Genomic DNA, 57,671 nt, shown 5'->3' on the forward strand with positions numbered 1-57,671 from the left:
CGTATGCTTCCTCTCCTCCCCCCCCCTCCCTTCCCCCCCCCCCCCCCACCCCCCCCCACCCCCCCCCCCCCCCCCCCCCCCCCCCCCCCCCCCCCCCCGCTCCCCCGCTATGGCTCAGCGAGGTCCGGCCGCCACCGGCGGCACGGTCTCGGGCGTGGTCGCGGGCGGGAGCGGGGCCGCGGGCAGCGGCGCGGCCTCCGGCTCACCGCCGTGCCCGAAGTCCGGGAGCCGGCCGAGCCAGCGCGGCAGGTACCAGTTGCGCTCGCCCAGCAGCGCCATGACCGAGGGCAGCAGCACCATCCGGACGACCGTGGCGTCCAGCAGCACGGCGACCGCGAGGCCGATGCCCATCTGCTGCATGTCCTGCATGGACAGCGTCCCGAAGACCGCGAACACGGCGACCATGATGGCCGCGGCCCCCGTCACCGCGCCCGCCGTGGCCCGTACGCCCTCGCTGATCGCGTTCCGCGTCGTGCGGCCGCTCTCGCGGGCCTCACGGATTCGCGAAACGACGAAGACGTGGTAGTCCATCGACAGGCCGAACAGGACGACGAGGACGAACAGCGGCATCCAGCCCTCGATCGCGCCGACCGCCTCCGTGCCGATCAGTCCCGCGCCCCAGCCGTGCTGGAAGACGGCGACCATCACGCCGTAGGCGGCCGCCACCGAGAGCAGGTTGAGCGCGATGGACACCACCGCGATCGGCAGCGAGCGGAAGGAGACGAGCATCAGCAGGAAGGTCACGCCGACGATGAAGAGGAGTACGGGCACGATGCCGCTCCTCAGCTGGTCGTTGAAGTCGACGGACGAGGCCAGCTCACCGGCGACGTAGGCGTGCTGGGAGACGGGGGCGAGCGTGGCGGGGATCAGCTCGTCGCGCAGCGTGGACAGCGCGTGTTTGGAGCGCCCGTCCGTGCCGTCCCCGGCCAGCGGCACCCCGATTTCGACGAGGTTCGCGTCCTTGTGCGGGGTGACGGTGATGCCCTTGCCGTACTCGCCCGTGGCGGCGGCCCGCCGCTTGAACTCCTGGACCGCGTCCGTGAAGCGCGCGGAGGTGATGTCGTCGGCCGTCACGACGACGCGCGCCGGGTCGGGGCCGCCGAGGAAGGTGCCGGTGATCTGCTCGTATGAGGTGCGCAGCGGGGCGCCGGCGGGCATCTGCTTCTCCAGGCCGAGCTGCTCGGTCTTCATGCCGAGCGCGGGCGCGGCCAGGACGAGCAGTACGGCGGCGGCGCCGGCCGCCATCAGCTTCGGCCGCTTGAGCACGGGCCCCAGCACGGCCCCCGAGATCCGGCCGCCGCGCCGTGCGGTGCGCCGGCCGCCGCCGAGGAAGGGCACCTTGCCCTTGTCGACGCGGTCGCCGAGCCAGGAGAGCAGCGCGGGCAGCACGGTCACGGAGCCGAGCATCGCTATGAGGACGACGAGGATGGTGGCGAGCGCGAACCCCTCGAAGAGCATCAGCCCGGACAGGAACATGCCTGCCATCGCGACCATCACGGTCAGCCCGGAGACCAGCACGGCCCGGCCGCTGGTGGCGGCGGCGATGCGCAGCGCGGTCTCGGCGTCCCGGCCGGCGGCCCGTTCGTCGCGCTCGCGCCGCAGGTAGAAGAGGCAGTAGTCGACGCCGACGGCGAGGCCCATCAGCAGCATCACGGAGTTGGTGGTCTGGAAGATGTGGAGCCGGTGGCTGGCCAGCGCCAGCAGACCGTTGGCGGCGATGAAGGCGGTCAGGGCGAGGCCGATCGGCAGCAGGGCGGCGACCAGCGCGCCGAAGGCGACGAGCAGGATGCCCAGCGCGAGCGGTACGGCCGTCCACTCGGCCGCGGCGAAGTCGTCGCCGAGCATGTCGCTGATCCACTTGCCGCCGCTGGCCTCGCCGTATTCGTAGACCTTGACGTCGCTGTGGGCGGCCTTGGCCTTGTCGACGGCGTCCAGCACCGGCTGGACCCGGTCAGGGGCGGTTTTCGCGTCGCCCTTCATCTCGAAGCGGATGAGCCCGGCCCTGCCGTCGGCGGAGGGCAGCGGGGCCGATACGCCGGTGACCTCGCCGGTCCCCTCGATCACGCGGGCCAGGTCGCGGGCCGCCTCCCGCCAGCCGTCGGGGGCGGCCGCGGCGACCATGACCGATTCGGCGGCCGGGTGGGTGATGCCCGCATCGTCGAGGATCTCGGCGGCGCGGGCCGAGTCGCCCGCGCCCTGCTCGGACGCGGACATCTCGGAGGTGCCGACCATCCCGCCGACCGCGGAGGTCAGCACGACGAAGAGCAGCCAGCCGATGATCGCGATCCTGCGGTGGCGGGTGCTCCAGACGCCGAGCCGGGCGGCGAGATTCCGCTTCGTTCCGCCCCGGCCCGCGGTGCCCCGGCCCGCGGTGCCCCGGCCCTCGCCATTCACACCCGCGGCGTCCCCGCCCCCGGCACCCCGTCTCACGCTGTTCCGCTTCGTCACAATCCGCCCCTGGCATCCGTACGGCTGAGCCCCGAACAAGTCATGTACCGAACTTAGAAATCCGCGCGCCGCCGCCCCAGCCGCCAAGCACCCCGATCGTGGGGGTACATGTCGAGGTCAGCGGGGTGTCGCTAGGTACACCACGGCCCGGGTGCCGAACCCAGTGACCGATAATGGCGCGATGGCCAGACTGGAGCCGTGCCCGACCGCCGGGCGGCATCGAAGAGCGCAGGGAGACTACAGATGAGGGTCCGCAGCGCACTGCTGGCCGCTGCACGGGGGCTGTATCTGTCCATCGTCGGCATAGCCGGGTCGATCATTCTCTTCACGCTCGCGATGGTCTCGATCGCCTTCATCCCACTGGGTCTGGGCGTCTTCACCACGCCCGCCGTGCTCAAGGGGCTGCGGGGGTTCGCCAACCTGCGGCGGGTCCACGCGTACAGCTGGTCGGGGGTGCACATCCCCCAGCCGTACCGGCCGATGCCCGCCGATCTCTCCGGCGGCGTGATCGGGCAGCTGGAACAGTGCAAGCTGCTGCTCAAGGACCCGGCCACCTGGCGTGACATGTCCTGGCTGCTCGTCGACATGACGGCGGGCTTCTTCGTCGCGATCCTGCCGGTCGTGCTCGTCGGGTACGCCCTGTGGGGGCCGGTGCTCGCCTTCGGCGTCTGGCGGCCGATCGTGCACTCCGGCGGCAACGAGTGGTTCGCCTTCATCCACATCACCGGCCAGGTCAGCGCCAACCTGGCCGCCGGGCTCGGCATCTGCCTCGGCGTCCTGAGCCTGTTCGTCAACCCGGCCCTGCTGCGCGGCCACTTCACGCTGGCCATGTCGCTGCTCGCGCCGACCGACGCGGCCACCCGGGAGCAGGCGCTCGCCCAGCGCGTCGACCGGCTGACGGAGACCCGCCACGACGCGCTGGACACCTCCGCCGCCGAGCTGCGCCGCATCGAGCGCGATCTGCACGACGGGGCGCAGGCCCGGATCGTCGCCATGGGCATGAGCCTGGGCACCATCGAGGCGCTCATCGAGAAGGACCCGGAGCAGGCCAAGCGGCTGCTGGCCACGGCCCGCGCCGACTCCGCCGACGCCCTGACCGAACTGCGCGACCTGGTCCGCGGCATCCACCCGCCGGTGCTGGCCGAGCGCGGCCTCGGCGACGCCGTACGGGCCCTGGCGCTGCGCATGCCGATGCCGGTCGAGGTCGACGTCGAACTGCCCGGCCGGGCCGAGGAGCCGGTCGAGTCGGCCGCGTACTTCGCGATCAGCGAGGTCCTCACCAACGCCGCCAAGCACTCTGGCGCCGAGCGGGTCTGGCTGGACATCCACTACGCGCAGGGGATGCTCCGCGTCAGCGTCACCGACAACGGCCGCGGCGGCGCGACCGCCGCGGGCGGCTCCGGCCTCGTCGGCGTGGAGCGCCGGCTCGGTACGTTCGACGGCGTGCTGGCCCTGAACAGCCCGGCGGGCGGGCCCACGATGGTCACGATGGAGATCCCGTGCTCCCTGAGCGCCGCCCCCGCCCCCGGCAGGTGAGCACCGCCCTCCACACCTGAACGCGCGACGCAGCGGAGTGCCTCCGGCCCGGCCGGGGGCACTCCGCTGCGTCCGGTCTCCCCGGCCCCCGCCCGCCGCGCCGGTGAGACCATAGGCTTGCGGGGCCCGTCCCGCATCGGCGCGGTCCGCCGATCGGCCGCCGGCCGCCGGCCGGCCCCGTCGCCTTTACGACCATGGAGATTCCGTGCGCGTTGTCCTGGCCGAAGACCTCTTCCTCCTCCGGGACGGCCTGGTCCGGATGTTGGAGGCGTACGACTTCGAGATCGCCGCCGCCGTCGAGAGCGGCCCCGAGCTCACCCGCGCGCTGGCCGAGCTGAAGCCGGACGTCGCGGTCGTGGACGTCCGACTGCCGCCGTCCTTCTCCGACGAGGGCCTCCAGTGCGCGCTGGCGGCCCGGCGGGCCACCCCCGGCCTGCCCGTACTGGTGCTCTCGCAGCACGTGGAGCAGTTGTACGCGCGCGAGCTGCTCGCCGACGGCACGGGCGGCGTCGGCTATCTGCTCAAGGACCGGGTCTTCGACGCGGAGCAGTTCATCGACGCCGTACGGCGGGTGGCCGCCGGCGGTACGGCGATGGACCCGCAAGTGATCTCTCAGCTGCTCTCCCGGCGGTCCCAGGACAAGCCGATGACCCATCTGACGCCGCGTGAGCGCGACGTCATGGAGCTGATGGCGCAGGGACGCTCCAACGCGGCGATCGCGGCCCACCTGGTCGTGACCGAGCGTGCGGTCGCAAAGCACACATCGAACATCTTCGGGAAGCTGGATCTGCCCCCCTCCGACGACGACAACCGCCGCGTCCTGGCAGTCCTCGCCTACCTCGACCGCGGCTGAAGCGCCTCATTGCCCCTGTGTGCGACGACGGTTAACGTGCGCTGCGCAAGCGTCCATTGTTGCCGCTGCACACAGGGAGCGTTCCCATGACCGACCTGTCCAGCCTGTCCAGACGCACGCTGCTGGGGACCGCCGGCGCGCTCGGCGCCGGAGCCGCCCTCAGCGGCCTCACCCCCGCCGCGGCCGCCGATACCGCCCCCGGCGCCACCGCGACCGCGGTCCCGTTCGACACCGCCCCGGCGCGAGCAGCGCTGGGGCGGCTGCTTCCCCGGCACGCGGGCCAGATCCGGCTCACCGTCCTGCGCGGCGGCGAGGAGCGCTTCGAAGTCACCGGCGGCAGGGGGGACGTCGAGGTGGCCGGGACCAGCCCGGCGGTGCAGCTGACCGGCGTGCACTGGTATCTGAAGTACGTCTGCGGGGCCCACCTCACCTGGAACGGCAGCCAGCTGGACCTCCCCCGCCTGCTCCCCGCGCCGGGCCGCCCGTTGGAGAGATCCACGTCGTTGGCGCACCGCTTCGCGCTCAACGACACCAACGACGGCTACACCGCCCCGTACGCCGACTGGGCGTTCTGGGAGCGGCGGATCGACCTCCTCGCGCTGCACGGCTGCAACGAGGTGCTGGTGATCGCCGGACACGACGAGGTCTACCACCGCGTCCTGATGGACTTCGGCTACAGCGACGCCGAGGCCCGCGCCTGGCTGCCCGCCCCCTCCCACCAGCCGTGGTGGCTGCTGCAGAACCTGAGCGGGTACGGCGGCCCGCTCACCCATGAGCTGTTGGCGAAACGTTCCGAGCTGGGCCGGCGGATCGCGGACCGGCTCCGGGAGCTGGGCATGCACCCCGTCTTCCCCGGCTACTACGGGACCGTGCCGGACGGGTTCGTCGCCCGCAACCCCGGCGCGCGCGTCGTACCGCAGGGCGTCTGGCACGGCTTCAAGCGCCCCGACTGGCTCGACCCCCGTACGGCCGCCTTCGGTGATGTCGCCGCCTCCTTCTACCGGCACCAGCGCGACCTCCTCGGCACGGCCTCGCACTTCAAGATGGACCTGCTGCACGAGGGCGGCACCGCGGGCGACGTGCCGGTCGGCGCCGCCGCGAAGGGCGTCGAGCTGGGGCTGCGCACGGCGCACCCGGACGGCATCTGGACGATCCTGGGCTGGGAGAGCAACCCGCTGCCCGAGCTGATCGCCGCGGTCGACAAGTCGAAGATGGTGATCTTCGACGGCATCTCCGACCGCACCACGGCCGAGCCGGACCGCGAGAAGGACTGGGCCGGCACCCCGTACTGCTTCGGCACCATCCCCAACTACGGCGGCCGCACCACGCTCGGCGCCAAGACCCACGCCTGGAACGACCGGTTCTTCAGGTGGCGCGACAAGTCGAACAGCGCGCTGGCCGGCACCGCGTACATGCCGGAGGCCACCGAGCGCGACCCGGCGGCCTTCGAGCTCTTCTCCGAACTGGCCTGGCGCGAGCGGCCCGTGGACCGCGCCGAGTGGTTCGCCGACTACGGCGAATTCCGGTACGGGGAGCGGGACCGCGGCGCGCTCACCGCCTGGGCCGCGCTGCGCGACACCGCCTACCGGCAGCACGCGCCCGAGCGCAGCGACCCGCACGACTCCCTCTTCGCCGCCCGCCCCGACCTCGACGCCAACCGGGCCGCCGAGTACGCGCCCCGGGACCTGTCCTATGACCCGGCGCGCTTCGACGCGGCGCTGGCGGGGCTGCTGGCGGTCGGCGACGGGCTGCGCGGCAGCGACGCGTACAAGGCCGACCTGGTGGACGTCGCCCGGCAGGCCGTCGCCCACCGCAGCCGCCAGCTGCTGCCGCAGCTGAAGACCGCGTACGTACGCGCGGACCTGGCAACCTTCCGCGCCCTGTCGGCGCTGTGGCTGAAGCTGATGCGGCTGGCCGACGACATCGCGGGCGCGCACCGGGCGTTCCTGCTCGGGCCGTGGAACGAGGCCGCGCGGGCGATGGGGTCGAGCGCGGCGGAGTCCGCGGAGCTGGAGCGTACGGCCCGGGTGCTGATCACCGTCTGGGGCGACCGCGCCACCTCCGACCCCGGCAAGCTGCACGAGTACGGCAACCGCGACTGGAACGGCCTGATGGCCGACTTCTACCTGCCGCGCTGGGCGAAGTGGCTCGGCGAGCTGGAGGACGCGCTGCGCCAGGGGCGGGCTCCGAGGCCGGTGGACTGGTTCGCCTTCGAGGAGCCGTGGACGCGCGAGCGCAAGCGGTACCCCGTGCGCCCGGTCTCCGACGCCTACCGCACGGCGCGCCTTGTCCGGGAGACGCTGGCCGCCGCCCCGTACCAGGGCACGCTGACCGCCACCGCCGAGCCGGCCGCCGTCCCGCCCGGCGGCCGCGCGACGCTCGCCGGGTCGCTGCGCAACGTCAACGGCCTGCGCGCCACCGGCCGCGTCGACTACGAGCTGACCGGCCTCGACGCCGCCCCGCAGGGCCCCCTCTCGCTGCCGCACATCGCGCCGGGCGGCACGGGCACGGTCCGCTGGCGGGTCACGGCCCCGGCCGGGCCACTGGACCGGCCGCTCAAGCCGCTGCCGTACGAGCTGACGGCGCGGTACGGACCTCGGGGCGAGCAGCGGGTGGCGGCCGTCCTGCCCGGCACGCTCTACACGGCGGGCCCGCTGGAGCCGGGCTGGAAGACGGCCACCAGCAACGCCGCGATCTTCGGGCAGCTGGGCGACCGGTTCGCGATCGAGGGCGGCGGCATGGACCTGTGGAAGGGCACGGCGGAGTTCGGCGCGGTGTACCGCGAGGGCGCGCTCGGCGCGGGCCACTCCGCCACGGTCCGGGTGGACGGCCAGACGGACACGGGCGGCTGGGCGCGCACGGGCATCGTCGTCCGCAACTCCCTGGCCTCCGCGTCCCCTGCCGGCTCCCCCGGTTTCGTGAACCTGGCGGTCACGCCGGAGCAGGGCGTGGTCCTCTCCTACGACACCAACGGCGACGGCACGGTCGACGCCTACAAGCGCATCACGGGGCTGAAGGCCCCGGTGCTGCTGCGCCTGACGCGCACCGCGTCCGGCGCGTACACCGCCGAGTGCTCGACGGACGGGGGCACGGTCTGGCGGACGGTCGCGACGGTGACGGTGCCGGGCGCGGCGGCGGTCCAGGACGTGGGGCTGTTCATGACGGCGGGCAACGACGGGAGCGGGAAGCGGGGGCTGGTGGAGTTCAGCGGATGGGCTCTGGCGTGAGGCCGTAGCGGGGCGGCGGCGCAGGGGCTGGCGCGGGGCCCGGCCGCCGCCGATCATGGGCGGATGCTCACCGCCCTCTCCCGGCTGCCCCGGCTCGCCCCCGCGTACGTCGGCGGCGTGCAGCTCGGCGCGTACGCTCTGCGCCGGCTCACGCCCGCCGCCCGGCGGCGGCTGCTGCGCGACTGCTCGACCAACGTCGACAATCTGCGCCGCGGCCGCTGGGCCACCCTCGCCGCCAGCGCCGTGCTCGTCGAGGAGCCGATGGAACTCCCGTACGCGCTGCTGCTCCTGGCCGTCCTCGGCCACGCCGAGCGCGTACACGGCGCGTGGCGGACGGCGGGCGTCTTCGCGTACGGACACGCGGGCGCGAGCCTGCTGGTGTACGCCGGGCTGCGCGCCTCCCCCGCCACCGGCCCGCGCACGCGCTCGGCGGTCGACGTCGGGCCCAGCTACGGGCTCGACGCCGTCGTCGGCGCGCTCGCCGGGGCGCTGCCGCGCGGCCCGGTCCGTACGGCCGCGACCGGGGCCCTCCTCGCGCTCCGCGTGCGTCCCCTCCTGCGCGAGGAGCGGACGTTCACCGACGCCGGGCACCTCGTCGCGCTCGCCCTCGGACTCGCCCTCCCGCCCGGCGCCGGGCGGCGGACGGGCGCCTCCGGGGCCCCGGCCCCCACGAACGGATGAGGTGACCGTCCCCCCGTTCACTCGTTCTTCCGAATGTGGAACAGCAGGCGACAACCCCCCGTCCCGAGGTCATCACCCCCGTCGACGTCGAGCAGGCCGAGGCCGCGCTCATGGAGCACTATCCGCGCCTGGTACGGCTCGGATATCTCGTCCTCCCGCCGGACCTCGGCCGCAAGCGCCGGGTACTGACCGCGCACGCCGTCGCACAGCGGGCGCTGCCGCGCAACCGGGCGACCGTCACCGGCCAGGGGCTGCCGGCGCCGCGTACGCCCGACGGCGCGCGGACCGGCCCGGGTTACGCGTACGTACGGATCCGGGTGCTGCGCGCGGCCCTGGTGGCGGGGCGGCCGCGCGGGCGCTGGCAGCTGCCGCGGCCCGGCCAGCTGCCGCCGCCGCTGCCGCAGGTGTGGGGGTTGCGGCTGTTCCCGCGCTCGGGCGGAGCCGAGGAACTCGCCCTGGAGCAGACGCTGTCCGGCCTGTCCGTACCGGGCCGGGCGGCGTACGCGCTGCGCCGGCTGGAGCGGATGGGCGACCTGGACGTACTGCGCGCGCTGGACGCCGCCGGGGTCGACGACCCGGACGCGGCGCTCGACGAGGCGGACGCGGTCGAGCCGCCCGCCGGGGACGGGGCCGAACCGCCCTCGGCCGCGCCGGAGTTCGACCCCTGCTCGCTGCAAGTACGGCCGACCGACCTGATGCGCCGCCGCCAGCACTCCCGCGCGGCGCTCGCGGCGGTGGCCGCCGTCGCCGTCTGCGGCACGCTGCTGAGCCTGCCCGGCTCCGGCTGGGGCCCGTACGGCGCGGCGGCCCCGCCGTACGCGCGCAACTCGGCGGCCGAGCGGGCCCTGGACCCGGCGAGTCTGACGCGGGCCGCGCCCGCCGCGTGGAAGACCGCGGACCGCGGCGACTTCTCGGCCTGGCCCGCGCGCGGCAACCGGGTCGGCGACCAGGAGCTGCTGCGCCGGGCCCTGGCCGTCTGGGCACGGCCGGGCCGCGACGCGCGGGCGTCGGCGACGCCCGGCACCCTGCCCGGCCCGCCGCCCGGACCGCCCCAGCTGCTGTACGCGGGCGAGGTCGGCACGGTGGCCGTCGTGATCCTCCACGACGGGCTGCGCGTGGTGCGCTACGCCGAGCCCAAGAGCGGCGAGGCATCTCTGGTGGCCCTGGACTTCGCGCGCGCCGACGCCGCGGACACCGACTCGGCGACCGCCCTCGTCGTGGCCCGCGTGGACGGCAACGTCCGCTATCTGACGGCTCCTTGGGTGACGGACACGGCCGTACGCGACCTGCTCAAGCCGACCCAGCCGGCGCGGCCGCTGCACCGCTCCGCCGACGGCGTGACCGACCCGGTGCCGAGCCCGGCCGCCGGGGCACGGGGCTGCGACAGCTGGCCCGCGCTCCAGCTCGGCGGCCACCTGGTGACCGATCTCGGCGAGCTGTTCCCGGCCCGGCTCACATACGGGAGCCCGACGGCCGGCGGCGCCCGCGATGTGAACACCACGACGGGGCGCGCGAGTTGGGCCCATTCGGCCTGCCACCTGGCGAGCGTGCGCGGGCAGGGGGTGCGGTCCGTGAACTCCTGGCGGTTCGCGACACAGCCGCTGCCCGCCGGCACCGGGAGCGCCGCGTGGGTCTGCACGCGGACCGAGACGTGGCGGGGCGGCGGCAGCCAGGCGCTGGCCCAGTTCCAGCCGCCGGGCGCCGCGCCGGGCGCGCCGGGAGCGCTCGTCGCCCGCTCCGCGGGATCGCGGGCGTGCGGTCCGCAGGACCCGAAGGCGCTGGCGGGCGCGTTGTGGAAGTCGCCGGCCGGTCAGTGGTATCTGCTCGCGGCGGGCAGCCGTCAGGTCGCCTCGATCACCGCCACGGGCGGGGTGCGCGGCAGCGCGCCGGGCAATCTGCTGGCCGTGCCGGCGAAGGCGGGCGCGCAGGCGAAGCTGAGCGCCCGGCTGACGAACGGGAAGAAGCTCGTCCCGCTGCACTGACGGGGCGGGCCGGAGCGGGACGGACCGGACGCGACGCGGCGGGCGCCTGTGCGGAGAGGCACGGCGCCCGCACGGAGGGACACGGCAAGATCACAGGCCGGGGACCGCCCAAGACCTCTGTACGACCCAGTCGTTAGAGTGGTCCGCATGACGACCGGGGTACGCCGCAGGATGGGCGTCGAGCAGCGCCGGGATCAACTGATCTCGGTGGCGCTCGGGCTCTTCAGCCACCGCTCCCCCGAGGACGTCTCGATCGACGAGATAGCCGAGACGGCCGGGATATCGCGGCCGCTGGTCTACCACTACTTCCCCGGCAAGCAGAGCCTGTACGAGGCCGCCCTGCGCCGCGCGGGTGACCAGCTCGCCGCGCTCTTCGCCGAGCCCCGCGAAGGCCCGCTCGGCGCGCGGCTGCTGCGCGTCACACACCGCTTCTTCGACTTCGTCGAGGACCACGGGCCCGGTTTCACCGCGTTGATGCGCGGCGGCCCGGCGACCGGCTCGGCCGCGGCCGGCGCGATGATCGACGGGGTACGCCAGGCCGCGTACGAGCAGATCGCCGCCCACCTCGGGCTGGCGAGCCCGGGGCCGCGCATGGAACTGGTCGTCCGCTCCTGGATCTCCCTCGCCGAGACGACGGCGCTGCTGTGGCTCGACGGGCGGCGGATCGCGCGGCGCGAGCTGGAGCTGCAACTGGTGCACGATCTGGCGGCGTTGGCGGCGGTGAGCGCGGCGTACGACGAGGAGATGGCGGACGTCCTGCGCCGCATGCTCGCGGACGAGCCCGCCGACGGCCCGTTCGGCGACCTCTTGGCCCGGCTCACCGTCCTCGCGCCCCAGCAGCAGCCGCAGCCGCAGCCGCTGTGAACGGCGCGGCACGGCGCTGACCGCGCCGCGGGAAGCCGCGAGAATCCGCGAGCCGCCGCCCGGATCTCCGTCCTCCGGCCCGTCGGGGAGCGCCGCGGACACGGTCCGGTAGCGGCCCGGGAGTTGGCCCGTTCTCCACGTCGCAAGCACTTTCGCAAGGGATTGCGACCTGTTAGCTTCCTCCCCAGCCCGGACCGTCCAGGGAAGGGCCGACCCTCGGGAGAGGGGATCCCATGCGCAGAGGCATTTCCGCCGTGATCGCCGTGGGGGCGCTGACGCTGGGCGCGGCGGCGTGCGGAGGGGGCGGCGGCGGGGCCGGCGAGGGGGACGGCACCAAGGCGGCGAAGGAGCCGGGCAGCGTCTCCGGGACCGTCACCTGGTGGGACACCTCGGACGCGACCAATGAGGCGCCGACGTACCGGAAGCTGGTCGCGGCGTTCGAGAAGAAGTACCCGAAGATCAAGGTCGATTACGTCAATGTGCCGTTCGACCAGGCGCAGCAGAAGTTCAAGACCGCGGCGCAGAGCGGCCGGGGCGCGCCCGATGTGCTGCGCTCCGACGTCGGCTGGACCCCGGGGTTCGCGCAGCTCGGCTACCTCAAGGACCTGGCCGGCACGCCGGCGCTGGGCGACAGTGGCGACTTCCTCGAAGGGCCGCTGAAGAACGCCGCGTACAAGGGCAAGACCTACGGAGCCCCGCAGGTCACCGACACGCTCGGCCTCATGTACAACAAGGACCTGCTCAAGCGGGCGGGCGTCGAGCGGCCGCCGGCGAACTGGCAGGAGGTCAAGGCCGCCGCCGCGAAGGTCAAGGAGCGGACGGGGGCCGGCGGCATCGGGCTCAACCCCGACAGCTACTACTCGCTGCCCTTCCTCTACGGCGAGAAGAGCGACCTGGTCGACGTCGCCGACAAGAAGATCACCATCGCCGACGCCGCGTCCCTCAAGGGCATCGAGACCGCCGTCGACCTGGTCAAGAGCGGAGCGGCGCCGAAGCCGGCCGGCACCGACGGCTACAACAACCTCAAGACCGACTTCAAGAACGGCAAGCTGGCGATGCTGATCGACGGCCCCTGGGCGACGAAGGAGGTCTTCGGCGGCACCGCCTACCGCGACCGGGCGAACCTCGGCATCGCGCCCGTACCGGCCGGCTCCACCGGCGTCGCGGGCGCCCCCGTGGGCGGCCACAACCTCGCCGTCTACGCCGGGACGGAGAACTTCGACGCCGCCTACCTCTTCGTGAAGCACATGACCGCCGCGGCCCAGCAGGAGACGGCCGCCACCTCCGTCGGCGTGCTGCCGACCCGCAAGTCGGCGTACACCAAGGGTGTGCTGGCCGATCCGGTGCGCGCGGCCTACCACCGCGCGCTGGCCACGGCGCGTCCGCGCCCGGCGATCCCGCAGGGCGGCGACCTGTTCACCGACTGGCTGCAGCACTACACGAAGATCCTCACGCTCAAGGAGAGCCCGAAGGCGGGCCTCGACGCCACCGCGAGGGCGTGGCGGACCACGCTGCTCAAGGACTACGAGATCCAGAAGTAGCAGCCGGGGACGCCCAGTCGACTCCGGCTCGGCCGGTCGGGGGGAGTACGGCCCATGGGCCCGTACGATCCCACGCGCCCGCCCCGCCGAGCCGGTTCCACCGCGCCCGCCCGGCGACGAGCCGCGAAGCCCCTGACGAAAGCCGCGGAGCCATGACCACTGCCGCATCCGGTACCGGGCCCCCGCGCCCGGCGCGCCCCGGCCCGTTCCCGCGGCTGCGGCGCTCCTTCGACGCCCACTGGTATGCGTGGGCGATGGTGCTGCCGGTGGTCGTGGTGCTCGCGGTGCTCGTCGGCTATCCGCTGGGCCGCGGCATCTTCCTCTCCTTCACCGACGCCGACGAGGCGAACGTCGCCCGGACGATCGGCGTCAACCACATCCCGGCCACGTACGAGTTCGTCGGCCTCGACAACTACTGGAAGGTCCTCTCCGGGCAGGAGGGCCACTTCTACGGGCGGCTGACGTGGACCGTCGTCTGGACCGGGGCCTGCGTCTTCTTCCACTACACCATCGGTCTCGGGCTCGCGCTGCTGCTCAACCGCGAGATGCGCTTCCGCGGCCTGTACCGGGTGCTGCTGATCCTGCCGTGGGCGGTGCCGGCGTTCGTCGCGACGTTCTCCTGGCGGCTGATGTTCAACGAGAAGTACGGCGTGCTCAACGCCGTCCTGGACAAGCTCGGCGTGGGCGCGGTCGACTGGCTCGGCGACGGCCTCCTCCAGAAGGTGTCGGCGGTCGCGGTCAATGTGTGGCTGGGCGTGCCGTTCATGATGGTGGCGATCCTCGGCGGCCTCCAGTCGATCCCGTCCGAGCTGCACGAGGCCGCCGAGGTGGACGGCGCGACGCCCTGGCAGCGGTTCCGGCATGTGACGCTGCCCGGTCTGAAGCCGGTCAGCGGGACGGTGATCCTGCTGGGCGTCATCTGGACGTTCAACATGTTCCAGGTCATCTATCTGCTGATCGGGCAGGGTGCGAGCTCCGAGAGCGAGATCCTGGTGACGTACTCCTACCGGCTGGCCTTCCAGGGCGTGCGCGACTACGCGGGCTCGGCCACGTACGGCGTCCTCATCCTCTCGCTGCTGCTGGTCTTCGCCGTGTTCTACCGGCGGCTGCTCACCCGCCAGGAGGCCGCGCGATGAGCGCGCACCACCCGGGCGGCCGGGGCGTACGGGCGCGGAGTGCGCGGGGCGTACGGACGCGGGGCGGCCGGGCCGTACGGGCGCGGGGCGTACGGGCGCGGGGTGCGCGGACCGTACGGGCGCGGGGTGGGCGGTCCCGCGGGGCCTCCGTCGCGCTGCACGCGACGCTGGCCGCCGCCGCCCTGATCGCCGCCTTCCCCGTCCTCTTCGTGGTCTTCGTGTCGCTGCGCGGCCGGGACGGCTGGCAGGAGCCGATGCGGTTCGTCGGCTTCACCCTCGCCAACTACGGCCAGGTGCTGGCGCACACCGAGTTCCTCACCTGGTTCCGCAACTCGGTGCTCGTGGCGCTGGGCGCGACGGCGCTCGGCGTGCTGGTCGCGGCGAGCGCGGGGTACGCGGTCTCGCGGATGCGGTTCCCCGGCCACCGCCCACTGATGTGGACCTTCCTGGTCGTCCAGATGTTCCCCATGGCGGTGCTGATCGTGCCGCTGTACAACATTCTGGGGGCGCTCAAGCTCCTCGACTCCTACCCCGGTCTCATCGTCACCTACTGCTCCATCTCGGTGCCGTTCTGCGCCTGGATGCTCAAGGGCTACTTCGACACCATCCCCGTCGAGATCGACGAGGCGGGGCGGGTCGACGGCCTGACCCCGTTCGGCGCCTTCTGGCGGCTGATCGTCCCGCTCGCCCGGCCGGGCCTGGCGGTCACCGCCTTCTACTCCTTCATCACCGCGTGGGGCGAGGTCGCGTTCGCCACCCAGTTCATGAGCAGCGAGCGGCACTACACCCTCGCCGTGGGCCTCCAGACCTTCGTCGGCCAGCAGAAGGCCGAGTGGGGGCTGATGACCGCGGCGGCCGTCCTGATCACCGTCCCGGCAGGGTTCGTCTTCTTCCTCGTCCAGCGCCATCTGGTCGCCGGACTCACCGCGGGAGGCACCAAGGGCTGACCGTCACCGACACGCGCGCCCCGCGTTGACCTCATAACCGGCGCGGTCGGCGAAGTCGGCACAGCCAGAACAGCCGGAAGAGCCGACCGCACAGCCGGACAGCGCGACAGCGCGACGAACCCGCCCGCTCCAACCGCCAGTACCTGACGCCCCGTTGGTTGGGCCCGCCCGATAGGGAACCGCATGACCCAGGACCTCGCGCCCCTCGTCCATGACCCGAGCGCCCGCCGGGCGACCGGCTGGTGGCGCGGCGCCGTCATCTACCAGGTGTACGTACGCTCGTTCGCCGACAGCGACGGCGACGGCATCGGCGATCTGCGCGGGGCCCGCGACCGGCTGCCGCACCTCGCCGAACTGGGCGTGGACGCGGTCTGGCTGACCCCGTTCTACGCCTCGCCGCAGGCCGACGGCGGCTATGACGTCGCCGACTACCGCGCGGTGGACCCGCTGTTCGGGGACCTGTCCGACGCCGACGGACTCGTACAGGAGGCGCACCGGCTGGGTCTGCGGGTCATCGTCGACATCGTGCCCAACCACACCTCCGATCAGCACGCGTGGTTTCGAGCCGCGCTCGCGGACCGGCACGGGGGTCCAGCCCGCGAGCGTTACCACTTCCGCCCGGGGAGAGGCGAAAGGGGCCAGTCGCCGCCCAACGACTGGGAATCCGTGTTCGGCGGCCCCGCCTGGACGCGTACGGCCGGCGCCGACGGGGCCCCTGGCGAGTGGTACCTCCATCTCTTCGCGCCCGAACAGCCCGACCTCAACTGGGACAACCCGGAGGTGGCGCGGGAGTTCGCGTCCGTTCTGCGGTTCTGGCTGGACCTGGGCGTGGACGGGTTCCGGATCGACGTGGCGCACGGCATGGTCAAGGCGGCCGGGCTGCCCGACATCGGCCGCGGGGAGCAGGCCAAGATGATCGGCACGCAGGTGCTGCCCTTCTTCGACCAGGACGGCGTGCACGAGATCCACCGCTCCTGGCGGCAGTTGCTGGACAGCTACGACGGCGAGCGGATCGGGGTCGCGGAGGCGTGGGCCCCGACGGCCGAGCGGCTCGCGCTGTACGTACGCCCCGACGAGCTGCACCAGGCGTTCAACTTCCAGTTCCTGTGCTGTCCGTGGGGCGCGGCGGCGATGCGCGAGGTCATCGACGAGTCCCTGGCCGCCACCGCTTCCGTGGGCGCGCCCGCCACCTGGGTGCTCTCCAACCACGATGTCGTGCGCCACACCACCCGGTACGGCGGCGGCGAGCGGGGGCTGCGCAGGGCGCGGGCCGCGGCGCTGCTGATGCTGGCGCTGCCCGGCTCGGCCTATGTCTACCAGGGCGAGGAGCTGGGTCTGCCCGAGGTGGTGGACCTGCCGGACGAGGCGCGCCGGGACCCGGCGTTCCTTCGCGGCGGCGGGGCGCGCGGCGGGGCTGCTGTCGCGGACGGGGGCGCAGCCGCGGACGGGGGCGCAGCCGCGGACGCGGCCGCCGGCGGGGCCGAGGCCGCGGAGCGCAGCGGGCAGGACGGCACCCGGGACGGCTGCCGGGTGCCGATCCCGTGGTCGGGCGGCGCGGCCCCGTACGGCTTCGGGCCCGGGGACAGCTGGCTGCCGCAGCCCGCGCTGTGGCGGGAGCTGTCGGTCGAGGCGCAGTCGGGCGACCCGCGCTCGACGCTGGAGCTGTACCGCTCGGCGCTCGCGCTGCGCCGGGCGCTGCCGGGGCTCGGCGACGGCCCGATGAGCTGGCTGCCCGCGCCCGAGGGGGTGCTGGCCCTGTCCCGCCCCGGCTTCGTCTGCACGCTCAATACGCTGTCCGCCGAGGCCGAATTCCCGGTGCCGGGCCGCCCGGTGCTGGCCACCGTCCCGCTGGAGTTCGGCGGCGGAGCGGTCCGGCTCCCGGCCGACGCCTGCGTGTGGTGGGCGGTCTGAGATGCGGCCGGTGCCCGGTCCGCCCCCGTGACCGCCCGGCTCGCCCGCATCGCGGCCCAGGCGGGGGTCGTCTTCGTCTCCGGGCTGCACGCGGACAGCTCCGGCGGTCCGCAGCGGTACGAGCGGCTGCGCACCCGGGGCGTCCCCTTCGTCCTCGTGGGGGGGCTTCTCCTCGAAGGTGCGGGCCCCCTTCTTCTCCCCCGACGACCGGGCGGCGGCCCGGCTCGCCGTCACCCGTTTGGCGGCACTTGGCCACCGGCGGATCGGGCGGGCGCCGGGGCCCCGGCGGTTTGCGCCCGTACAGCGGAAGACCGAGGGTTTCCCGCACGGCATGGCGGACGAGCTGGGGGTGCCGGCCGTCGAGGCGGAGCGGCTGATGCGGCCGTGCGGGCGCTGCTGGAGGAGATAGCGGGCGCCCCCGCTCCGACCAGCGCGTTCGTCTTCCTGCCGGAGCTGGTGGTCCGGGGTTCGACGGCCGCTGCCCCCAAGGGTCGGGACCACCTTCAGGAGGACCTTGAAAGGGGGTAGGAACCGACCTCGGGATGATCTGCGCTTCGGCTCCGTCTGGCAGACTGTATTCCTATGGGTGAAGCGCACGTGAGGACTTTGGAAGGCCGATCGGCCACCCCGCCACCCATTGCGGAGCGCGAGGGCCGACCGGTGGAGAGCCGTACGCTTTTGCAGCGGCTCCGCTCCCCACGCAGGCCCCGCCTCTGGTTCGAGATCCTGCTGATCGCGGTCAGCTACTGGACGTACTCCCTGATCCGCAACGCGGTCCCCGAGCAGAAGGCCAAGGCGCTCGACAACGCCGACTGGATCTGGCGGGCCGAGCAGACCCTGCACATAGCGGTCGAGGACACCGTCAACCGCGCCGTGGATTCGGTGACGTGGCTGATCGTGGGGATGAACTACTACTACGCGACGCTGCACTTCATCATGACGATCGGCGTGCTGGTGTGGCTCTACCGCCGCCATCCCGGCCGGTACGCCGCCGCCCGGCTGGTGCTCTTCGCCACCACCGCCTTCGCGCTCGTCGGCTACTACTTCTACCCCCTCGCCCCGCCCCGCCTGATGAACGGCGTGCCCTTCATCGACACGGTCGTGGTCCACCACACCTGGGGCTCGATGGCGTCGGGCAACCTCGCCGACATGTCCAACCAGTACGCGGCGATGCCGTCGATGCACATCGGCTGGTCCACGTGGTGCGGCATCACCATCGCGATGCTGGCGCGGCCGCTGTGGGCGAAGATCCTCGGCGCCCTCTACCCGGTGGCGACGCTGGCGGTCATCGTCTCCACCGCCAACCACTTCTGGCTGGACGCGATCGGTGGGCTGATCTGCCTGTCCGTGGGGTTCGCGATCGCCTACGCCTGGTACGGCGCGCTCCCCTACCGGCTGGCGCGGCAGGTGGCGAGCAGGCGGGTGGCGAAGGTGACACTCACTCCCAAGACGGCCGCGAAGACCCGGGAGAAGACCGGGGAGCCCACCCCGGAGCAGACCGCGGCCAGGGCCGAGACGGGCAGCTGAGCGCCTCCGCGGCAGGGGCGTCGGCCCTGAGCGCCGGTCGCGCGCCGTACCGCCGTCAGGCCCCGTAGAACAGCTCCTCCACGACCGCGCGAGCCCTGCGGGTGAGCCGCCGGTAGTCCTCCAGCATGTCGCCCACGTGCCCCGGCTCGTACCCGAGGTAGCGCCCCACCGCGGCCAGCTCGCGGCTGTCGCCGGGGAAGGTGTCGCCGGGGCGGCCGCGTACCAGCATCACCGCGTTGCGCACCCGGGACGCCAGCATCCACGCCTCGTCCAGCGTCTGCGCCTCCTCCGCCGGGACCAGACCGGCGGCGTGCGCGGCGGCGAGGGCCTCGCGGGTCCGGGTGGTCCGCAGCCCCGGCACCTCCCAGCCGTGCCGCATCTGCATCAGCTGCACCGTCCACTCCACGTCGGAGAGGCCGCCCCGGCCCAGCTTGGTGTGGGTCGTGGGGTCCGCGCCGCGCGGCAGCCGCTCGGTCTCCATACGGGCCTTGAGCCGCCGGATCTCGCGCACCGCGTCCTCGCCGAGCCCCTCGGCGGGGTAGCGCAGCGGGTCCACCAGCTCGATGAACCGCTCGCCCAGGCCCACGTCGCCCGCCACCGGCTCGGCCCGCAGCAGCGCCTGGCTCTCCCACGCCAGCGACCAGCGCCGGTAGTAGGCGGCGTACGACGCCAGCGACCGCACCATCGGCCCGGTCTTGCCCTCCGGGCGCAGATCGGCGTCTATGAGCAGCGGCGGATCGGAGCTGGGGAGCTGGAGGAGCCGCCGCATCTCGGTGGCGACGGCGAACGCGGCCTTCGCCGCCTCCTGTTCGTCGACGCCCTCGCGCGGCTCGTATACGAACAGCACGTCCGCGTCCGAGCCGTAGCTCATCTCCCGGCCGCCGAACCGGCCCATGCCGATGACCGTGAACCGGGCCGGCAGCGTATCGCCCCACTCGGCCCGTACGGCGGCGCGCAGGGCGCCCGCGACCGTCGCCGCGGTCAGGTCCGAGAGAGCCGAGCCGGTCGCGTCGAGGGCCTCGCCGGGGTCGGTCCGCGCGGGTGTGCCCTCGGTGCCGTACGCGCCGACGAGGTCCGCCGCGGCGGTGCGGAACATCTCGCGGCGCCGCACGCCGCGCGCCGCCGCCACCGCCTGCTCGGCCCCGTCCGCGCGGCCCACCGCCGCCAGCGCCTCCTGCTCCAGCCCGGCCCGGCCGCGCGGCCGCAGCCCGTCGGGGGCGCCGAGCAGCGCGACCGCCTCGGGGGCGCGCAGCAGCAGGTCGGGGGCGAGCCGCCCGGCGGACAGCACCCGCGCCAGGTTCTCGGCGGCGGCGCCCTCGTCCCGCAGCAGCCGCAGGTACCAGGGCGTCTTGCCCAACGCGTCGGAGACCTTGCGGAAGTTGAACAGCCCCGCGTCCGGTTCGGCGGAGTCCGCGAACCAGCCCAGCAGCACGGGCAGCAGGGTGCGCTGGATGGCCGCCTTGCGGGTCACTCCGGAGGACAGCGCCTCCAGGTGGCGCAGCGCGGCGGCCGGGTCGGCGTAGCCCAGGGCCTCCAGCCGCTGGCCGGCGGCCCTGGTGCTGAGCCGGGTCTCGCCGGGTTCGAGCTGGGCGACGGCGTCGAGCAGCGGCCGGTAGAAGAGCTTCTCGTGCAGCCGCCGGACCTCGCGGGCGTGCCGCTTCCACTCCTTGCGCAGGTGCTCGACCGGTTCCACGCCGCTGGGCCAGCCGAAGGGCCGGGCCAGGGAGCGGCCCAGCCGCCGCAGATCGGCCTCGTTGTCCGGGACCAGGTGGGTGCGGCGCATCTTGTGGAGCTGGATGCGGTGTTCCATGGAGCGCAGGAAGCGGTACGCGGCGTCGAGGGCGGCGGCGTCCGCGCGCCCCACGTACCCGCCGGCGGCGAGCGCCGCGAGGGCCGCGAGGGTGTTGGACCGGCGCAGCGTGGCGTCGGTGCGCCCGTGCACCAGTTGCAGGAGCTGTACGGCGAATTCGACGTCCCGCAGCCCGCCGGGGCCGAGCTTGAGTTCGCGGTCGACCTGGGCGGCGGGGATGTTCTCGATGACGCGGCGGCGCATGTGCTGCACGTCGGGGACGAAGTTCTCGCGCTCGGAGACCTGCCACACCATGGGCGTCACCGCGTCGGTGTACTCCCGTCCCAGCTCGGCGTCGCCGGCCATCGGCCGGGCCTTGAGCAGCGCCTGGAACTCCCAGGTCTTGGCCCACCGCTGGTAGTAGGCGAGGTGGCTGGAGAGCGTCCGTACGAGCGGCCCGTTGCGGCCCTCGGGGCGGAGGTTGGCGTCGACGGGCCAGATGGTGCCCTCGGCCGTCACGTCGGAGCACAGCCGCATCATCCGGGCGGCGAGCCGGGTCGCCGCCTGCACGGCCTTGCCCTCGTCGGCGCCGTCCTTGGGCTCGGCGACGAAGATGACGTCCACGTCGGAGACGTAATTCAGCTCGTGGCCGCCGCACTTGCCCATGCCGATGACGGCGAGCCGGGCCGCGGCGGCGTCGGTGGGCTGCTCCTCGGCGGCGATCTCCAGGGCGGCCAGCAGGGTGGCGGTGGCGAGGTCGGCCAGTTCGGCGGCGGTCTCGGCGACCTCGGTGGTGCCGCACACGTCGCGGGCCGCGATGCCCAGCAGGGACCGCCGGTAGGCGGCGCGCAGCGCGTCGGGCCGGGGCCGGTCCGCGCCGCGCTCGCCCCAGATGCCCTCGGCCAGTTCGCGCTCGAACTCGGGCGTGGTGGGGTGCAGGTCGACGGATTCGTAGGTGACCAGGGAGTGCCAGTCGGCGGGGTGGCGGGCCAGGTGGTCGCCGAGCGCCTCGGACGCGCCGAGCACCCCGATGAGCCGGTCGCGCAGCGGCTTGGCGGTGATGAGCGTGTCGAGGAACGTCCGCCGGTCGCCGTCCTCCTGCGCCTCCACCATGCGGACGAGGCCGTGCAGCGCCAGGTCGGGGTCGGCGGCGGCGCCGAGCGCGTCGAGCAGTACGGGGTCGGCGCGCACGGTGGACAGTTCGGGGACGTCGAGCAGCCGCTCGGCGCCGGCGGGGTCGGTGAACCCGTACCGCACCAGCCGGGTGAAGGTGCTGCTCCTGCGACCCTGCGGTACGGACATGCCGCCGCCTCCCGTCCGTCGAACGCCGCGCTCGTCGGCCACTTCCGATCAAGGGCCGGTACGAGCCTAATGGCGACGGGCGGCCGGGTCGTGCGGGGGCGGGGCCGAACCCCCGCACACCATTCCCGTACAACGTAGAACTCCGGAAGTCCGCAGTGGCGGAGCGCGCCGTATTGCGCCGTCGTCAGGGGCGCTGCAAGGTCGAGGGGGCCGATACAACGAGCAACGAGCCACAAGCAACGAGTCAGGCGAAGAGTCAAGCGAAGAGCGCACGGAAGGACAGCCATGCCCATCGCGACGGTGAACCCCACGAACGGCGAGACGCTCAAGACGTTCGACGCACTGGGCTCGGAGGAGGTCGAGCGACGGCTGGCCGCCGCCGACGCCGCGTTCCGCACGTACCGCACCACCGGCTTCGCCGAGCGCGCCCGGCTGCTGAACCGCGCCGCCGACCTGCTGGAAGAGGACGAGCGGGACATCGCCCGCACCATGACCACGGAGATGGGCAAGCCGATCGGCGCGGCCCGCGCGGAGGCGGCGAAGTGCGTCAAGACGATGCGCTGGTACGCGTCGCACGCCGAGGGGCTGCTGGCGGACGAGCACCCGGCGGACGCGGACGTACGGGACTCCGGCGCCACGCACGCGCGCGTCCACTACCGGCCGCTGGGCGTGGTGCTCGCCGTGATGCCGTGGAACTTCCCGCTCTGGCAGGTCGTGCGCTTCGCCGCCCCCGCCCTCATGGCGGGCAACGTGGGCCTGCTCAAGCACGCATCCAACGTCCCGCAGACCGCGCTGTACCTGGAGGACCTCTTCCGCCGCGCCGGGTTCGCGGCCGGCTGCTTCCAGACGCTGCTGGTGGGCTCCGGCGCCATCGAGGCCATCCTGCGCGACGACCGGGTCGCCGCCGCGACGCTCACCGGCAGCGAACCGGCGGGCCGCTCGGTCGCGTCGATCGCGGGCGACGCGATCAAGAAGACGGTCCTGGAGCTGGGCGGCAGCGACCCGTACGTGGTCATGCCTTCCGCCGACGTCGACCGGGCCGCGGCCACGGCGGTGACGGCCCGCGTCCAGAACAACGGCCAGTCCTGCATCGCCGCCAAGCGCTTCATCGTGCACGCCGACGTCTACGACCGGTTCGCGGAGCGCTTCACGGCGGGCATGCGGGCCCTGACCGTCGGCGACCCGCTGCGGGACACCACGGACGTGGGCCCCCTCTCCTCCGAGCAGGGCCGCACCGACCTGGAGGAGCTCGTGGACGACGCCGTGCGCCACGGGGCGCGGGCGCTGTGCGGGGGCGGGCGGCCGAAGGAGCTCCCGGACGGCTGGTTCTACGAGCCGACGATCCTCTCCGAGATCACCACCAATATGCGCATCCACCGCGAGGAAGCCTTTGGCCCGGTCGCCACCCTGTACCGCGCCGCGGACCTCGACGAGGCGGTGGCCATCGCCAACGACACACCTTTCGGCCTGAGTTCGAATGTCTGGACCCGCGACGCGGCGGAAGTGGACCGCTTCGTACGGGACATCGAAGCCGGCGGCATCTTCTTCAACGGCATGACGGCCTCCCACCCCGCCTTCCCCTTCGGCGGCGTCAAGCGCTCGGGCTACGGCCGGGAGTTGGCCGGGCACGGCATCCGCGAGTTCTGCAACGCGACGACGGTGTGGCACGGGGCGGGGCCGGACGCGAAGTGAGGGAAGGGGGCCGAAGCCGCCGCCGCCCAGCCTGGAAATACGGTGCCGATCTGATCGAGTTCGCCGGGCTCCAGCGGTGAGGGCCCTTCACGCCTCGCCCTCACCGCCCCCTGCCCCGGCCGACCCGGTGCCCCTACTGGCGCCGGGCGGCCGGCCGGTGACGCGTTTGAAGGCGCGGCTGAAAGCGGCCTGAGAGGTGTAGCCGAGGCGCTGCGCCACGGACTGGATCGGCAAGGTGTCCTGGGCCAGCCACTGGCCGGCGAGGAGCATCCGCAGCTCCGTGGCGTAGCGGAGGGGCGGCATGCCGATCGTGGTCTGGAACCGGTCCGCGAAGACGGACCGGGAGACATTGCATTCCGCTGCCAGCTCCGCCACGGTCCAGTGGTGCCCGGGCTGCCGGTGCAGGGCCAGGATGGCGCGGGCCAGGCGGGGGTCGCGCAACGCGGCCACGAGGCCGGAGGAGTTGTCGCAGCCGCACTCGATCCAGCCCCGCACGATCATGGCCGCCGCCACTTCGGCCAGCCGGGCGAGGATGCCGGCGAAGCCCACGCGCGCGGAGCAGAGTTCGCGCCTCATGGACGTGAGGATCGGCACGAGCCCGGGGTAACGCTCCCCCACGGCGTCGACCAGCATGACATCGGGCATCAGCCGGCCGAGGCCCTGCATGCCGCCGAGGTCGAACTCCATGGAGCCGTTGAAGAAGATCGCGCTGGGGGTCGGGTCGGCGCTCGGGCAGGCGTCCACGTCGCGGACGGCGTCGCCGAGGGGGACCGCGTCGAAACTGTCCATGCGCTGGACCGGCGCGTCCGGACCGGAGAGCAGCTGATGGGATCCGCCGTGGGGCATGAATACGGCATTGCCGGCCGAGAGCTCGCGGACCGTTCCGTCCTCGGTGCGCAGGACGGCGGAGCCGACCGCGAGGAAGTGGAAATAGGCGCGTCCGGGCTTGGCATCGAAATGGAGGCCGAACCGCGGGCCGACATGGACGCGACGGTACCGAACCCCGCGCAGCCGCATGCTGGTCAGCAGTTCGCTGATGAGGTCGGACGACAGGACGAATTGCCCTGCCGCTCTCCCGTCCGGAGTCCCGGTCAAAGAACGCAGACTTTCTGTCATAGCTCATCCTGAAGTTCGCGTGGAGGCTTGACTCGAACCTTTCATGCGACTCGGGAGAAGTGAACAGTTGAGTAGCGATGTGTGCGACACCGTGCCCGATGCCGGCCCCGCCGAAGCGGCCGACAGGGAACTGATACCGCCCGAACCGGCCTCCTCGTCCTGGGCGGCGGTGTTCTCACTGGCGGTGGGGGTATTCGGGCTGCTGACGGCGGAGTACCTGCCGACCAGCTTGTTGACTCCGATGGCCGCCGACCTCGGGGTATCGGAAGCTCTGGCGGGTCAGGCGGTGACCGTCACGGCGGTGGCGGCGATGCTTTCCGGCTTGTTGACGGCGAGCCTGACCCGGAAGATCGACCGAAGGACCGTGTTGCTCGGCTTCACCGTCCTGTTGATCGTGTCCAATCTGCTGGTGGCCGTGGCCGCCAACATCGTGGTGCTGTTGCTGATGCGGATTCTGCTGGGTGTGGCACTCGGCGGCTTCTGGAGCATGGCGGCCGCGGCGGCGATGCGCCTGGTGCCCGCGGCTCGGGTTCCGCGCGCGGTATCGATCATTTTCAGTGGCATCGCGGTGGCGACCATCGTGTCGGTGCCGCTCGGCAGCTACCTCGGCGAGCTGTCCGGCTGGCGCAGCGCCTTCGTGGCGGCGGCCGCGCTCGGGGTGGTGACGCTGGTGTTCCAGCTGTTCGCGCTGCCCAGGATGGCGCCCCGCGGCACGGCGCGGCTGGGCACGTTGTGGGAGGTGCTGCGGCGCCCGGGCTTCGGTCTGGGCATCGCGGGGATGCTGCTGGTCCACATTGGTCACTACGCGCTGTTCACCTACATCCGGCCCGCTCTGGAAGATGTGGTGAAGGTCGACGTCGATCAGCTGACCCTGCTGCTGTTCGTCTTCGGAGTGGCGAATTTCGTGGGCACGCTGATGGCCGGATGGCTCTTGGAGATCAACCTGCGCCTGACCTTGACGCTGATGCCGGCGCTGATGGGCGTCGCGGCACTGGGCCTGGCACTGTTCCCCGCCGGGAAGGCGGGGTACGTGGGTCTGGTGGTCCTCTGGGGCCTGGCCTTCGGCGGCGTGTCGGTGGCATGGTCGAACTGGGCGACTCGCATGGTGCCCGACCAGGCGGAGAGTGCGGGCGGGCTCGTGGTGGTAGGCGTGCAGTCCGCTATCGCCGGCGGGGCAGCCGCGGGCGGTGTGATGTTCGGTATCGGCGGCACCGTCACCGTATTCACCGTCTCCGGCGTCGTGTTGCTCGTCTCCGCGCTGCTGATCGTGCTGCGGGTCAAAGCGCCCCGGCACCGCGTGGGGAACTGATTCTTCGCCGCGGCCCGGGGACCGGGTTCCCGCTCCCGCCGCCTCATCCGCGGGCCAGGCGGACCAGAGCCGAGGCGGTCGCCTCCGGCGAGGCTCCGGCGCGGGCACGGCTTCGTTCCCGCCCGCCGCCCGCTCGGCCGGCGACCGGCCGCTCCGGGGTCAGTGGTCGCTCAGGTCGATCCGTACGGTCAGCAAGTTCGTGCCGAACGCCCGCACCGCCGCGCTGTTGAACCGCGGAAGCGCCTTGAGCCGCGCCCGCGCGTCGTCCTGCGGAAGAAGGCTGGCGGTCCCGGTGTGCCAGCGGCCCTTGATCCGGACCCTGACCTTCGGGTCCGCCTGGATGTTGCGGACGTAGTTCGACTTCTCGCCGTACTCGGAGACGAGCCAGAACTCCTGCCCGGTGCGGCGCCCGCCGACCGGGGTGCGGCGGGGCAGGCCGGACTTGCGCCCCGTGGTCTCCAGGACGACCTGGCCCGGCAGCCGGGCGAGCAGCGGGTTGAACCGCCGCTGCATGGACGTGACGGTCCGGAACTTGATCTCGCGGTAACGCGACATACGGGGGCCCTCCGTCACAGCACCGGCAGCATCTTGCGCAGCTCGAAGGCGGTGACCTCCGAGCGGTACTCCTCCCACTCCTGCTTCTTGTTGCGGAGAAAGAAGTCGAAGACGTGCTCGCCGAGGGTCTCGGCGACCAGTTCGCTGCGCTCCATCAGGTCGATGGCCTCGCCGAGGTTCTGGGGCAGCGGCTCGATGCCCATGGCGCGGCGCTCGGAGTCGGACAGCGCCCAGACGTCGTCGTCGGCGCCGGCCGGGAGTTCGTACCCCTCCTCGATGCCCTTGAGGCCCGCGGCCAGCAGGACCGCGTAGGTCAGATAGGGGTTGGCGCCGGAGTCGATGGAGCGGACCTCGACGCGGGTGGAGCCGGTCTTGCCGGGCTTGTACATCGGCACGCGGATGAGCGCGGAGCGGTTGTTGTGGCCCCAGCAGATGTACGAGGGGGCCTCGCCCCCGGCGCCCGCGGTGCGGTTGGCGCCGCCCCAGATGCGCTTGTAGGAGTTGACCCACTGGTTGGTGACGGCGGAGATCTCGGCGGCGTGCGTGAGCAGCCCCGCGATGAAGGACCGGCCGACCTTGGAGAGCTGGAACTCCGCGCCGGACTCGTAGAACGCGTTGCGGTCGCCCTCGAAGAGGGAGAGATGGGTGTGCATCCCCGAGCCCGGGTACTCCGAGAACGGCTTCGGCATGAAGGTGGCCTGCACGCCCTGTTCCAGCGCGACCTGCTTCATGACGAGGCGGAAGGTCATGACGTTGTCGGCGGTGGAGAGCGCGTCCGCGTACCGGAGGTCGATCTCCTGCTGGCCCGGCGCGCCCTCGTGGTGGCTGAACTCGACCGAGATACCCATCGATTCGAGCATGGTGATGGCCTGGCGGCGGAAGTCCATGCCGACGTTCTGCGGGGTGTGGTCGAAGTAGCCGGAGGAGTCGGCGGGCATCGGGCGGGTGCCGTCCACCGGCTTGTTCTTGAGCAGGAAGAACTCGATCTCCGGGTGGGTGTAGAAGGTGAACCCGAGGTCCGAGGTCTTGGCGAGGATGCGCTTGAGGACGTAGCGCGGGTCCGCGTACGACGGGGAGCCGTCCGGCATCAGGATGTCGCAGAACATCCGGGCGGTGCCCGGGGCCTCGGCGCGCCACGGCAGGATCTGGAACGTGCCGGGGTCGGGCTTGGCGATCATGTCGGATTCGTAGACCCGGGCGAAGCCCTCGATGGCGGAGCCGTCGAAGCCGATGCCCTCGTCGAACGCCTGCTCAAGCTCGGCGGGGGCGACGGCCACGGATTTCAGGAAGCCGAGCACATCGGTGAACCACAGGCGCACGAACCGGATGTCGCGCTCCTCCAGTGTACGAAGCACGAACTCCTGCTGCTTATCCATAGTTACCTATCCTCGCCGGTCAATCTGCCCGTTCACCAGTGCCGCGGCACCGCGGTGGCACACCAGTATCACTCCCCCGGATGTCCGGCGCGTTTCATGGCCCGTTCCGGTTTCCGTCCCGGTTGCCGCCGACACCTTCCCAACTCCCAGTGCAGTGTGAAATTTTACATGGCACACACCTCACGTGTGCATGACAAGTCACTGGGAGGCAGCACATGCGACCTCGTACCGTGCACAGACGCCTCGGCCGGATCGCGGCCCTGACGGTCACCCTCTGCCTGGGCGGCGGCCTGCTCGCCGCGCCGGCCGGAGCGGCGGCCACCGGCCCGGCCGGCAACCCGGCCACCGGCCACGGGAGCGGCGTCCTCGGCAGCGGCGGCCCCCACCCGTCGTACGGACACCCCCTCACCCCCGCGGACCGCCCGCCCCTCGCCGACCCGTACGACGTCCGCGACCGCGAGCACACCCCCCGCTCCGCCCCCGTCGATCACCCCCGCCCCTCCATGAAGCACCTCTCCCCCGCACGGCGCGCCGCCGCCTGCGACATCACGGACTTCACGCGGAACACCGGCACCGCCCTCATCGCCAAGATCAAGGGCACCACGACCGACTGCGTCAACACCCTCTTCGGCCTCACCGGCGCCGACGCGCGCGGCGCCTTCCGCGAGGCGCAGATGACCACCGTCGCGTACGCCCTCCGGGACGGCGCCGCCTCCTACCCCGGCGACGGCACCACCGGCCTGCCGCAGCTCGTGCTGTTCCTGCGCGCCGGGTATTACGTGCACTGGTACCACTCCGCCGACGTGGGCCCGTACGGCAGCGCGCTGGTGACGGCGATCCGCTCCGGGCTCGACGGGTTCTTCGCCGCGCCGCGCTCCCGCGACGTCACCGACGCCAACGGCGAGACGCTCGCCGAGGCCGTCACGCTGATCGACAGCGCCGAGGAGAACGCCCGCTACCTGTACGTCGTCGAGCGGTTGCTGAAGGGCTACGACAGCTCGTACGACGCCTCCTGGTGGATGCTGAACGCGGTCAACAACGTCTACACCGTGCTCTTCCGCGGCCACCAGGTGCCCGCGTTCGTGACCGCCGTCGAGCGCGCTCCCGGCGTGCTGCGCACCCTCCACGACTTCGCCGCCGCCCACCTCGACCTGCTGGGCGGCAAGCAGAGCTATCTCACCGCCAACGCCGGACGGGAGCTCGGCCGCTTCCTCCAGCACGCCTCGCTGCGCGAGCGGACCCGCCCGTACGCCGTGGACCTGCTCCGGCGCAGCGCCATCACCGGCCGCACCGCGCCGCTGTGGGTCGGCGTCGCCGAGATGGCCGACTACTACGACAGGGCGGACTGCGCCCAGTACGGCGTCTGCGACCTCCAGAAGCGGCTGGCCGACGCGGTGCTCACCGTCCGGCACACCTGCGGCGCCGGCACCGGCATCGCCATCCGCGCCCAGCAGATGACCGCCGCCGAACTCGCCTCGACGTGCGCCAGTCTGAGCGGGCAGAACGCGTTCTTCCACGGCATCGCCAAGGACGGCGGCCCGGTCGCCGACGACCGCAACACCACCATCGAGGTGACCGTCTTCGACTCCAGCGGCGACTATCAGACATACGCCGGGGCCATCTACGGCATCGACACCAACAACGGCGGGATGTACCTGGAGGGCGACCCGGCCGCGGCCGGCAACCAGCCGCGGTTCATCGCCTACGAGGCCGACTGGCTGAAGCCGGACTTCGCGATCTGGAACCTCAACCACGAGTACACGCACTACCTCGACGGCCGCTTCGACATGTACGGCGACTTCGGCGCCGGGGTCTCCACGCCCACCGTCTGGTGGATCGAGGGCTTCGCCGAGTACGTCTCGTACTCCTACCGGAAGGAGATCTACCGAGAGGCCGCCGCGGAGGCCGGGAAGCACACCTACAAGCTGAGCGCGGTCTTCGACACCGCGTACGGCGACGACACCACACGCGTGTACCGGTGGGGATACCTCGCCGTCCGCTATCTGCTGGAGAACCACCGCGCCGACGTCGACGCGGTCCTCGCCGCCTACCGGGCCGGGGACTGGCAGGCCGCCCGGCGCCATCTGACCGAGACCATCGGCACCCGCTACGACGCCGACTGGGACCGGTGGCTCACCGCCTGCGCGGCGGGCGGCTGCGGTACGGGCGCGGGCAGGGGTACGGGCGGCCAGCCGACCGCCTGACCACCAGCCGACCAGCCGCCCCGGCCGTCCTGGGCATCGGTGCGAGCGTGATAGGTGAAAGTTATAATCACCGGGCCGAGCCTAGGACGGAGGGGCCGCTGTGGGTGCTCTGCGGCAGCGAAGTCCGATCCTCGTCCAGGAGCGGCTGCGCGATCAGGTGGCGAACGCCCTGCGCGCCGCGATGATCGCCGGTGAGCTCCGCGTGGGCGCCGTCTACTCCGCGCCCGTCCTCGCCGCCGACCTGGGCGTCTCCCCCACCCCCGTCCGCGAGGCGATGCTCGCGCTCGCCCGCGAGGGGCTGGTCGAGCCCGTACGGAACAAGGGGTTCCGGGTCACCGAGATGTCCGACCGGGACCTGGACGAGTACACGGAGATCCGCGCGCTGATCGAGGTGCCCACCGTCGCGCGGATCGCCCGCACCGTGCCCGCCGGGGAGCTTGAGGCGCTGCGCCCCGTCGCGCGGGAGATCGTGACGGCGGCGGCCCGGCACGACCTGATCGGCTACCTCGACGCCGACCGCCGCTTCCACCTGCGGCTGCTCGCTCTCGCGGGCAACGACCGGCTCGTGGAGGTCGTCGGCGACCTGCGCAAACGCGCCCGCCTCTACGGGCTCACCCGGCTCGACCAGAGCGGCGAGCTGATCGCCTCCGCCGAGGAGCACCTCGAACTGCTCGACCTGCTGATCGGCGGCGACGCCCCGGGGGCCGAGGCGTGCATGCGCCGCCACCTCGGCCACATCCGCTCCCTGTGGTCCGCGGAGCGGGCGGGAAGCGCCGAGCGGACCGGGGATGACAAGCGGGCCGGGGATGACGACCGGGCCGGGCAAGATGAGCGGACCCGGAGCGCCGAGCGGGCCACGGCCGAGGAGCGGGCGGGCGGCGGGGAGCCGCCGCCGGCCCCGGCCCGCCCCTCGGGCGCTTCCGAGGCCCCCGCCCCCGCCTAGCCCTCCGGGTGCTCCTGGGGCCCCGGGGCCCCAGAGGGGTCGGTCTCGCGCGCCGGGGAGACGGCGAGCACCGCGTCCGCCACCGCCTGCGGCCGGTCGAGCATCAGCAGGTGCCCGGCGGGGGCCACGGTCTCGAAGTGCCCGTCGAGCCGCTCCGCGAGCCGCCGTTGCCGCTCCAGCCAGCGCCGTTCGAACCACGAGCCGTTGCCGTGCGACGCCGCGAGGACCGCCACCGGTACGGGCGGCAGCGGGTAGTCCTCGCGCAGGACGGCCAGTTCGGCGGCGACGTCGAGATAGCGGGCGTTCTCCAGCAGGATGGCGCGGGCCACCCGGCCGCTCCCGTAGCAGCGGCGCAGCAGTTCGTCGGGGGCCGGGTCGGTGCGGCGTACGGACGTGGCCCGTACGGTCAGCCGGCGCAGCGTGGGGCCCAGCGCGCGGGGCAGTCCGGCGGCGGTGACGGCCCGGCCGCGGGCCCGGGCCGCGGCGGTGCGCAGATCGCGGCCGGGGCCGGGGTTCGGGTCCTCCTCGACGCTGCCGTCGACCAGGACGACCCCGTCGGTGCGGTCCGGGTGCAGCCGGGCGAACGCCTCGGCGTGGAACGCGGCGAGGGAGTGCCCGACCACGGTCGCCGGGCCCGGCAGCCCGAGCGCGTCGAGCACGCCCACGATGCGGTCCGCCTCGCCCGCGGCGGTGGGCGGCTCCGGGGAGGCGGCGCTGAAGCCGAGGCCCGGCCGGTCGAAGCGGACCACGGTGCGGTGCTCGGCGAGCAGCGGCACCACGGGGTCCCAGTCGAACCAGCCCATGCCGAGCCCGCCGCTGAGCACGCAGACCGGCCCGGCGCCCTCGCTCAGCACATGCAAGGTCACCCCTTCGACACGCACCATCCGCCCGGGCGGCCGCTCCATGGTCTCCCCCTCTGTTGCCCGTCGTCAGTCGTCGTTCCCACGGGCGACGTGCACGCACAGCACCGCCAGCCAGAGCGCGACCAGCAGCACCTGCGCCCGCTGTCCGGCCCCCAGCAGCCATGTTCCCTTGCCCGCTTCGAAAGCGGCCACCGCGGCCAGGGTCCAGGCCGTGGCGGCCAGTTCGGCCGCCACCAGCGGCGGGCCGAGGCGCGCGAGCGGCGTTCTTTGACCGTACCCGCGGGCGGCCACGGTCAGCGCCACGACCCCCACCAGCGCGCCGGTCATCGCCAGGGTGCTGCTGACGGCGTGCGCGGTGTGGGTGGCCGGCACGAGGCCGGCGGTCTCGCGCGCCGCGCACTCCGGGTCGACGGTGGGCGCGCAGCTGAGCGGCAGCCGGGAGTCCGCCGCGGTGGCCGCGCCGAACAGCAGGAGCCCGGCCCAGCCCACCACCGGCCAGGGGCGCCGCTCGAAGACGGTCAGCGCGGTACCGGCGGCGGCGCACACGGTGACCCCGGCGGCCAGGTCGGTGGCGCGGAAGAGCCCGCCGAGCGGCCGGTCGGCGGCGGCCAGCTCGCTGACGTACGTACGGACCGGGTCGAGACCGGTGGCGATCAGGACTTCGAGGACCCAGGCGGTGTAGGCGACCGCGCCGAGCAGGAGCAGCACGGCCACGGCGCGGGCGCGCGGGCGCGATTCCCTACGGGGCGCCGCCGGGCCGCCGCGCCGGGGGCGGGAGGGTTCGGGCCGGTGCATGGCGTCGTCGCCGCTCTAGCGGGCGGCCGCGGCGGGGCGTACGGGCGTACGGGGCCGGGTCCGGGGCTCTCCCGTGGTGATCATGCGGTCCCTTTCGGCGAGCCGGAGCATCCCTTCCCATGATCGGGCTCGGCCCTCGCGCGTGCCCGCCCGCATCCGCGCCGGGCAACCGCCCGCGTCCCGCCATACCCCTTGGGGGTAGGGTGCCGGGGACCGCGTCGGAGGGACCGGGATGTACGGACAGCGAGGGGCCACCGCCTGGTGCGGGCGTCTGCTGCTGTTCGCCGCCCTGCTGCTGGGCATCGTCACGATGCACACCCTGGGCCACCCCGCCGAACACTCCGCCGCGGCGGCTCCGCCGCACGGTCCCGTACTCGGTGCGGGCGGAGGCGGCGGACACCCCACCGTCGGACATCCCACCCTCGGACACCCCGCCGTCGGACACGCGGCCCCCGCGCCGGGCGGGCACGGAGATCCGAACGCGGCCATGCCCGGCGGGTCCATGGCGCGGGTCCATGGCGACCACCACGCCCCACTGCCCGTGGCGGCCGTCCCCACCGCCGTCCCGGCGCACGGCGGCATGGACCCGATGTCGGTGTGTCTCGCCGTGCTCGGCGTCTGGATCGTCGGCCTCCTCATCGGCCTGGCCGCGCGCGACCGCCGGGCCCACGGCGCGGCCGTCACGCCGCGCTCCTGGCTGCCGCGCGCGTTGTGGCCGATCCCGCCGCCACCGCGCCACAAAGCCCTCGCCCGGCTGTCGGTGCTGCGCGTGTAGGAGCGCGCCCGGCCGCTTCCGCACGCCCGGAAGCGGCCCACGCGCCACCGCACACCACCGACACCACACGAGGTGCACTCAGCCATGCGCACACCCACCCGCCGCGCCCTGCTCGGCGCGGGAATCGCGGCCGCCGGGAGCGGCCTGCTCGCCGCCTGTTCACACTCCGGCGGCCCCGCCGACGCCAAGGAAGCGGGCCCCTCGGGTCCGCCCGGGGGCTATGTCTCGCCCGACGGCGAGGAGGTCGCCGCCGCGGAGGCCGCGCGCGGCTCCGGTCCCGTACGGAAGGTGAAGCTCACCGCCACCCCTGCCCGGCTCGACCTCGGCGGCCGCACGGTCGCGACCTGGGCCTACGGGGACCGGCTGCCCGGCCGGGAGGTGCGCGTCACCGCGGGCGACACGCTCGCCGTGACCGTCGCCAACCATCTGCCGCGGTCCACCTCCCTGCACTGGCACGGGCTCGCGCTCCGCAACGACATGGACGGCGTCCCCGGCCTCACCCAGCGGCCGATCAAGGCGGGCGCGACCTTCGACTACCGCTTCGCGGTGGAGCACCCCGGCACGTACTGGTTCCACCCGCACTCCGGCGTGCAGCAGGACCGGGGGCTGTACGCGCCGCTGATCGTGGAGGACCCGAAGGAGCCGCTGAAGTACGACAAGGAGTGGGTCGTCGTCCTGGACGACTGGGTGGACGGGGTGGACGGCAGCACCCCGGACGCGGTCCTCGCCGAGCTGCGCGAGGGCATGGGCGGTATGGACCACGGCAAGGACGGCGAGGGCATGGACCACGGCGGCATGGACCACGGCGGTCACGGGATGTCCGGCATGTCGTACCGCGCCGCCCCCGCGAGTCCCCCCTCCCCCTCCGGCCCGCCGCGCATGATGATGGGCGCGACCAGCGCCCTCCTCGGCGGCGACGCCGGGGACGTCGGCTACCCGCTGTACCTCGTCAACGGCCGTACGCCGGACGACCCGCAGACCTTCCGGGCCGAGCCGGGCGACCGCGTCCGCATCCGCTTCATCAACGCCGGCGGCGACACGGCCTTCCGCGTCTGCCTGGGCGGGCACCGGATGACGGTCACCCACACGGACGGCTACCCCGTCGAGCACGCCGGGACCGACGCGCTGCTCCTCGGCATGGGCGAGCGGTACGACGTGCTGGTCACGGCCGGGGACGGCGTCTTCCCGCTGACCGCGCTCGCCGAGGGCAAGAAGGCGTCGGGGATGGCGCTGCTGCGCACGGGCGGCGGCGCGGCGCCGGGGAAGTCCGTACGCCCCAAGGAGCTGGACGGGAAGCTGCTCACGGCCGGGGTGCTGAAGGCCGACGCGAGCGTGCGCCTGAAGCCCGGCAGGCCCGACCGTACGATCACGATGCGGCTCACCGGCTCGATGGCGAAGTACGACTGGGCGGTCAACGGCAAGCGGTACGACCCGGCTCAGCGCTACCCCGTGCGGGCGGGCGAGCGGGTGCGGCTCTCCTTCGTCAACGCCACCACGATGTGGCACCCGATGCACCTGCACGGCCACACGTTCGCCCTGCCGGGCGGCGGGCCGCGCAAGGACACCGCGATCGTGCTGCCGGGGAAGAGCCTGGACGTCGATTTCGACGCCCGGAACCCGGGGCTGTGGATGCTCCACTGCCACAACGTCTACCACGCGGAGTCCGGGATGATGACGGTCCTCGGCTACCGGAAGTGACGGACGTGGGGGCCGCGCCACGTCGGCACGGCCCCCACGGGGCTGTCGGCTCAGCAGGCCGGGCTCAGCAGGCCAGCGGCACCTGGGTGCCGGGCACGGCCTGGTTGTAGTGGTCGACGATCTTGTTCAGCTCGATCTGGTAGTAGAGCGTGTACAGGCCGAGGACGAACATCAGCAGCAGGCCGATGCCGCCGCTGCACGTGGGGCGGAGGCCGGCGGCGCGCTGGGCGTCGGCTATCCGCCGGCCGGTGTTGAAGACCGAGACGAACGGCGGAATGATCACGAACCCGCCGATGGTGATCGCGAGCAGGCTGCCGACGGGGCTGATGTCGCGGCGGCTGTCGAACTCCGCCATCTCCTTGTGGATCTTGTAGTACCAGACCAGGCTGTAGATCCCGAGGGTGATCAGCGGCAGCCCCAGCCACACGCCGAGCGGGACGCGGCGCTTCATGGCCAGCCCGAAGCCGACAGGCCCCTGCTGCGGGTAACCGCCGTATGCGGGCGAGGCGTGGGGCGGATTGGGCTCCTGCGGGCCCCACGGCTGCTGCGTGCTCAACAGGTCTCCTTGCGCAAATCCCTGACGGACTATCAGGGGACATTGAATGCTTTGTGGCAGACATGCCACAGACAGATCGCGAAGCTTGTCATGGATTCGATGTTCCCGCCACAAGATCGCGAAGCGCCCGCACCCGCGCCCAGACCCCCGACACGCCCGACCCAAGGATGCGGCAGTCGGTGGACGACTGCCGCACACGGCGGACACCCGCGCCGGGTGGCCGCGGTCACACCCCATCGCGTCAGACAGACGATTACACTGGGCGCGTGCCTCAACTTCGCCTCGCTCTGAACCAGATCGACTCCTGCGTCGGCGACCTCGCCGGGAACGCCGAGACGATCCTCCACTGGACCCGGCACTCGGCCGAGCAGGGTGCCCATCTGGTGGCCTTCCCCGAGATGGCGCTGACCGGCTACCCCGTCGAAGACCTCGCGCTGCGGTCCTCGTTCGTCGACGCCAGCCGCGCCGCGCTGGACGCGCTGGCCGCCCGCCTCGCCGCCGAGGGCTTCGGGGAGCTGCCGGTGATCGTCGGCTATCTCGACCGCGACGAGACGGAGCGGCCCCGCTACGGCCGGCCCGCCGGGGCCCCGAAGAACGCCGCGGCCGTGCTGCACGGCGGCCGGGTCGCCCTGCGCTTCGCCAAGCACCACCTGCCCAACTACGGCGTCTTCGACGAGTTCCGCTACTTCGTGCCCGGCCAGACGCTGCCCGTGGTGCGCGTGCGCGGCATCGACGTCGCGCTCGCCATCTGCGAGGACCTGTGGCAGGACGGCGGCCGGGTGCCCGCCGCCCGCAGCGCCGGGGCCGGGCTGCTGGTCTCCGTCAACGCCTCCCCGTACGAGCGGGAGAAGGACGACACCCGCCTCGACCTGGTGCGAAAGCGCGCGCAGGAGGCCGGCTGCACGACGGCCTACCTGGCGATGACCGGCGGCCAGGACGAGCTGGTCTTCGACGGCGACTCGATCGTCGTCGACCGCGACGGCGAAGTCATCGCGCGGGCCCCGCAGTTCGACGAGGGGTGCGTGCTCGTCGACCTCGACCTCCCCGCCGCCGCGGCCGAGCCGCCCGCCGGGACCGTCGACGACGGCCTGCGCATCGAGCATGTGACGCTCTCCGCCGACCCGCTCCCCGCCTACGAGCCCGAGACGCCGGGCGGGCAGGCCGACCGGCTCGACGACGACGAGGAGGTCTACGCCGCGCTGGTGGTCGGGCTCCGCGCGTACGCCGCGAAGAACGGTTTCCGCAGCGTGCTCATCGGGCTGTCGGGCGGCATCGACTCGGCACTGGTCGCCGCCATCGCCTGCGACGCGGTCGGCGCGGAGAACGTGTACGGGGTCGCGATGCCCTCCCGCTACTCCTCCGAGCACTCGATCGGCGACGCCGCCGAGCTGGCCCGCCGCACGGGGCTGAACTTCCGCACGGTCCCCATCGGCCCGATGTTCGACGCCTACATGGGCTCGCTGGGCCTGACCGGCCTCGCCGAGGAGAACCTCCAGTCGCGGCTGCGCGGCACCATGCTGATGGCCCTGTCCAACCAGGAGGGCCACATCGTGCTCGCGCCGGGCAACAAGTCCGAGCTGGCCTGCGGCTATTCGACGCTCTACGGCGACTCCGTCGGCGCGTACGGGCCGATCAAGGACGTCTACAAGACCTCGATCTTCCGTCTCGCCAGGTGGCGCAACCGGTCGGCCGCCGAGCGCGGCCTCACCCCGCCCATCCCGGAGAACTCGATCAGCAAGCCGCCGAGCGCGGAGCTGCGGCCCGGCCAGGTGGACACGGACTCGCTGCCGGACTACGACATCCTGGACCAGATCCTGGAGCTGTACGTGGACCGCGACCGGGGCCGCGCCGAGATCATCGCGGCGGGCTTCGAGGCGGAGCTGGTCACGCGCGTCCTGCGGATGGTCGACACCGCGGAGTACAAGCGGCGGCAGTACCCGCCGGGCACGAAGATCTCCGCCAAGGGGTTCGGCAAGGACCGCCGGCTGCCCATCACCAACCGCTGGCGCGAGACGGGCTGACCCCGGCCGAAGCTGGCCACCGGGCGCCACGAGCCGGGTGGCCGCTCCGTACCGTTCGTCGAACGGTACGGGCCAGGGCCCCGAAACCCGCGGCGGACCCGCACCGGGGTGAACCGGTCGGGTCCGTGCGCCTGAGCGGGCCCGCACGCCCGGGCGGGGGTCCACCGAGCGCGCGGAGTCATGGGGCGGGGGCTTACGGGTGGTACTTCTCCTCGATCAGGTCGGGGACGGGGGCATCGGACTTGGTGTCCATGGTGACGCGGACGACCACGTGGTCGGTCTTCGCGGCCTTCTCCAGCTGGTCCGCGTTGCACCTCTTGGTGCCGTAACCGTCCTTGCCCATGGTCACGGTGCCATCGGCGGCGCCGCAGATCGCGGCCGCGCCACGGACCTCCACGGCGTTGGCGACCTCAAGCTTCTGGGCCTTGCCGCCGTCCTCGGGCTTGACGAGGATCTTGCCGGGCGCGAGGTAGCTCATCCTGCCTTCGAAGACGCGGTGGTTGCCCGCGTTGGCGACGCCGCTCCCCTCGGGGGCGGTCTCGCCGCCGTCGGCGGACTTCGGCGCGGACTTGCCGCTGCTCTGCCCCTGGGCGGCGGAGCCGTCCGAGGAACCGCCGGTGGACTTGGCCGGGGCCGAGTCGTGCTGCGATCCGGACGCGGCCGAAGAGTTCGAGGAGCTCGCGGTGTTCGCCGGCCCGTCGTCCTGCCCGCAGGCCGTGGCACCGAGGCCCAGCGCCGCGGCGACGGCGAGGGAGGCGGCGACGCGGCGGCCGGCGCGGCCACGGAGGCGGTTGGTGACGGTGTTCATCGTGTCTCCCGTTGCTCTGGTCTCTCGTTTCGTTCCCTGACGACAACCAGCTTCGAAGATCGCGTTGGCGTTCCACTAACGGACCGCTAAGAGTCCGCATGCGCCTGACAAACCCCCGGGTCCGGCGCGTCACCGCGCCCCGCCGACGCGCGCGACGACTCCGAACACACCGGCGTGCTGGGGCAGTACGGCGTGGTGATCCTCGACAGCCCACCGCCCGCCTGAACCATCCCCCGGGGGCCGCGCCCGCCGGGCCGACGGCGGCGGCCCCGAACGTACGCGCGCCGGGGCCGGCCCGTAGATCCACCCGGTCGGCTCAGCGCATCTGCCGCGCCCAGACCGGGCGGCCGTCCTCCCACAGCGCCGCGACATGGCCCGCGAACCGGTCGTACAGCCCGTCGTCCCCCAGCCGCCGCAGATGCAGCATCGGCGACTCGTGGCCGAGGAGACTCGACAGATGCGGCGTCACCAGCATCTGGTCGTCGAAGGCGAAGACCGACAGCGCGATGTGCTCATCGCTGAACCGGGCCTCGATGCCCGACCGTTCGCCCGCCTCCTCCAGCGCGGCCAGGGTGATCCTGATCCGCGTGGAGACGGTCAGCGGCACCCCCTCGACCTCCTCGCGGCGGCGCGTCACCTCCGAGGCCGGGTCGCCCACCAGGAAACGCACCTCGCAGCCCGCCGCCGCCTTGGCCGTGAGCCGCGCGGCGAGACGCGGATGCTCCTGCCAGACAAAGTAGTTGGTGTACCCCGCGAAGGTGATGTTGCGCGTGGCGGAGTGGATGAGCGCGGCCCACACCGACCTGGGGCACGCGTTGCGGTACGGGTAGGCTGACACGATCTCCCGATCCGCGCCCATCTTCATGGCGGAACGGATGCTCTTGGGCCACAGCACGTCGGCACTCACTCCCAGCGCCGCCTCCACCCCGTCCCGGGTCCGTGGATGCGGGACGCGAGCGGGGTTCGACAGCCATCGTTCCGCGGTCTTGGTCGACACCCCGACTGTACGGGCGAGGCATCCGGCGGTCATACGTGACGCTGCCATAGCATCGCGCAGAGCTGTGTTCAAGGCTTCCCCTGGGACGTTCGGGCCACTAAGGACGGTAGTCCCAACGAGTGCGATACGTCCGGGGCACGGGAGTTAAAGGGCGCCGCCGGGTGACCGATATTCAGACCATGGAAAGTTCACTGGGGGAGCGCGGCTCCCCAACGCAGAGGCCACTCGTCGTGGACATCCGTACGGGCACCGTCGGCCATGTCATGGCCTCGTATCTGGGCGAGGTGTATCTGCGCCCGGTACACGGCGGCCCGGAGTGGACCCTGCCGGCGGACCGCGTGCGGTCGGCCACCGCCGAGGAGGCGGAGGCGGCCCGCTAGGACCGCCCCAGCCCCCGGAGGCCGCTGCCGCGCACCCGGCACCACCGGAGAAAACGATCAGCGCACCGGCTTGCCCGGCTCACGGAGACGGCGGCCACCGCCGCCGCACCGGCCCGCCCCCACACCCCCGGGGAACGGGCAGTTCCGCAGCACAGCCGGCCCGGGGCGAAGGACGAACAGTCGCGCGCCTCAGCCGGTTCACGCCGCCGGCCGGGGAGCTGAGTATCGGCAAAGGATGGGGCAAGGACGTCGTCGAACTCCTTGCCACTTCAACTTATAACGCACCAAAGGGCCCACGGCAAGGCCCGGCAGTGCCGCAGGGTCACCGCCCGAAGGCGGAACGTCAGGTACGGGAGGGGTGTGGTGATGATCGACGTGATCGCCGTCGGCGGTGGGCCGACAGGGTCGATATCGGCCGCCGAGCCGCGGCCGAACGGGGCGCGCGCCCTCGTGCGACACCGGCGGGGAGCCGGACGCGCCCGCCGTGCCGCCGCGGCTCGGCGGCCACGAGCCGTGGGCCGGTGAAGACCAGCCGCTCAGCCGGTCGCGGCGGTGGTCCGGCGCCGCCGCGACCGGCTGGGCGGGACGGGACCGCCTTACGCGGCGGGCTCCTTGCTGGGCGTCTCGCTGCCGCGCGGGGCGACGACCCGGGTGCTGCCACCCGGCGGCGTCCCCCGGTCCAGGAATCCGGCCGTCAGGGCGATGCCCAGCCCCGCCGCCGCCAGCACCGCGCCGACCAGCGCCGGGGACGTCCAGCCCCAGCCCGCGCCGATGGCGAGGCCGCCGAGCCAGGCGCCGCCCGCGTTGGCCAGGTTGAAGGCGGAGTGGTTGGACGCCGACGCGAGCGTCGGCGCGTGCCGGGCCTTGGACATCACCAGCATCTGGAGCGGCGTGGTGGTCATGAAGCCCACCGCGCCGAGCACCACGACCGTGATCAGCGCCGCCCACTTCACATGCACCGTGAAGTCGAAGACCACCAGCACGACGGCGAGGGCGCCCAGCGACCCGTACAGCGTGGGTCGGAGCGCCCGGTCGGTGAGCGGGCCCGCGGCGAGCGCGCCGAGCGTCATGCCGATGCCGAAGAGGGCGAGCACCAGCGTCACCGAGGTGTCGGAGAAGCCGGTGACCTTGGTCATCATCGAGGAGAGATAGCTGTAGACGGCGAAGACACCGCCGAAGCCGAAGACGGCGGTGAGCAGACCGAGCAGCACCTGCCGGTTGCCCATGGCGCGCAGTTCCTGGCCGAGGCCGCCCTGGTGATCGCGGGAGAGCCGCGGTACGAGGAGGGCGAGCGCCGCCATCGCGGCGAGCCCGATCCCGGCGACGACCAGGAAGGTGGCGCGCCAGCCGAGGTGCTGGCCGAGCAGGGTGGCGGCGGGCACGCCGACGATGTTGGCGACCGTGAGGCCGAGGAACATCGTGGCGACCGCGCGCGCCTGCCGCCCCTCGCCGACCAGCCGGGCGGCCACGACGGCGCCGACGCCGAAGAACGCGCCGTGCGGCAGTCCGGCCAGTACCCGCCCGGCGATCAGCAGGCCGAAGTTGGGAGCGAGCGCCGAGGCGAGGTTCCCGACCGTGAACAGTGCCATGAGCAGGACGAGCATCCGCTTGCGCGGGACGCGGGAGCCGAGGGCGGTGAGCAGGGGTGCGCCGATGACGACGCCGATGGCGTAGGCGGAGACGAGATAGCCGGCGGTGGGCACCGAGGTGCCCAGGTCGTCGGCGACGTTGGGCAGCAGGCCCATCATCACGAACTCGGTGGTGCCGATACCGAAGGCAGAGATCGCCAGGGCGAGCAGCGCCAGGGGCATGTAAGACCTTCCAAAAGCTGGGTTTCGCGCGAATTCCTCTTGCGAATTGCGAAACAAAGCCTCGCAGGCCGATTGTTCCTTGAGATGTGCGCGGCGTTAAATCTTGACGGACGCCGCCACCGGCAGGTGGTCGCTGCCCGTCTCGGGCAGGGTCCAGGCCGAGACCGGGTCCATCCCCTTGACCATGATCTGGTCGATGCGGGCCATCGGGAAGGACGCGGGCCAGCTGAAGCCGAAGCCGTTGCCCACGGCGCCCTGCGCCGAGCGCAGCTGGGAGGTGACGGGGGCGAGCGAGCGGTCGTTCATCGTGCCGTTGAGGTCGCCGAGCAGGATGACCTTCTGCTCCGGCTCGGAGCGGATGGCCTTGGCCAGCGCCGCCGCGCTCGCGTCGCGCTGGTTGGCGGTGAACCCCGCCTTGAACTTCACCCGTACCGACGCCAGGTGGGCGACGTAGAAGCCGACCGGGCCCTGCGGCGTCCGCACCGTGGCGCGCATCGCCCGCGTCCAGCCCATCTTGATGTCGACGGGCTGGGCGCCGGAGATCGGGTACTTGCTCCACAGCCCGACCGTGCCCTGCACGCTGTGGTACTTGTACGTGCCGGCCAGCGCCTTCTCGTACGTCGGCACGGCGCTGGTCTTGAGCTCCTCCAGCGCCACCACGTCCGCGCCCGAGGCGGCCACGTCCTTCGCCGTGGTCGCCGGGTCGGGGTTCTCCGCGTTGACGTTGTGGGTGGCGACGGTGAGGTTGCCGCCCTTGCCGGTCTTGTCGCCGATCAGCCCGCCGAAGAGGTCGGCCCAGACGATGACCGGGAGCAGGAGCGCGATCAGGGCGGTGGCCGAGCGGCGGACGAGGGCGAGGACGAGCAGCACCGGGACGCCGAGGCCGAGCCAGGGCAGGAAGGTCTCGGTGAGGCTGCCGAGGTTGCCGACGTCGTTGGGCAGGGCCGCGTGGAGCGCCATGAGCAGGCCGAGCAGTATGGCGAGCGCCGCGAGGATCAGGCCGCGCCGCCAGATCCCGCCGTCGCGCCACCGGTCGAGGAGGCGGCTGGCACGGGTGCCGGTGCGCTGCGCCACGGCCCCTTCGCGGTCCGTTTCCTCCATGTGTGCCTGCGGCATCCGCTGTCCTCACTGCTCCGCGTGGTGATCCCCGGCCTCGTGCTCGGCGCGCCGGCCGCTGGGTCTTTCGACTTTAGGCGACGGCAGGGGGTCGATTGCGCGCTCCGGGCGGGAGCGTCGGTCGTAGGTGAGGACGATCGGGCAACCCGTGAGGGTTCCTGCGCACCGGTCCATACGGGCCTGCTGTGACACAACGGGCATAATCCAGCGCACGTCCGGTCGGAACAGCTCGGGAACGGTCGAATTCAGAGCGCTGACAGTCGAATCCGATACGCGGGGAGCCGACGGCGCCCCGGCGGCCGCAGAGCGCGGCAGCGGGTCGCCGGGGCATCACCCGGTCACGGCCGAAACCGCCGGGTCACCCCCTGGGCCGCACCCCCGCCAGCACCGCGTCGACGATCTGCTCGGCGAGGCCCTCGGGCAGGTCGGCCCGCTCGTGCAGGACCGCGCGGGCGAGCATCGGACCGCTGAAGAGGTCGACGGTCAGCCCGAGGTCCAGGTCCCCGCGGACCTCCCCGGTGGCGACGCCGCGCCGCAGCACGGCGCGCAGCGCCTCGCGCCGGGCCCGTACGACCGTGTCGTGGTACTCCTCCCAGAGCCGCGGGTGCGCCTTCACCTGATTGAGGACCGTGCGCAGCAGCGCCGAGTGCCGCTTGGCCAGGCCGCGCCGGCGCATGGTCTCCAGAAGGGCGACGAGGTCGGCGCGGACCGACTCCCCGAGCAGTTCGGGCTGGGCCTCGTCCAGCGTGCGCAGGACGTCGATCATCAGCGCCTCCTTGCCCGTCCAGCGCCGGTAGACGGCGGCCTTGCCGACGCCCGCCTCGCGGGCGATGCGCTCGATGGACAGCCCGCCGATCGACTCGCCGTCCTCCAGGAGCCGCAGCACGGTCTCGATGACGGCCGTGTCGACGGCGGCGCTGCGGGGCCGGCCGGGGGACGGCGGGGGCGGCGGGCTCACGCGTCGGCCCCCGTCCGGTCCGGGGCCGCCCCGGCGGGCTTCGCGGGCAGGTCCGTACGGGCCTCGGGGCGGCCGGGCAGGAAGACCGCGACGACGACCGCGCCGAGCACGGCGACGGCCGCGGAGCCGACGACGGTGACGTGCATGGCGTGGATGAACGCGTCGTTGGCCGGGCCGACGAGCGCCTTGCCCGCGGGGCCCATCCGCTCGGCCGCGCCGAGCGTCGCCTCGATGGACTCGCCCGCCGCGTGCCGTATCTCCGGGGGCAGCGCGCCGAGCTTGTCCTGAATGCCGTCGCGGTAGGTGGTGGAGAGCACCGAGCCGAGGACGGCGACCCCGAGCGCGCCGCCGACCTGGCGGAAGGTGTTGTTGACGGCGGAGCCGGAGCCGGCCTTCTCGCGCGGCAGCGACTGCATGATGGAGACGGTGGCGGGCGGCATGATGTGCGCCATTCCGGTGCCCTGGAGGAAGAAGAGGACCTCAAGCACCCAGATCGGGGTGTCCGTGCCGAGCAGCAGGAACCCGGCCATCGTGGCGGCGACCAGCAGCATGCCCGTGGTGCACACGGCCCGCGCGCCGAATCTGTCCACGACCAGCCGGGCGCGCGGCGCGAAGAGCATCTGGGCGGCGGCGAGCGGCAGGATCAGCAGTCCGGACTCCAGGGGCGTGTAGCCGCGCACGCTCTGGGTGTAGAAGACGATGAAGAACGTGACGCCCATCAGGGCGAAGAAGACCAGGGCGATGGAGGAGACGGCCGCCGAGAAGGCCGGGTCGCGGAAGTACCGGACGTCGATGGCGGGGTGGCTGGCGCGCCGCTCGTACAGCACGAACGCCACGAGTACGAGCACGCCGCCGCCCGTCGTGCCGAAGACCTCGGGGGCGGTGAAGTCGGCGAGCTGGCCGCCCTTGATGATCCCGTAGACGAGGAGGACCAGGCCGACGACGGACAGCAGCACGCCGACGGGGTCCAGCCGGCCGGGGTTCGGGTCCTTGGAGTCGGGGACCAGGATCACCATCGCGATGATCGCGACGATCACGATGGGGACGTTGACGAGGAAGACGGAGCCCCACCAGAAGTGGTCGAGGAGCACGCCGCCGGTGATCGGGCCGATCGCGATGGCGAGGCCGACGGCGCCGGCCCAGATGCCGATCGCCTTGGGCTGCTCGTCGCGCTCGAAGACGTTCATGATGATGGCGAGCGTGGCGGGCATCACGAAGGCACCGCCGAACCCCATCACCGCCCGGAACGCGATGAGTTCGCCGGAGGAGCCGGATATCGCGGAGAGCACCGATCCGATGCCGAACACCGCCATGCCCAGGAGCAGCGTCTTCTTGCGGCCGAGCCGGTCGCCGAGCAGCCCGGCGGTGAAGAGCAGCCCCGCGAAGACGAGGGTGTAGGAGTTGATCGCCCACTCCAACTGGCTCTGGGTGGCGCCCAGTCCGGTGGGTGCGGGCGAGGCGATGGTCTTCATCGCGACGTTGAGTATCGAGTTGTCCAGCACGACGACGAGCAGGCTGAACAGCAGGACGGCGAGGATCGCCCAGCGCTTGCCGTGCACCGCGTCGGGGACCCGGCGCGCGGGGTCCGGTTCGCGGGGGCCTCGGGGGCCGGAGGGGGTTGCCATGGGCGCAGCGTAGGCCGATTTCGATACGGCCCCGTTCCGTATTGGAAATACTTTACGAACGGGTGACCCTTCCGAGGCGACGCGCGGCATGCCAGCATGGAAGCGATCCGGAGACGCCGTACGGGCGCTTCGAGACGACTGACACAGGAGCCATGGCAATGACGCATGCCTCGACATCCGAGCAGACCGCGCCCGGCACGCCGGCGCCCCCCGCCGCGAGCAGGCCCGACAGCAGCCACAAGGCGCTGTACGGGGGAAAGAGCTCCCGGCGGATCACCGTCCGCGACATCGCCGCCGCCAAGGAGCGCGGCGAGAAGTGGCCGATGCTCACCGCCTACGACGCGATGACCGCCTCCGTCTTCGACCAGGCCGGCATCCCCGTCATGCTGGTGGGCGACTCCATGGGCAACTGCCACCTCGGCTACGACTCCACCGTGCCCGTCACGATGGACGAGATCACCTTCCTGGCCGCCGCCGTCGTACGCGGCACCAAGCGCGCCCTCATCGTCGGCGACCTGCCCTTCGGCGCGTACCAGGAGAGCCCGGTCCAGGCGCTGCGCAACGCGACGCGCCTGGTCAAGGAGGCGGGCGTGCAGGCCGTCAAGCTGGAGGGCGGCGAGCGCTCCGCCCACCAGATCGAGCTGCTGGTCTCGGCCGGCATACCGGTCATGGCCCACATCGGCCTCACCCCGCAGTCCGTCAACGCCTTCGGCGGCTACCCGGTCCAGGGCCGCGGCGAGGAGGCCGCCCAGCAGCTCCTGCGCGACGCCAAGGCGGTGCAGGACGCGGGGGCCTTCGCGGTCGTGCTCGAAGTCGTGCCGGCCGAACTGGCCGCCGAGGTCACGCGCGTCCTGCACATCCCCACGGTGGGCATCGGCGCGGGCCAGGACTGCGACGCGCAGGTCCTGGTGTGGACGGACATGGCCGGGCTGACCGAGGGCCGCGTGCCGCGCTTCGTCAAGCAGTACGCCCAGCTGCGCGAGGTGCTGGGCGACGCGGCCAAGGCGTTCGCGGAGGACGTCGTCGGCGGCGCGTACCCGGCGCCGGAACACAGCTTCCACTAGGCACCGGGCCGTTCGCGCAGGCGGCTGGGACCTGGCCCGTACGCGTACCCGGCTGACTCCCGGCCCGTACGGGCCCCGGCCCGTACGCGTACCCGGCGTCCGGGCCGGGGCGCCATGCCCCGCCGGTCGCGGCCGGGGCCGCGTACGGCATGCTCCCGGTCCATGGCTCTTCACCTGCACGGCACGGTTCTGCCCGGCGGCGCGCGCCGGGACATATGGCTGCTCGGCGACCGCGTCACCTTCCGCCGCCCGGCCGAGGAGGCCGAGACGGTCTCGGAGGGCGGCTATCTGCTGCCGGGTCTGGCCGATCTGCACACGCACCCGGGGCTGTGCGCGGACGGCGCGTTCGACACCGGTGCGTTCGCCGCGCACTGCGCCGAGCACCGCGAGGCGGGCGTCGCCGTGTTGCGCTGCCCGGGCCTGGAGGGCCCGGTGCCGTCCGCGCTGCGCGCCTCGCCCGACCTGCCCCGGCTCGTCACGGCCGGGGCGTGGCTGGCGTGGTCGGGGCTCTCCCAGCACGCGGAGTTCCATACGGTCGTGGACGACCTCGCCGGCGCGGCCGTGCGCGAGGTCCGCGCGGGCGACGGCTGGTGCAAGGTCATGGCCGACTGGGACTTCGAGGCCGCGCCCGTACCGCTGGATCTGCTGCGCGCCACGGCCGAGGCCGTGCACGCGGCGGGCGGGCGGATCGCCGCGCACTGCCAGTCGGAGCGGGGCTCTCTGAACGCGGCCCGCGCGGGCGTCGACTCCGTCGAGCACGGCATGGCCATGCCGGCCGAAGCGCTCCCGCTGATGGCCGCGCACGGCACGGCGTACGTGCCGACGCTGACCGCCTTCGGCAAGAGCGCCCCCTGGCGGGCGGAGCGCGGCCTGGACCGGGACGTCCTGTGGCAGGAAGGCCACCGCACGATGATCAGGCGCGCCCGCGAGGCGCACGAGGCGGGCGTCACCGTCCTGGCGGGCACCGATTCGCTGCCGCACGGCGATGTCGTCCGCGAGGTCGAGTGGCTGATCGAGGCGGGGCTGCCCGCCGAGGCGGCGATCGGCGCGGCGAGCTGGCGGGCCCGGGCGTGGCTGGGGCTGCCGGGCCTGGTGGAGGGCGGTCTCGCCGACGTCACCGTGTACGACGCCGACCCCCGGTCCGACCCCGGTGTGCTGCGCCGGCCGCGCCGGATCGTCCTGCGCGGCCGGGTCGTGCGCTGAGCCGCGCCGCCCCCGCCGTACGGGCGTCATGCGCCGTACGGCCGAGGGCCCCGGCGGGTCGCCGCCCTCGCCTTGGCCCACATGGCCGACGGCGGCCGGGGCGGGTGTGCTGGGCGGCGCGGCGGGGCAGAGTTGTGCGGAGAGCCGCCGGGCTCTCCCGGCCCGGGGCCCCTTCACCGGGGCGGCGGGCCGTGCGCTTCGGAAGGCCCCACTCTCCCCTCGGCATGTGACGGCGGTGCGGATGATGCGAGTCGTGGTCCTGGGCGAGTACCGCGCGGACCGGATGGTCGCGGCGCTGGAGCGGGCGGACGGCGACGGCGGCGAAGGCTGCGACGTCGTGGTGCTGGGCTCCGTGGAGCTCGGCTCCTTCCTCGGGCCCGGCGTCGTGTGCGGGCGGCTGCCGCCCGATCCGGCCGACGAGGACGTGCTGACGCTCCTGGAGGGCTACGGCGCCGACATCGCCATCCCGAACATGAACTCGCCCGGCCAGGAGCAGCTGCTGCCCGCCTATGCCCGTATCGGCCCCCGCTGGCGGGCGGCGGCGGCCGGGCGGCGCATGCTCGTGCACTCCGAGGCATTCGCGGCGCTGGCCACCGACAAGGTCGGCTTCCACGAGGTCGCGGAGCGGCGCGGCTGGCCCGTGCCGCGGGGGCTGGTCTGCGAGGACGGGCAGGCGCTGCGCGCCGCCGTCGAGGCGATCGGGCCGCCCGTCATCGTCAAGGAGGCCCGCAGCGAGTCGCACGCCGGGCGTTACTCCGTGAGCGACCGCGGCTCCCTGGACGACGCCTGCCGTACGGCGGTGTATCCCGTGGTGGCCCAGGAGACGGTCAGGGGCGAGGAGTTCGCCGTCGAGCTGTTCAGCGGGCCGGAGTCCACCGTCGCCTGGCCCGTCGCCTCGCTGGGGCCGCTCGACAGCGAGTGCGCGCCGGGCCGGCGCGTCCGCGTCGAGCCCGCGGGCCTGCCCGACCGGGTGCGGGGGTCGCTGACCGGCCTGGTGCGGGACATCGTGGACGGGTACCGGCCGGCGGGTCCGTGGCAGATCGACTTCGCCGTGTCCGACGCGGACGAGCTGCGCGTCATCGAGGTCAACGGCCGGTTCGGCGGGGTCTCGAACATGAGCTGGGCGAGCAGCCTGCTCGATCCCCACGCCGCCCATGTCGCGGCCGCGCTCGGCGCACCGTTCCCGCGGCCGGGTACGGACCGGGTGGCCCTGGAGCTGCCGGTGCGCAACGGGGTCCGGCTGCCCCCGGGCCCGGCGGGGATCGAGGTGAGGTCCTTCGTGGGGACGCCGGGCAACCGGGTGCCCTACACCTCCGGGTACTACCGGGCGGTGCTGGGCGTCCCCGGCGGCCGGGAGGCGGACGCGCGGAACTGGCTGCTGGACCTGGCGCCGGGGGCGCTGCTGGTGGAGACCGGCGACGCGCTCACCCAACTCGCCCACGGCATGCGGACCTTGAAGCAGGGCGGCGCGCCGCTTCGTACCGGCGGGTGAGGGCTGCCGGTCAGGCGTCCACCGGCCAGGTGCCGCGCCGCACCATTTCGATCACCTTTCGCGGTCCGTTCGCCCGTACCAGCAGCTCCAGCCGCATCCGCTCGATGTCCTCGGCGGTCCAGCTCTCCGTCGCCATGGTGGCCTTCTCGTGCGACCAGCCGTTGTCGTAGTGGCGTACGACGTAGTCCTTCTGGAATTCCCACATCTTCGTGCCGGGCAGCGGGGTGACGATGAACGGGTTGGCGTAGGCCATGCCGTGCCCCATCAGCGTCACCGCGTAGTCGATCGTCCTCTCGATCTGCTCCAGGGACTCGATGTACGGCTCTCCGCCCGGAGCGACCGGCGGGTTGACGAAGCCGAGCATGAATCCGCCGGTGACCTGGATGCCGTGTTCGGTGAAGATCTCCACGATCTCCGTCGTGGCCCGCTGGATGGAGTTCAGCCTGGGCTTGCTGGACCGCACCAGGCTCTCCTCGTTGGCGCTCTCCACGGCGAGGTAGACGCTGTAGCAGCCGCCGTCGGCCATGGCCCGCACCAGGTCCCGGAAGGTGAGGCCGTCGCGGATCGCGGCGATGACGTTGCGGAAGTTGGGGTTGCGGCGCTCCTTGTCGTCCATGCCGTCGACGAAGCTCTGCCCCTTGTGCAGCAGGATGAGGTTGAACAGGCTCAGGCCGCCCTCCTCCACCCACGGCAGGTCGTGCTTCTTCAGGAGTTCGCACACCCGCATCGCGTAGAGCGGGTCGTGCATCAGGTGGTCGTCCTCGATGAGGACCTCGCTCACGCCGTGCTTGACGATCTCGGCCAGGTGCAGGTCGAACCAGTCGGTGCCCAGGGCGCGCCACGGCCCGTTGATCATGGGGATGTAGCAGAAGTCGCAGCCCACGTTGCAGCCGATGGTGGAGAAGATCTGCGCCCAGGACCCGGTGGTGCGCACCCGCGCCCCGGAGGAGTGGTAGGCCTGCTCGTACTGGCTCATGTCCAGCATGCCGAAGTCGGGCATCGGCATCATGCCGAGGCGCTGGTCGAGCCCCTGCCGCTTGGGGAGGATCCGCATGTACGGGCCGGCCGCCGTGGTCCGCACCAGCGAGCCGTCCCCGCGGCGGTAGGCGATGCCCGGTACGGAGTCGAGGTCGCCCTCGGGCGTGGTGAGCGCCTCCAGCAGCGCCGTGAACGTCTGGTCGGCCTCGTTGAGGACGATGTGGTCGAAGGGGGAATCCGGCAGGACGTTGCGCCAGTCGCCGCTGGAATGGGCACCGCCGGTGACCGTCACGATGTCCGGATCGACGCCCTTGACCAGGTCGGCGAGGGCCCGCGCGTTGCCCCACTGCACGGTGTAGATGCACTGGATTCCGACGATGTCGGGCTCGAACTCCTCGATGCGGGCCAGCAGTTCGGCGTCCTCCAGCCCGTAGCGGACCAGGTGTCCGGTGTCGAGGGCGACGAAGGTGCGCTCGTGCTCCCAGCCCGCGAAGGGGGAGTCGATGATGCGCACGTCGAAGCCGGCCCGGCGGGCGCCGGCCGCGATGCGCAGCAGTCCGATCGGGGTGCCGGCCCGCTTCATCACCTCGAAGGTGTCCAGCCCCAGGCTCCGGTAGGAGCTCGGGGACGGCGCGGGCTCCACGACGCGGGTGTACGAGGGCACGATGAGCAGCACGCGGGGCGCCTCGCCGGCCGCGCGGCGCCGGGCGCCGCTGTCCGAGGCCCGTAGCGACGGGTGGCCGAGGTGGGCGAGGGCGGGGCGCTGGGGCGCGGACGAGAACCTGACGGAAGGGTTGTCCACGAGCACGGACGAGGATCCGACGGATGAGGAACCGGAGGCACGCTGAGTCATGGCTGACTCCCATCGTCGCTGCCGAATGGTCCCGCCAGGCTGCCCGCTCCCCCGGGCCGCAACCAGTCCTTGGCCACCGCGCGTTCAGGACATTCCGGTGGATCTTCCGAAAACAGTGGTAAACCCGGCGAGCAGTGGGCCGCGGGCGGCTGCGCCGAGCGGTACGCGACCACGCCGGCCTGCGCGTATCAGCGGCCTGTCGGCGGCGCGGCCCGGCTGTCGGTGGGCTGTCGGCGTGCTGTCGGCCGCCCCTGGCACTTTGGCCACATGACGCGATACAACGACCTCGAAAAAGGCGGCGGCAACGCCGTGGAGGTCCGGGGGCTGGTCAAGCACTACGGCGCGACCAAGGCCCTGGACGGAGTGGACCTGGACGTACGCGAGGGCACCATCCTCGGCGTCCTGGGGCCCAACGGAGCGGGGAAGACCACGCTCGTACGGGTCCTGGCGACGCTGCTGCGGCCCGACGCGGGCACCGCGCGGGTGGCCGGGTACGACGTGCTGAAGCAGCCCCGGCAGTTGCGTCGGGTGATCGGGCTGACGGGGCAGTACGCCTCGGTGGACGAGAAGCTGTCCGGGTACGAGAACCTCTACATGATCGGGCGGCTCCTCGACCTGTCCCGCGCCGGCGCCCGGCGCCGCGCGGACGACCTGCTGGAGCGGTTCTCGCTGACGGAGGCCGCCAAGAAGCCCGCGATGCAGTACTCCGGCGGCATGCGGCGGCGGCTGGACCTGGCCGCGTCCCTGACCGGGCAGCCGTCCGTGCTCTATCTGGACGAGCCGACCACCGGCCTCGACCCGCGCACCCGCAACGAGGTGTGGGCGGAGGTGCAGCGGATGGCCGGCGAGGGCACCACCGTGCTCCTCACCACGCAGTACATGGAAGAGGCCGAGCAGCTCGCCGACGAGCTGACCGTCTTCGACCGCGGCCGGGTGATCGCCGGCGGCGAGGTGAACGAGCTGAAGGCGAAGGTCGGGGGCCGCACCCTGCGGATCCGCCCGACGGACCGCGGCGAGCTGCCCCGGATGGTCGGCGCGCTGGCGCAGGCCGGGCTGGACGGGATCGGCGGGGCGACCGTCGACGAGTCCGAGGGCGTGGTGAACGTCGCCATCATCAGCGACGAGCAGCTCACGGCCGTCGTCGGCCTGCTGGGCGAGCGGGGGTTCGCGATAGCCGGGATCGACACCCATCTGCCCAGCCTGGACGAGGTGTTCCTGGCCATCACCGGCCAGAAGACATCGCTGGCCGACGCGGACGCCGACGACCGTACGCGGGAGCCCGCCGGGGCCGCCGTATGAGCGGGGTCACGAGTTCACGCCGGCTCGCGCCGCACCACCGCAGGACCGACCGAAGCGAGGTACGCGCATGAGCGCCGCCACCCTGACCGCGCCCGTGCGGGCCTTGGACGACAGCGAGGGCCGGATCGGCCTGCGCGCCAATCTGCGGCACATCGGGGCGCTCGCACGCCGCAACCTGCTCCAGATCAAGCAGGACCCGGAGTCGATGTTCGACGTCCTGCTGATGCCGATCATCTTCACGCTGCTGTTCACCTACGTCTTCGGCGGCGCGATCTCCGGCAAGGGGAACCAGCAGGAGTACGTCAGCTATCTGGTGCCCGGCCTCATGGCGATGAACGGCATGAACATCGCCATGGCCGTGGGCACCGGCGTGAACGAGGACTTCCGCAAGGGGGTGATGGACCGGTTCCGCACCATGCCGATAGCCCGGTCCTCCGTCCTCATCGCGAAGATCCTCGTCGAGATCGGGCGCATGGTGATCGCCACGGCGATCCTGATGATCATGGGTTTCCTGCTGGGCATGTCGGTCTCGGGGTCCGTGTTCCACGTGCTCGGCGCGGTGGCGCTGTCCCTGGTCTTCGGCGCCTCACTGATGTGGATCTTCATCCTGCTGGGACTGATGGTGAAGACGCCGCAGGCCGTCCAGGGCCTCGCGATGATCGTGATCATGCCGCTCCAGTTCGGCAGCTCGATCTTCACGCCGACCTCGTCGATGCCCGGCTGGCTGGAGGGGTTCACCAAGGTCAACCCGCTGTCCAACCTCGCGGACGCCTCGCGCCACCTGTTCAGCGGCCACGGGGCGGTCGCCCAGCCGGTCCTGATCACCCTCGCCTGGGCGGTCGCCATCACGCTCGTGACCGCGCCGCTGGCCGTACGCAAGTTCCGCAACAAGACCTGAGCGGCGCGCGCCGGGTGCGCGACGGCTCCTCACACCAGGGCGGCGGCCTCCTCCTCGGAGAGGGCGCCGCCCTCGGCGTACGCGCGCTCGTACGCCTCGCCGCTCAGCCCGGCGCGGACCGCCGCCTCGGCGGCCTTCCGCGCCTCCCGCTCCTCCGAACGGACGTGGCCGGGCCCGCGCAGCGCGTCGTGCGCGCCCAGCAGCCGGGCCGCGCACAGCGCCTCCCGCTCGCCGCCCAGCAGGGCGTGCGCATGGGCGCCGGTCAGCATCTGCGTCGCCGACAAGTGCGGCGCGACCAGTCGCGCCAGCGGGCTCTGCAACATCGTCAGCGCCTCGCGCAGCCTCAGCAGCGCTTCGGCGGGCCGCCCCTCCAGGACGTCCAGCCAGCCGAACAGCCCCACCACCATGCCCTGGAACAGCTCGATCGGACGATCCGAGAACGTCCGGTACAGCTCCTCGAACTCGGCCCGCGCCTCGCCCGTACGCCCCCTGCGAGCCATCCGGACCGCGAGCTGGAGCCGCGCGAAGACGCCCGCGTCGGGGTTGGTCCGCCTCCCCTCCGTGAGCGTCTCGCGGAGCCGGCGCTCCCCCTCCGCCTCGGTGATCGCCCCCGACTCCAGGAGCACCTCGGTCTGCCGGGCCCGGAGCAGCGACACCTGTCCGAGGGCGCCCAGCTCTTCGCACCGCTCCACCGCCGCCTCGTAGTCCTCGGCCGCCAACGCGTACTCGCCGCGCTGCTCGCGCGCCTCGGCCCGGCCCGTCAGCGCCTCCGACACCCCCCACTCGTCGCCGATCCGCCGGAAGATCTCCAGGCTCTCGTCCGCGTCCCGGGCGGCCTGCTCGGTGCCGTCCCGCTGGTCGTTGAGGAGTTTCGAGCGCATTTGCAGGGCGTGGCCCAGCTCCCACTCGTAACCGAGTTCGCGGCACCGCTCCACGCCGATGTGGATGATCTCCTTCAGCCGCCGCATGTCGCCGGCCCCGGTGAGCAGCACCGCGAAGAGCCACGCGACGCCGGGCACCCGGCAGGTCTGCGGCAGGCCGGGCCGGTAGGCGGCGGTGATCCCGCGCAGCTGAGCCTGCGTCTCCGGGGACGTGGCCGTATCGATGCCGTTCTCCATGCTGGTGAGCCCGACCAGCCGGACCTCGCGCCGGGCCTCCAGCAGCTGCTCCTCGTCCATGGGCGGCGGCGCGTCGATGCAGCGCGCGTACAGCGGCGGGGCCGGCGCGACGGGTTCCGCGAAGGGGTCCGGGCCGAGCGCCGCCACGGCCTGCGACCAGCTCCAGGCGTCCACCCGGTGGTCGCGCAGCTGCCAGAACCAGCTCAGGGAGAGCACCAGGCAGAGCGCCTCCTGCTCATCGCCCGCGGCCGTCGCCCGGCGCAGCGCGGTCCGCAGGTTGTCGTGCTCCAGCTCCAGCCGCTCCAGCCAGCCGCGCTGGGCGGGGCCGCGCAGCAGCGGATCGGCGGTACGGGCCAGTTCGCGGAACGCGACCAGGTGCCGGTGTTCCGCGGCGGCGCGCTCCCCCGCCTCGTCGATCCGCTCCGCGGCGTACTCCCCCACGGTCTCCAGCAGCCGGTAGCGCATCTCGCCGCCGGCGTCCGCCGAGGGGGCCGCGGCGACCAGGGACTTGTCGACGAGCGAGCCCAGCAGGGCCGCGACGTCGCGCGTGGCGACGGCCCCGCCGGCGCCGCTCCCGCTCTCGGCGCCGTCCGCGCACACCGCCTCCGCCTCGTCCAGCCCGCAGCCGCCCGCGAAGACCGACAGCCTGCGCAGCACGGCGCGTTCGGGCCCGTCCAGGAGGTCCCAGGACCAGTCGACGACGGCGCGCAGGGTCTGCTGGCGCGGCAGTACCGTCCGGCTGCCGTTCGTCAGGAGCCGGAACCGGTCGTCGAGGCGGTCGGCGAGCCCGCGCGGGGTGAGCAGCCGCAGCCGGGCGGCGGCCAGTTCGATGGCGAGCGGCAGTCCGTCGAGGCGGCGGCAGATCTCGGCGCACGCCTCGGGGTCGTCGTCGGTGGAGAAGCCGGGGCGGGCCGCCGCGCCCCGGTCGGCGAACAGCCGCAGCGCGACGGGGTCGGGCAGCGGCTCCACGGGCCGCACCAACTCGCCCGGCACGGCGAGCGGTTCGCGGCTGGTGGCGAGGATGGAGACGTCCGGGCAGAGGGCGAGCAGGGTCTCCGCGACGCCGGCGGCGGCGTCGATGACGTGCTCGCAGTTGTCGAGCAGGAGCAGCATCCGGCGCGGCGCGCAGTGCTCGGCGAGCCGGGCGAGGGGGTCGAGCGCGCTGGGGTCGGAGGCGGCCCGCAGCCCCTCGGCGGCGGTGGTCCGCACCACGGTCTCGCGCGCGCCGAGCGCGGTGAGCACGGCCTCGGGGACGGTGGCCGGGTCGTCGAGGGGGGCGAGTTCGGCGAGCCATACGCCGTCCGGCCAGGCCGACTTGAGGGAGTCGGCGGCCTCCTGCGAGAGCCGGGTCTTGCCCGCGCCGCCGGGCCCGAGCAGCGTGACGAGACGGTGCGCGCCCAGGTCCGTACGGATCGCGTCGAGGTCGGTTTCGCGGCCGACGAAGGAGGTACGGCGAGCCCGGAGGTTGCCGGCCGCCGGGGCGGCCGGGCGGCGGGGCGGCGGCTCGGGGGCTCCGGCCGGCTCCAGCAGTTCGGCGTGTACGGAGCGGAGTTCGGCGCCGGGGTCGACGCCGAGGCGGTCGGCGAGGCCGGCGCGCAGGGCCTCGAAGGCGGTGAGCGCCTCGGCGGTGCGGCCTGCGGCGTGCAGGGCGCGCAGCCGCAGCGCGTGCAGCGGCTCGTCGAGGGGGTGCTCGGCGGACAGCTCGACCAGCTCGGGCAGGGCCGCCTCCGCGCGGCCGAGGGCGAGGTCGGCGGCGAGCCGGGCGCGGCGGGCGTCGAGGCGCCGCGCGTCGCAGCGGGCGGCGGCCGCGCCGGGGTCCGGCAGGTCGGCGAGGGCCGGGCCGCGCCACAGGCGGAGCGCGTCGTCGAGGAGGGGCACGGCCTTGTGGGCGTCGCCGTCGGCGAGCGCGCGGGCGCCCTCGTCCGCGAGCCGCTCGAAGCGGTGCAGGTCGATGTCGTCGGCCTCGGCACGGAGCCGGTAGCCGCCGCCCTCGGCAGATTCCACGGCGTCGTGGCCGAGGGCGCGGCGCAGCCGCCCGACGAGCGCCTGCAACGCGCCGTACGCGTCGGCGGGCGGGTCGGCCTCCCAGATCTCGTCGATGAGTGCTTCGGCGGCGCGGGTCCGTCCGGGGCGCAGGGCGAGCGCGGCGAGGAGCGAGCGCAGCCGCGCGCCGCCGAGGGCGACGGGCGTGCCGTCGTCGCGGTGGGCCTGGGTGGTACCGAGGATGCCGTAGCGCACCGGCCCATTCTCCTGTACGCGCCGCGGCTCACCAATCAGCGGCCTCCCCGCACCCGCCACAGCTCACCAGTCGGCGGTCTCCACCTCGACCGGAACGCCGGTCTCGTCCCGCCGGTACCCCACGCCGCGGCGCAGCCGCTCCGGCCCGTCGACCTCGTGCCGGAACCGCTTCGGGCACGCGTCGACCTCCCGGAGCCACCGCTCCCCGGCCACCGGCCCGTACCCGCGGCCCCCCGTGCGGGACTCGGCCAGGCCCTCGGTGACGACCCGAATGCGGCGGACCACACCGACGGTGGGCGCCACTTCCCCGGGAAGCGGCCCATGGCACCGAGCCTCGCCGGGTTCGGGCGGAACTCGGGGGGTTCGGCGGGGCGTTTCCCGTACGTCACCCGGTACGGTCGTACGCCGGCACTCCCCGGATTCCCCGGCAGGCCCAGAAACCCCAGGAGCACCACCTATGGCAAGCACAGCGGCCCGCGGCGACCGGCGGGTGAGTTCCGTCTTCCTCGCGCTCGTCGCAATCATGGCTGTCTCCGCGTGGGCGGTGTGGACGGGCTTCGCGGCGATGCCCGGCCTCGCCGTGTTCCTGTTCGTCGTCTCGGGCTGGGTCGTCTCGCTCTGCCTGCACGAGTACGCGCACGCGGAGACCGCCCATCACAGCGGCGACCTATCGGTCGGCGCGAAGGGCTATCTGACCCTGGACCCGCTGAAGTACACGCACGCGATGCTCTCCATCGTGCTGCCGGTGATCTTCGTGATCCTGGGCGGCATCGGCCTGCCCGGCGGCGCGGTCTACATCGAGCGGCACCGCATCCGCGGCCGCTGGCGGCACAGCCTGATCTCGGCGGCGGGCCCCCTGACGAACGTGCTGTTCGCCGCGGTCTGCACCGCGCCGTTCTGGCTGGACGCGCTGGACGGCGTGCCGGACGACTTCCGGTACGCGCTCGGATTCCTGGCCCTGCTCCAGGTGACGGCGGCGATCCTGAACTTCCTGCCGGTGCCGGGGCTCGACGGCTACGGCGTGATCGAGCCGTGGCTGTCGTACAAGGTGCGGCGCCAGGTGGAGCCCATCGCGCCGTTCGGGCTGCTCGCCGTCTTCATCGTCCTGTGGATCCCCGAGGTCAACACCGCGTTCTTCGACGCGATCCACGCGCTCCTGCGGGCCCTGGGCGTATCCGACTGGGAC

At 73.1% G+C, this 57,671-nt stretch carries 42 protein-coding genes and 2 pseudogenes (1 of these 44 cut by a window edge); 26 read left to right on the top strand and 18 right to left on the bottom strand.

The annotated features are described in order from the left end of the window. Positions 1-114 precede the first annotated feature (114 nt). The gene (locus AC07AB_RS07920) at positions 115-2,394 is read right to left on the bottom strand and encodes an MMPL family transporter (RefSeq protein ID WP_478561843.1); all 2,280 of its coding nucleotides are present in this window, start codon (positions 2,392-2,394) and stop codon (positions 115-117) included. A 297-nt stretch (positions 2,395-2,691) separates the two neighbouring features. Between AC07AB_RS07920 and AC07AB_RS07925 the strand changes: the two genes are divergently transcribed. The 12 genes and pseudogenes from AC07AB_RS07925 (at position 2,692) to AC07AB_RS07980 (ending at position 18,653) form a co-directional block, all read left to right on the top strand. Then, on the top strand, positions 2,692-3,984 hold the full coding sequence (locus tag AC07AB_RS07925; protein ID WP_478561846.1) for a sensor histidine kinase: 1,293 nt from the start codon (positions 2,692-2,694) through the stop codon (positions 3,982-3,984). Between the two features lie 205 nt (positions 3,985-4,189). Continuing rightward, the gene (locus AC07AB_RS07930; protein ID WP_478561849.1) at positions 4,190-4,837 is read left to right on the top strand and encodes a LuxR C-terminal-related transcriptional regulator; all 648 of its coding nucleotides are present in this window, start codon (positions 4,190-4,192) and stop codon (positions 4,835-4,837) included. An 86-nt stretch (positions 4,838-4,923) separates the two neighbouring features. Next, a complete protein-coding gene (locus tag AC07AB_RS07935) occupies positions 4,924-8,064 on the top strand; it encodes an alpha-N-acetylglucosaminidase (protein WP_478561852.1) in 3,141 nt (1,046 codons plus the stop codon). Positions 8,065-8,127: 63 nt separating this feature from the next. Beyond that, entirely contained in the window at positions 8,128-8,745 is a 618-nt protein-coding gene (locus AC07AB_RS07940) for a rhomboid-like protein (protein ID WP_478561855.1), read from the top strand. Positions 8,746-8,780: 35 nt separating this feature from the next. Next, positions 8,781-10,727, top strand: coding sequence for a hypothetical protein (locus tag AC07AB_RS07945; protein ID WP_478561858.1), 1,947 nt, complete (start codon positions 8,781-8,783; stop codon positions 10,725-10,727). A 147-nt stretch (positions 10,728-10,874) separates the two neighbouring features. Beyond that, positions 10,875-11,591, top strand: a complete 717-nt coding sequence (locus tag AC07AB_RS07950) for a TetR/AcrR family transcriptional regulator (RefSeq protein ID WP_478561861.1) — start codon at positions 10,875-10,877, stop codon at positions 11,589-11,591. A 233-nt stretch (positions 11,592-11,824) separates the two neighbouring features. Then, a complete protein-coding gene (locus AC07AB_RS07955) occupies positions 11,825-13,132 on the top strand; it encodes an extracellular solute-binding protein (RefSeq protein WP_478561864.1) in 1,308 nt (435 codons plus the stop codon). Positions 13,133-13,284: 152 nt separating this feature from the next. After that, a complete protein-coding gene (locus AC07AB_RS07960; protein WP_478561867.1) occupies positions 13,285-14,268 on the top strand; it encodes a carbohydrate ABC transporter permease in 984 nt (327 codons plus the stop codon). Then, a complete protein-coding gene (locus AC07AB_RS07965; protein WP_478561870.1) occupies positions 14,265-15,215 on the top strand; it encodes a sugar ABC transporter permease in 951 nt (316 codons plus the stop codon). The genes AC07AB_RS07960 and AC07AB_RS07965 overlap by 4 nt, the downstream gene beginning before the upstream one ends. Before the next feature lie 183 nt (positions 15,216-15,398). Then, the gene (locus AC07AB_RS07970; protein ID WP_478561873.1) at positions 15,399-17,126 is read left to right on the top strand and encodes a glycoside hydrolase family 13 protein; all 1,728 of its coding nucleotides are present in this window, start codon (positions 15,399-15,401) and stop codon (positions 17,124-17,126) included. A 60-nt stretch (positions 17,127-17,186) separates the two neighbouring features. Further along, positions 17,187-17,654 (top strand): annotated as a pseudogene (locus AC07AB_RS07975) (type 1 periplasmic-binding domain-containing protein); the annotation flags it as partial. A gap of 54 nt (positions 17,655-17,708) precedes the next feature. Beyond that, on the top strand, positions 17,709-18,653 hold the full coding sequence (locus AC07AB_RS07980) for a phosphatase PAP2 family protein (RefSeq protein ID WP_478561876.1): 945 nt from the start codon (positions 17,709-17,711) through the stop codon (positions 18,651-18,653). Between the two features lie 55 nt (positions 18,654-18,708). Here AC07AB_RS07980 and AC07AB_RS07985 read toward each other — a convergent pair whose 3' ends face one another. Continuing rightward, positions 18,709-21,744, bottom strand: coding sequence for a bifunctional [glutamine synthetase] adenylyltransferase/[glutamine synthetase]-adenylyl-L-tyrosine phosphorylase (locus AC07AB_RS07985; RefSeq protein WP_478561879.1), 3,036 nt, complete (start codon positions 21,742-21,744; stop codon positions 18,709-18,711). 285 nt (positions 21,745-22,029) lie between these two features. Between AC07AB_RS07985 and AC07AB_RS07990 the strand changes: the two genes are divergently transcribed. After that, on the top strand, positions 22,030-23,436 hold the full coding sequence (locus AC07AB_RS07990) for an NADP-dependent succinic semialdehyde dehydrogenase (protein ID WP_478561882.1): 1,407 nt from the start codon (positions 22,030-22,032) through the stop codon (positions 23,434-23,436). 87 nt (positions 23,437-23,523) lie between these two features. Here the strand turns inward: AC07AB_RS07990 and AC07AB_RS07995 are convergent, their stop codons facing one another. Continuing rightward, positions 23,524-24,552 (bottom strand): AraC family transcriptional regulator, encoded by a 1,029-nt coding sequence (locus AC07AB_RS07995; RefSeq protein ID WP_478561885.1) that lies wholly within the window; start codon positions 24,550-24,552, stop codon positions 23,524-23,526. Between the two features lie 79 nt (positions 24,553-24,631). Between AC07AB_RS07995 and AC07AB_RS08000 the strand changes: the two genes are divergently transcribed. Further along, positions 24,632-25,861 (top strand): MFS transporter, encoded by a 1,230-nt coding sequence (locus AC07AB_RS08000; RefSeq protein WP_478561887.1) that lies wholly within the window; start codon positions 24,632-24,634, stop codon positions 25,859-25,861. Positions 25,862-26,020: 159 nt separating this feature from the next. On the opposite strand, the gene AC07AB_RS08005 is transcribed toward AC07AB_RS08000, so the two are convergent. Both AC07AB_RS08005 and glnA read right to left on the bottom strand, forming a co-directional pair. Beyond that, on the bottom strand, positions 26,021-26,416 hold the full coding sequence (locus AC07AB_RS08005; protein ID WP_478561890.1) for a nitroreductase/quinone reductase family protein: 396 nt from the start codon (positions 26,414-26,416) through the stop codon (positions 26,021-26,023). A 14-nt stretch (positions 26,417-26,430) separates the two neighbouring features. Beyond that, positions 26,431-27,792: a type I glutamate--ammonia ligase gene (gene glnA, locus AC07AB_RS08010; RefSeq protein WP_478561893.1), complete on the bottom strand. Its 1,362-nt coding sequence runs from the start codon at positions 27,790-27,792 to the stop codon at positions 26,431-26,433. A gap of 215 nt (positions 27,793-28,007) precedes the next feature. Here glnA and AC07AB_RS08015 point away from each other — a divergent pair, with 215 nt between their 5' ends. After that, positions 28,008-29,996, top strand: coding sequence for a collagenase (locus AC07AB_RS08015; protein ID WP_478561896.1), 1,989 nt, complete (start codon positions 28,008-28,010; stop codon positions 29,994-29,996). 100 nt (positions 29,997-30,096) lie between these two features. Beyond that, a pseudogene (locus AC07AB_RS08020) lies at positions 30,097-30,759 on the top strand (GntR family transcriptional regulator); the annotation flags it as partial. A 176-nt stretch (positions 30,760-30,935) separates the two neighbouring features. Here AC07AB_RS08020 and AC07AB_RS08025 read toward each other — a convergent pair. Continuing rightward, positions 30,936-31,844 (bottom strand): alpha/beta fold hydrolase, encoded by a 909-nt coding sequence (locus tag AC07AB_RS08025; protein ID WP_478561899.1) that lies wholly within the window; start codon positions 31,842-31,844, stop codon positions 30,936-30,938. A 24-nt stretch (positions 31,845-31,868) separates the two neighbouring features. After that, positions 31,869-32,597, bottom strand: coding sequence for a DUF998 domain-containing protein (locus tag AC07AB_RS08030; RefSeq protein WP_478561902.1), 729 nt, complete (start codon positions 32,595-32,597; stop codon positions 31,869-31,871). A gap of 232 nt (positions 32,598-32,829) precedes the next feature. On the opposite strand from AC07AB_RS08030, the gene AC07AB_RS08035 reads away from it, so the two are divergent. Together AC07AB_RS08035 and AC07AB_RS08040 are read left to right on the top strand one after the other, a co-directional pair. Further along, positions 32,830-33,372, top strand: coding sequence for a hypothetical protein (locus AC07AB_RS08035; protein ID WP_478561905.1), 543 nt, complete (start codon positions 32,830-32,832; stop codon positions 33,370-33,372). Between the two features lie 84 nt (positions 33,373-33,456). Beyond that, complete coding sequence (locus AC07AB_RS08040; RefSeq protein ID WP_478561908.1) at positions 33,457-35,070, top strand: multicopper oxidase family protein; 1,614 nt, start codon at positions 33,457-33,459, stop codon at positions 35,068-35,070. A gap of 64 nt (positions 35,071-35,134) precedes the next feature. Here AC07AB_RS08040 and AC07AB_RS08045 read toward each other — a convergent pair whose 3' ends face one another. Next, positions 35,135-35,626 (bottom strand): DUF4234 domain-containing protein, encoded by a 492-nt coding sequence (locus AC07AB_RS08045; protein WP_478561911.1) that lies wholly within the window; start codon positions 35,624-35,626, stop codon positions 35,135-35,137. A gap of 266 nt (positions 35,627-35,892) precedes the next feature. On the opposite strand from AC07AB_RS08045, the gene AC07AB_RS08050 reads away from it, so the two are divergent. Then, positions 35,893-37,647: an NAD+ synthase gene (locus AC07AB_RS08050; RefSeq protein ID WP_478561914.1), complete on the top strand. Its 1,755-nt coding sequence runs from the start codon at positions 35,893-35,895 to the stop codon at positions 37,645-37,647. Positions 37,648-37,840: 193 nt separating this feature from the next. Here AC07AB_RS08050 and AC07AB_RS08055 read toward each other — a convergent pair whose 3' ends face one another. Together AC07AB_RS08055 and AC07AB_RS08060 are read right to left on the bottom strand one after the other, a co-directional pair. Further along, on the bottom strand, positions 37,841-38,455 hold the full coding sequence (locus AC07AB_RS08055; protein WP_478561917.1) for a hypothetical protein: 615 nt from the start codon (positions 38,453-38,455) through the stop codon (positions 37,841-37,843). Between the two features lie 316 nt (positions 38,456-38,771). Continuing rightward, a complete protein-coding gene (locus AC07AB_RS08060; protein ID WP_478561920.1) occupies positions 38,772-39,452 on the bottom strand; it encodes a DUF5919 domain-containing protein in 681 nt (226 codons plus the stop codon). A gap of 179 nt (positions 39,453-39,631) precedes the next feature. Between AC07AB_RS08060 and AC07AB_RS08065 the strand changes: the two genes are divergently transcribed. Further along, positions 39,632-39,832 carry a hypothetical protein gene (locus AC07AB_RS08065; RefSeq protein WP_157854260.1) on the top strand — a complete coding sequence of 67 codons (201 nt, stop codon included), beginning with the start codon at positions 39,632-39,634 and terminating at the stop codon, positions 39,830-39,832. 596 nt (positions 39,833-40,428) lie between these two features. Here AC07AB_RS08065 and AC07AB_RS08070 read toward each other — a convergent pair. The 4 genes from AC07AB_RS08070 to AC07AB_RS08085 form a co-directional block, all read right to left on the bottom strand. Then, the gene (locus AC07AB_RS08070; protein ID WP_478561923.1) at positions 40,429-41,643 is read right to left on the bottom strand and encodes an MFS transporter; all 1,215 of its coding nucleotides are present in this window, start codon (positions 41,641-41,643) and stop codon (positions 40,429-40,431) included. Between the two features lie 96 nt (positions 41,644-41,739). Continuing rightward, on the bottom strand, positions 41,740-42,759 hold the full coding sequence (locus tag AC07AB_RS08075) for an endonuclease/exonuclease/phosphatase family protein (RefSeq protein WP_478561926.1): 1,020 nt from the start codon (positions 42,757-42,759) through the stop codon (positions 41,740-41,742). A 358-nt stretch (positions 42,760-43,117) separates the two neighbouring features. Continuing rightward, entirely contained in the window at positions 43,118-43,717 is a 600-nt protein-coding gene (locus AC07AB_RS08080; protein WP_478561929.1) for a TetR/AcrR family transcriptional regulator, read from the bottom strand. Beyond that, positions 43,714-45,342: an MFS transporter gene (locus tag AC07AB_RS08085; protein ID WP_478561932.1), complete on the bottom strand. Its 1,629-nt coding sequence runs from the start codon at positions 45,340-45,342 to the stop codon at positions 43,714-43,716. The genes AC07AB_RS08080 and AC07AB_RS08085 overlap by 4 nt, the downstream gene beginning before the upstream one ends. 158 nt (positions 45,343-45,500) lie before the next feature. Here AC07AB_RS08085 and panB point away from each other — a divergent pair, with 158 nt between their 5' ends. Continuing rightward, a complete protein-coding gene (panB, locus tag AC07AB_RS08090) occupies positions 45,501-46,406 on the top strand; it encodes a 3-methyl-2-oxobutanoate hydroxymethyltransferase (protein ID WP_478562626.1) in 906 nt (301 codons plus the stop codon). Here the strand turns inward: panB and AC07AB_RS08095 are convergent. After that, positions 46,403-46,570 carry a hypothetical protein gene (locus tag AC07AB_RS08095; RefSeq protein ID WP_478561935.1) on the bottom strand — a complete coding sequence of 56 codons (168 nt, stop codon included), beginning with the start codon at positions 46,568-46,570 and terminating at the stop codon, positions 46,403-46,405. The two genes, panB and AC07AB_RS08095, sit on opposite strands and share 4 nt — an antisense overlap. On the opposite strand from AC07AB_RS08095, the gene AC07AB_RS08100 reads away from it, so the two are divergent. Together AC07AB_RS08100 and AC07AB_RS08105 are read left to right on the top strand one after the other, a co-directional pair. Then, positions 46,569-47,609, top strand: a complete 1,041-nt coding sequence (locus tag AC07AB_RS08100; RefSeq protein ID WP_478561937.1) for an amidohydrolase family protein — start codon at positions 46,569-46,571, stop codon at positions 47,607-47,609. The two genes, AC07AB_RS08095 and AC07AB_RS08100, sit on opposite strands and share 2 nt — an antisense overlap. 244 nt (positions 47,610-47,853) lie before the next feature. Then, positions 47,854-49,101, top strand: a complete 1,248-nt coding sequence (locus AC07AB_RS08105; protein WP_478561939.1) for a hypothetical protein — start codon at positions 47,854-47,856, stop codon at positions 49,099-49,101. 10 nt (positions 49,102-49,111) lie between these two features. On the opposite strand, the gene AC07AB_RS08110 is transcribed toward AC07AB_RS08105, so the two are convergent. Next, positions 49,112-50,932, bottom strand: a complete 1,821-nt coding sequence (locus tag AC07AB_RS08110; RefSeq protein ID WP_478561942.1) for a B12-binding domain-containing radical SAM protein — start codon at positions 50,930-50,932, stop codon at positions 49,112-49,114. Between the two features lie 267 nt (positions 50,933-51,199). On the opposite strand from AC07AB_RS08110, the gene AC07AB_RS08115 reads away from it, so the two are divergent. Together AC07AB_RS08115 and AC07AB_RS08120 are read left to right on the top strand one after the other, a co-directional pair. Next, entirely contained in the window at positions 51,200-52,231 is a 1,032-nt protein-coding gene (locus AC07AB_RS08115; RefSeq protein WP_478561945.1) for an ATP-binding cassette domain-containing protein, read from the top strand. 67 nt (positions 52,232-52,298) lie between these two features. Then, on the top strand, positions 52,299-53,129 hold the full coding sequence (locus AC07AB_RS08120) for an ABC transporter permease (protein WP_478561948.1): 831 nt from the start codon (positions 52,299-52,301) through the stop codon (positions 53,127-53,129). Positions 53,130-53,158: 29 nt separating this feature from the next. On the opposite strand, the gene AC07AB_RS08125 is transcribed toward AC07AB_RS08120, so the two are convergent. Continuing rightward, complete coding sequence (locus AC07AB_RS08125) at positions 53,159-56,485, bottom strand: AfsR/SARP family transcriptional regulator (RefSeq protein ID WP_478561951.1); 3,327 nt, start codon at positions 56,483-56,485, stop codon at positions 53,159-53,161. 63 nt (positions 56,486-56,548) lie between these two features. Next, entirely contained in the window at positions 56,549-57,010 is a 462-nt protein-coding gene (locus AC07AB_RS08130; protein ID WP_478561954.1) for a DUF6578 domain-containing protein, read from the bottom strand. On the opposite strand from AC07AB_RS08130, the gene AC07AB_RS08135 reads away from it, so the two are divergent. Beyond that, positions 56,943-57,671 carry the 5' portion of a site-2 protease family protein gene (locus AC07AB_RS08135; RefSeq protein WP_478561957.1) on the top strand. It continues 90 nt past the right edge of the window, so the window shows 729 of its 819 coding nt (coding positions 1-729); its start codon is at positions 56,943-56,945; its stop codon lies off the right edge, out of view. The two genes, AC07AB_RS08130 and AC07AB_RS08135, sit on opposite strands and share 68 nt — an antisense overlap.

This window comes from Streptomyces sp. NPDC044033, from assembly GCF_056434425.1.

What these genes read in the sequence shown, in the direction of transcription:
- AC07AB_RS08005 (WP_478561890.1), bottom strand. Translation starts at nt 26,416, where the DNA reads ATGTCGCGTTACCGCGAGATCAAGTTCCGGACCGTCACGTCCATGCAG.
- AC07AB_RS08130 (WP_478561954.1), bottom strand. Translation starts at nt 57,010, where the DNA reads ATGATTGCGACGAGCGCGAGGAAGACGGAACTCACCCGCCGGTCGCCG.
- AC07AB_RS08055 (WP_478561917.1), bottom strand. Translation starts at nt 38,455, where the DNA reads ATGAACACCGTCACCAACCGCCTCCGTGGCCGCGCCGGCCGCCGCGTC.
- AC07AB_RS08075 (WP_478561926.1), bottom strand. Translation starts at nt 42,759, where the DNA reads ATGCCGCAGGCACACATGGAGGAAACGGACCGCGAAGGGGCCGTGGCG.
- AC07AB_RS07980 (WP_478561876.1), top strand. Translation starts at nt 17,709, where the DNA reads ATGGGTGAAGCGCACGTGAGGACTTTGGAAGGCCGATCGGCCACCCCG.
- AC07AB_RS08115 (WP_478561945.1), top strand. Translation starts at nt 51,200, where the DNA reads ATGACGCGATACAACGACCTCGAAAAAGGCGGCGGCAACGCCGTGGAG.
- AC07AB_RS07965 (WP_478561870.1), top strand. Translation starts at nt 14,265, where the DNA reads ATGAGCGCGCACCACCCGGGCGGCCGGGGCGTACGGGCGCGGAGTGCG.
- AC07AB_RS08035 (WP_478561905.1), top strand. Translation starts at nt 32,830, where the DNA reads ATGTACGGACAGCGAGGGGCCACCGCCTGGTGCGGGCGTCTGCTGCTG.
- AC07AB_RS07960 (WP_478561867.1), top strand. Translation starts at nt 13,285, where the DNA reads ATGACCACTGCCGCATCCGGTACCGGGCCCCCGCGCCCGGCGCGCCCC.
- AC07AB_RS07950 (WP_478561861.1), top strand. Translation starts at nt 10,875, where the DNA reads ATGACGACCGGGGTACGCCGCAGGATGGGCGTCGAGCAGCGCCGGGAT.
- AC07AB_RS08085 (WP_478561932.1), bottom strand. Translation starts at nt 45,342, where the DNA reads ATGGCAACCCCCTCCGGCCCCCGAGGCCCCCGCGAACCGGACCCCGCG.
- panB (WP_478562626.1), top strand. Translation starts at nt 45,501, where the DNA reads ATGACGCATGCCTCGACATCCGAGCAGACCGCGCCCGGCACGCCGGCG.
- AC07AB_RS08070 (WP_478561923.1), bottom strand. Translation starts at nt 41,643, where the DNA reads ATGCCCCTGGCGCTGCTCGCCCTGGCGATCTCTGCCTTCGGTATCGGC.
- AC07AB_RS08100 (WP_478561937.1), top strand. Translation starts at nt 46,569, where the DNA reads ATGGCTCTTCACCTGCACGGCACGGTTCTGCCCGGCGGCGCGCGCCGG.
- AC07AB_RS07925 (WP_478561846.1), top strand. Translation starts at nt 2,692, where the DNA reads ATGAGGGTCCGCAGCGCACTGCTGGCCGCTGCACGGGGGCTGTATCTG.
- glnA (WP_478561893.1), bottom strand. Translation starts at nt 27,792, where the DNA reads ATGGATAAGCAGCAGGAGTTCGTGCTTCGTACACTGGAGGAGCGCGAC.
- AC07AB_RS08030 (WP_478561902.1), bottom strand. Translation starts at nt 32,597, where the DNA reads ATGCACCGGCCCGAACCCTCCCGCCCCCGGCGCGGCGGCCCGGCGGCG.
- AC07AB_RS08095 (WP_478561935.1), bottom strand. Translation starts at nt 46,570, where the DNA reads ATGGACCGGGAGCATGCCGTACGCGGCCCCGGCCGCGACCGGCGGGGC.
- AC07AB_RS07995 (WP_478561885.1), bottom strand. Translation starts at nt 24,552, where the DNA reads ATGACAGAAAGTCTGCGTTCTTTGACCGGGACTCCGGACGGGAGAGCG.
- AC07AB_RS08025 (WP_478561899.1), bottom strand. Translation starts at nt 31,844, where the DNA reads ATGGAGCGGCCGCCCGGGCGGATGGTGCGTGTCGAAGGGGTGACCTTG.
- AC07AB_RS08105 (WP_478561939.1), top strand. Translation starts at nt 47,854, where the DNA reads ATGCGAGTCGTGGTCCTGGGCGAGTACCGCGCGGACCGGATGGTCGCG.
- AC07AB_RS07935 (WP_478561852.1), top strand. Translation starts at nt 4,924, where the DNA reads ATGACCGACCTGTCCAGCCTGTCCAGACGCACGCTGCTGGGGACCGCC.
- AC07AB_RS08015 (WP_478561896.1), top strand. Translation starts at nt 28,008, where the DNA reads ATGCGACCTCGTACCGTGCACAGACGCCTCGGCCGGATCGCGGCCCTG.
- AC07AB_RS08040 (WP_478561908.1), top strand. Translation starts at nt 33,457, where the DNA reads ATGCGCACACCCACCCGCCGCGCCCTGCTCGGCGCGGGAATCGCGGCC.
- AC07AB_RS08120 (WP_478561948.1), top strand. Translation starts at nt 52,299, where the DNA reads ATGAGCGCCGCCACCCTGACCGCGCCCGTGCGGGCCTTGGACGACAGC.
- AC07AB_RS07990 (WP_478561882.1), top strand. Translation starts at nt 22,030, where the DNA reads ATGCCCATCGCGACGGTGAACCCCACGAACGGCGAGACGCTCAAGACG.
- AC07AB_RS07970 (WP_478561873.1), top strand. Translation starts at nt 15,399, where the DNA reads ATGACCCAGGACCTCGCGCCCCTCGTCCATGACCCGAGCGCCCGCCGG.
- AC07AB_RS07940 (WP_478561855.1), top strand. Translation starts at nt 8,128, where the DNA reads ATGCTCACCGCCCTCTCCCGGCTGCCCCGGCTCGCCCCCGCGTACGTC.
- AC07AB_RS07985 (WP_478561879.1), bottom strand. Translation starts at nt 21,744, where the DNA reads ATGTCCGTACCGCAGGGTCGCAGGAGCAGCACCTTCACCCGGCTGGTG.
- AC07AB_RS08110 (WP_478561942.1), bottom strand. Translation starts at nt 50,932, where the DNA reads ATGACTCAGCGTGCCTCCGGTTCCTCATCCGTCGGATCCTCGTCCGTG.
- AC07AB_RS07955 (WP_478561864.1), top strand. Translation starts at nt 11,825, where the DNA reads ATGCGCAGAGGCATTTCCGCCGTGATCGCCGTGGGGGCGCTGACGCTG.
- AC07AB_RS08065 (WP_157854260.1), top strand. Translation starts at nt 39,632, where the DNA reads ATGGAAAGTTCACTGGGGGAGCGCGGCTCCCCAACGCAGAGGCCACTC.